We start from the raw sequence: 57671 nt of genomic DNA on the forward strand, positions 1-57671 counted from the left end.
TATGCGGAATCAAAAGAAGCCCTCGATACACAGGTGATGCGCATCATTTCAACTGCCCGCCAAAATTCAATCGAAGTAGATACCTATGAGTATCGTCAAAGAAAAGGTCTCAACTCTATACTTCCACTTGGGCATAACCACGTTGAAATCTCCCGTATGTTCACCACCGCTCAAGTAGCGGTGCTCGTGCCCTTTGCCACCCAAGAGCTAGATGATATCGGTGGAAACTACTACGGGCAAAACAAGCATTCCAAGAATCTTGTCTTGTGCAATAGGAAAAACCTAACAAGCCCGATGGGATTTGTGTGTGGTAAAACAGGCTCAGGTAAAGGTATGTTTGTCAAAACAGAAATGACAGGAACGATCTTCTCCAATCCGACCGATGAAATCTTCATTATTGACCGTGCAGGAGAATACACGGGAATCACCGAACGTTATGGTGGTAGCACCTATCATTTCGGTGTAGGATCGCACACCTATCTCAACCCATTCGATACGGTTTCTGTCGAACATTTAGGACGCAGTGAGCAAATCGCATTCAAGATTGATGCCATGCTTGCGCAGGCAGGAGCTTCTGCGGCAGAAGCAGGACAAAATTTGTCAGAAGCTGACCAGTCCATTATTCAACGCTGTGTCGAGCTAGCATTTGACAGAGCAGCTGAGCGAGACGATTGTCTTCCACCAACACTGCAAGACTTCTATGATATTGCTCGGGAACAGCCAGAACCCCAAGCCGCAAACATTGCGCTCCGTTATGAACGTTTTGTTAAAGGGGCAATGGATTTTTTCAACCATCAATCCAATACAGACTTTAACAGCCGTATTATTGATTTTAACCTTAAAGATTTACCAGATTCTATGCTTGTTTTTGCGTTGATTAACGTATGCGAGGCAGTACGCAATCGTATGTATTTCAACCAAAAGCGGAATGTGCGCACGTGGCTCTATGTAGAAGAAATGCAATCCCTCTTTGCCTACCCGACCGTACTCAACTATTTTTCTCGCTTCTCAAATGAAGGGCGAAAATTCGGGCTTCTTCTCACAGGCATCACGCAGAATGCTGTTGCCATGCTCAACAACAAGCACGCCCAAAACATCGTGCTTAACGCAGACTTCCTTATGCTTCTTAAACAATCCCCTCTCGACCGTATGAGATGGGCAGAACTATTGAATCTCTCAGAGCAAGAAGAAGAATGCATTGATGAAAGCGCTGAGGCTGGTGACGGGTTACTTATTGCAGGAAATGCGCGCGTACCTATACGAGGAAAATTCCCACAAGGAAACGTCCTTTATGACCTATTTAGCACCAACCCGAACGAAACAGAAAAAACGCATGTAACCCCACGGCGAGCAAGAAAACATTGATAGTAATCAACATCAACCTGAAAGGATGGTATCTACATGGTACGACTAGACGACTTTGTGACAACTGCACAAGAAAAACTCAATGCAGGAGAAAGCATTGTCTCTACCGAACAAAAAGATGCCATCAACACAGGAATCGTTGATAAACGACATCCCTCGGCATCTCACGCATACGGCTCTTCTAAGAGAGAGCCGTATGCGGAAGACATTACAGAAGAAATGGATTTTGCGACAAAAAAATCATCCTTTGTGAGAAAAACTGCATTCTCTATTCCCCTCCAAAAAATGACGAACAAGCTGCTAGAAGACAGCGAGTTAGAAGGGGCAGATGATCTTTACTATAAAGGCAAAAGAACCTATCAAAGTGCAAGGAAAGCCAAAAACTACCTCACATCTCTGCGCGGTAAGAAGATAACCACTCCTCCTTCCTCTATAGCCCACACTGGGCAAACAACGCTTGCCAAAACTCCAAGAAAGGAAACCATTACAAAGTCTACATCTGTTACTAAAAAGCAAGCGTCCAAGCAATCCAAACAATACTTCAAGAAAAAGGTCTACAAAACAGCTGCCAAACGAAGCATACAGAAAGTAGTTGTAAAAAAGACGCTTCTTTCCATCGGAAAACCTATTTTGGGGAAAATAGCGCTCATAGCAGCACCTATACTCCTGTTTATTTTTGCATTCTTGCTTGGCATCATCTTACTTACTACTTTGTTTTCGTCTAGTACAAACAAATCAAATTCTTTCGGTTCGCTCAGTGGTGTTCAGTTGGAAGTTGCGCAAGCCTTACGCACCCAAGGTTTTAGAGATATTCAAATCGCTGCTATCATGGGTAATATTTCAGAAGAATCAGGATGGAATCCCACAGCAGAATATCACGGAAACGGTTCTTCCTATGAATATGGCTATGGGCTTTTCCAATTTACCGATACTACTCCGGGTGCAGGAAATTATACAAATTTCAAAAATTGGGCTACCGCTAATGGAAAAGAAATGGATAGCGTTTCTGCTCAAACCGAATACTTTATCAACCAAGTGCGTTCTTCATGGGGGACAGCATTACATTCCACTGGCTATTATGCAGCAGGAATACCACAATTTATTGGCAAAGATACCTCCTATTCTGCTTTTTTAAGCAGTACAGATTTAGCGTTTTCCACCTATGCTTTTCTTGCCTGCTATGAACGTCCAGCTGCGTGGGCGGCACGATCCTCTTATCCTGACAGATATGCGGCCGCCCAAAAATTCTATGACCAATTAACTTCCAGCGGAGGAGGCGAACTCAACGCATCATCTGAAACGCAACAAAAAATCGTTTCTGCTGCACACATGACACCTTTCCAAGGAATTGGCTGGTGTGCCGCATGGGTTTCCTCTGTTTATCAGAATGCTGGTTTTGGATATATTGGCGGAAACGCCAATGATATGTATCGTAAATTCGCAAATAATCACGATCGTTCACAATTAAAAGTTGGCATGGTTGTCGCCGTAGAACGCTCTAGTTCAGGAAACATTGACGGATGGACATATGGTCACGTAGGAATCTACATCGGGGATGGGAAAGTCATGCACAATTCACTTTCCGTAGAAACCATTAGCCTTGATGACTGGATTTCCCTCTTCGGTCAATACTCCCCCGTTGGATGGGGCTACCCACCAAGTGTTTCAGGAAAATAATCAATATAAGAAAGGTACTTGTTATGAAAAAGTTCGGGTCATTTATCAAAAAAACAAGAAAATAGCTCTCATTGCGATTTTTCTTTTTATCATCTTCATCGGATTTTCCATCACAAACGCACTCAAAGTAGCACACAACCGCGCAGATAATGCAACTCGCGCAACACAAGCAGAAACAGAGAGCGCACAGCACAATGGAAATGACACCGATATTGTCTTAACCGACAAGCAGCAAGAACTTATCAAAAATTACGACACACAAACCAAAGAATTTATACACATTCTCTCCGAAAAACCGTGGACAACACAGGACGGTAAAAACGTTTTAACTTTCCATGAGAATTATTATGAAGAAACGATCAATAACTCAACCGAAAAAATACCATATGCTATTTCCGCAATGAATACTGGAACTAACGGGTCAGACACCGACATACGAACCGTTGTTTTTGATGTAAACAACACATCCCACATCGCAACATTTACGCAAACCAAAGCCAAAAATGAGCAGGAAAAAGGAAACGCAACACTTCTTTCCACAACACTATTTAAGCAACTACACACGCCATACACCCGTGTAGAAGAATTAAAAGCCATCACCATTGAAGAATTAGACACGCACGCATCATCATTCCTTGGAGATCAAGAGGAGCTAGCAAAAAAGCTAGGTGAATGGACTGCCACTCACTACCCCACAATGACGACTGCGGTATGGGCAAAAAGCATCAATCTTAATTTTGATACAGAGAATAGGACAACTTCCAGTGCATTCTTTTTAGGCACATCTATCGAAGAGGCAAAAACACCACAAGCCGCACTTATCACAGTCATATACGACAAAGAAGCCAATACATACACATTCAAAATGTAAATTACTTCTCATTAAAGAAAGGAGTGAACTTCTATGAATTTTTTGTTAGATCCTCTGGGAGCTATATTATACATGCTTAAAGAAATGTTACTTTCTTTTGCAGGATGGTTATTTAACGGCTACTTTTTTGTCATTGGTGGTGCAACCAATTCAACATATCTTTCAGGTTCACTTAACAATTTGTTTGGAACCAAGCTGGTTTGGAATTTAGTAGAAACCGCACATTCTACAGTTGTCATTCCACTTGCGGAATCTATTTTAGCTCTTTTTATGTTGGTGCAACTCGTAAAAATTAGCCAACGTATGGACGCCACTGCAACACTTCCAGCTATTAAGGATATTGTTATACTTGCAGTCACTTATGTTATATTTCACTGGCTCATTGTAAACTCGCTAGACATTTTAGTTGCAATTTTTGATGAATTTAATCATTTGTCATCTGCGTTTGGTTCAGCAAATCCTACAGGCGCCGCCTTTACATCAGCAGTAAAATACGATGAAGAAGTGATTAAAAACGCAGATATTGGTTCTTGTTTCATGCTTGTTTTGTGTGCCGCAATATCTTTCTTCGTAGGGATTATAGCTTTTATAGTAACTCTTGTCATCTCTTTCGGGCGAGCCTTCCAGCTTTATGTTATGGCTGCCTTCGCACCCATTCCCCTTTCACTTTTAGGATTTGAAGAAACCCGACAGTCAGGGATCAGTTTTCTTAAAAATTTCGCCGCTTGTTCACTTGCAGGAGTCATAATGATTTTCTTGCTCGTCGCATTCCCATCTATTTTATCATCAGTCGTTCTTGTTGGAATAGGAGATACGACAGCGACTACGGGTTCCATTTCCACTAGCTGGCTTATGAGCAAATTTTTAACTACTGGTCCAAAAGCGTCTACCGCCTTTGGGACTGGTATCTTTGCAATATTAACCACATTGGCAGTCACAATTTTCCTACTATTGGGCTTGGTGAAGTCTGGTGCATGGGCAAAAGAAATCCTTGGAGCCTAAATTATAATAAATAACCGTTCTCTTACTAAAATAGAAGTACTCTATAACAACTATAAAAGAGGAGTGATACTTTATGGGAAACATAGATAATATAGATGATATTGCACAACTTCTAACAGATTTTCGACTTGATATTAACCATGTTAGTCAAGGCGACTTTAGCCCTGAACACACGGCATACTCGTGCACATTAACATACGGACAGTCAAGCATTCCCGTGACCTTCCAGCAACACCAATCACAACCTGCACCGACCACTATGGATATTATCGAATCGATTGTACAAGATGCACAAAGCTACAACGATTACGATTCCATTGATGATTTTGCTTCTGAGTTTGGATACACTACAGCAGATACACCTGTTTCTAAAATCCTTAACATTTTTAACAGCTGCAAAGAATACTATGAGTGGTTATGTCGCAATGATGGATACCCTATTTATCAACATCAACTACCCCAACTTTCACACATGCTTGACGAGTATCACGACGAAATATCAGAGAAAGTAAAAGTTTTAGAAACAGAAAAACAGGCAGTAGAGGCATATAACAACCCTCCCGTACCAGAAGGTTTCGTTTCACTTAAAAAACTCATGACACAATTTGACTGTGGCATGTATGGAGAACAAGTCACCGACTACGATAATACTATAGACTTATCCGATGCCTTTAGCGAGATAGCTGATAACAATGTTGATATTTACTATTCCGATTTACTCAAATGGTTGCCTGAAAATTACGAATGGCTAGAAGAAGCCGATTCGCAGGGACTTCTGGACGGTGCCAAAGGTGACCTGATAAAAATGACACAACTGGCACAATACGTCTGCTACGAACAAGATTTGTATGACCATATGGATGACATCCTTTCCTATGGTGTCGCTCATCAACTATATTCCTATGGGGTCTATATGGTCAGTGACGATATTGCGGATAAAATCACCAATATCGGTTCAGACTTTGACGATATACAATCCTCTCTCGATGATCTTCTCGATACGATTAAAGTATCACTCAGTGAAACCTTTGACAAACAATTCGATGATGCTGAACTTGCTGAAAAAATGGCAGAAGACATCATTGATAATAATTTTACGCAAGCGAACCCTTATATTATGAGCACCGCTACTGCTCGTTCAGTTGCAGAACTCGGATACGATCAAGCCTTCCAAAAAGACTGGGAAGACTACCTGCGAGACCAGCACATCGAAAATCAATGGAACCCATTTCCACATACAAGCACGCCATCAAGAGAAACAAACCTATCTCCATATGCACTCTTGGATCGTTTGAAATCTGATTGTGACTATTATTTAGGCGCTTGCCTAGAAAACAGCGTTGATATGACAGTTGCGCAAAAACATCTATGGGCAGGCACAATCGAAAGACAAATAGATAAGATGCGAGAACTATACAATGGTCTTCCTGAAAAACCTGAATGGCTTTCTTTGTCTGACATTAACCAGTATGAGAAAAAAATGCTCACTGCTCGCGACAATGATTCACCAAAAAACTCCATTTCTACACTTACTGCCAACGCTAAATTATCAAGCCAAGAACTAAACTCTACTCAAAAGAGCGTCATAGATCCGCGCATGAACGAGCAAGAAAAATAAGCTCTCACACCAACACAATGGGGGGGATATTCCCCCCCATTAACATGAACCTAATAAGGAAGGCTTCCGATGAGATTAGATGAAACGCTGTACACTATTTTTGCTTACGAGAACTCTATCAATATGCCTGATAGTGAGCGTTGGACAAGCCAAAGCACAACCAAGCAATTTGGCAACTACATCAAATTGACTACACATCCAAAAATCACTACAGAAACACCGCTCACCCTAGAAGAATATGCGGATAAGTGCAGAGAATATCTACGCTTTGGTAAAGAAGTAGATGAAGTTCTCTACGGGAAATATAATCTTCATGAGTATCTTAAAATTTGCAATACTCCACAGATTTTATTAGATGCTGGATTTGAACAAAAACCAATTTTATATACCCAAAAACATTTGAGACTAGCACTTGAAACTAAAACATTTAGCAATCCTCATAAGCATGGCTTATCCCTTGAAACAATCAAAAGACTTCCATCTTTAATTGCATCCCCTGTTATTCTTGCGGATAATCCCTCAAGAGATGATGCCATGCTTATGGTTTTATGTGAAGTAGACGGAGATAAACTCCCCTTAATTGCCAGCATTAAACCTGACGCTAGTGGTAATTATCAATTAGAAGAAATAGAAACAAATCTTATTTTAACAGTATTTGGTAAAAATAATTTTGACCGCTATTTTAAGTCTGCATTAACCCCAGATAGGATTTTATATTTCAATAAAGAAAGAGGTCAAGCACTTGAGCGCCTATCCGAACGCCAATTGCTCGGGGACTACTCAAGACTTAACCTCTTTGATGCTATTATACGAAAACCGCAGTGCATTGTCAATGAAAAACAAGCACCAAAGCCTGTTATATCGCTTGCCAGCGAGGCTTGTGCAGTGCGTCAAGCAGCCAAAGAACTATCTCATTCTTCGCTTTCCTCATGTGCTAAAGATTCTATCAAAAAACAGGAGAATAACCGATGAAACTAGTCATTGCAGAAAAACCAATGCTTGCCCGTGATATTGCCCGTGCCATCTGTGGTAAAAAGGTCTCCGAAACAGCCCCCTTACCCATCAGTGGGAACGGCTATATGGTGATCGGCTGTGCAGGGCATTTACTAGAACTGGTAGAACCAGAAAATATCAACCCGACATGGGGAAAACCGTGGACAATTGACGTCCTACCGATTTACAGCCACAACTGGACAAAACGCCCCACAAAAGACAAACACGACTTAGTACAAAAAATCGCACAACTGCTACCAGAAGCTGATTGTGTCATCCATGCAGGCGACCCTGACGAAGAAGGACAACTCATTATAGACGAACTACTTGACTATCTGAATTATCAAGGAAAAGTTTGGCGTGTTTACGTCAATGACAATATTGAAAAAAACATTGTTAAAGCCTTTCAACAACTCATCCCTAATGAATCCTGCCGAAAAGACGGAGATGCTGCATACGCTCGCCAAATGGCAGATATGTGCTTTGGCATTAACGAAACAAGGCTTGCCAGCATCCGCTTAGGCACACTATTCAGTGTCGGAAGAGTACAAACCCCAACATTAGGTCTTGTGGTCAATCGTGACGAAGCCATTAAACATCACGTCAAACAAGAATTTTATGAACTGGAGGCTATCGGAAACGTAAACGGTAAAACCTTGACCTTTAGTTTTATTCCAAACAAAGAACTTCTTGCAGGAGAAAAACACATATTTGATAAAGAAGTTCTCACTGAATTAAAAGAAGCCTTAGACACCACCACAGTAGCTTTTTCAACCGCAGTAACGGAGGCAAAACAATATCCACCACTTCCATATAACCTAACCCTTCTTCTTGCCGATATGTCAAAGCGTTTTGGTATGAGTGCTGCCAAAACACAAGATATTACGCAGAGCCTAAGAGATAAGTATAAAGCTATTACGTATAACCGTTCTGATTCGCAATATTTGAAAGAAGAACATTTCACACAGGCAAAGGCTGTATTAAGCCAAGCTATGTGCAATATAGGCGCTAAATGGGAACTAGATTTCTCTCTTCATCCAAAAGCCTTTAACGACAAGAACGTGACCGCACATCACGGGATAATCCCCCAAGAAGTTGCCATCGACGCAAATCTAATGACACCAGACGAAAAGAAAGTTTATAGCGCCATTGTAGAGCGCTACGCTATGCAATTCCTTCCACCAGCCATCTATGATGTCAGCACCAGCAATTTTCCTGTAAAAAATGGTGACATGAGAGCTGTGACAAAGAAGATCAGAGACGCAGGGTATCTTTCAACCTTTGGAAACAGAGACAGTCAAAAAGAAACTGTAACCGTGAATCCTTGGCTAGACGAAGGAAACTATCAACTAAAGAATATTGTGTGTGAAATTCTTGTAAAAGAAACCACACCACCCAAGCCATATACTGAGGGGACACTCATCTCTGATATGGCATCTATCGCAAAATATGTTTCTGATCCGAATATTAAAGCCATTCTGAAACAAAAAGACGACGGCAAAAAAGGAGAACACGGCGGTATCGGCACAACAGCAACCCGTGCAGCAATAATCGAAAAACTTAAACAGCGCGGCTATCTGGAAGAAAAAGCAGGAAAAATACGCTCCACAGAAAAAGCACGAACCTTTTATCACCTGCTGCCTAACGAAATTAAAGGTGCCGACACAACCGCACACTGGTGGCTCATCCAACAAGACATCGCTGGCGGCACAGCAAATATCAACGACTTACAAGACAGTGTTGTAGACGTGTTTCACCAGCATCAAGATTCTGCCTACCAAGGCGTTAGTCTAAAATACGTCACCAGCTCAGCCACTGTTATTGGAAAATGTCCTCTGTGCGGTCAGGATGTTCTTCACAAGAAATCTAAACACAACAACAAAAGTTTTTATATCTGTAGCGGTGCCAAAAATACGAAACAAGACGATGGTACATGGGTGAACAATGGTTGCACCTTCATGATCTCTTCATTCGCTCACAAAAAAATCACCCCCACACAAGCAGCCGCTTTACTTTCAGGAAAAACAATCTCCATGACAGGGTGTATATCAAAGACAGGCAAACCATTTAACTGTAAACTTAATCTTAGGAAAGGCGGAAAACTCACACCACACTTTACTAAATAGGAGAATAGCATGGCATTCACAATAGAAGAGAACTACAAACCATTATACGACGGTCCTTACTTTGAGTATGTGATTACAGAAAATGGCATCCACTATGGGGTTGATAGAGCAGAAAACGGATACGACCTTTATTTACTTGACGAAGACTGCTGGATTGTTGATGATGGCGACGGGCGCGATACGAGAAACTGGGGTACATTCTATCAACTCGGCTGGACAAAAGATGAAATGTTTGAAGGAATCAAGAAAGAATGGGCACCTCACCTATTGCCACCCTATGTTGATATTGAACCTGCTCTCATAGAACGATACGGCGAAGAATACGAAGGAGAAAGAATAGATGAAATGGATGGTGACGCCCTAGACAATCTATACAAAGAAACCTTTATAGAACCAGTAACTGAAAAAGATATAAACAACCTCGAATTAATAACCAAAGAAAAGGAGAAACCAATGACGGAAAATACAGGAAAAATGAAGCTGGAAGAACAACAGTTCAATTCTTTAGAAGAACTCGACCAGTGGGTAGGCGACAACCCACAAGCAGCCAAGCGCACAACTTTTGCACACGTTAAAATCCCATGTGCCTTTGTCACACCATACACATATACTGCTAAAGATGGGCGAGAATATGACAAAGCATACGTATCCATCCCCAAAGGCACAAACATCAACGGGATTGATGTGAGCGGATACTCGTGCTCTGTTTTTATGAACGACCGTATGACACAACAACATCTAGACGGTGAACACGTCACACTCGGTTTCAAGAGCAACGAACCAATCTCTATTTGGACTGGCAAGAAAGATAGCGAACAATATCCCTACAAACAGTTTGAAGTAAATCCGTGGGATTTAGTTAAAGCAATTAAACAACAGCTCCAGAACTATAAAGAAGAAAAAAATCAAGAACGTGACGAAGCAAAAAAACTTCATCCCAGCAGTCTTTCTTCTATGGCAAAAGGTGCACGCAGTGCATCCAGTGCCCTATCACAAAAAAACCAAGATTATCCCATCGTAGATTCACAGACGAAATAAACAGATTTTACGAGGTAGCTAACTTATGAAAATTGAAGTACTGTACAAAAATCATCAGTATGAAGAATTTGATTCCTCCACATTTGTATCACAAGATATTTTCCCCAAAGGAAATATCTTGACAAACTGGATTTTACACCTCGATCAGATAGAAACACAGGGAATTATTCTCACCGCCCATTGGTATGACACAAACGGCTGTAGCGACACAACAGTCATCGGAGAAACAGCTATCCCCATCACAAGGCGAAACATCGGATACGCTATGCTGCTTGTATCCGCTGATGAGCTTGCTCAACTCGTGTGGCTAAAAAAAGATGGCGAAAAAATCCTCTGGCGCGAAGGTGATGACCTCATTAACGGAGAACGCTTCTTTGCTATGGAACAACTCTGCTACTCCGATATCGGAGTTATATCCATCAACAAACGTGCACTATCTATCTTCGATTATCTAAAAAACGCCCATCCCGACAAAGATGACGAAAACATAGCCACCAGCATGGGATACACCTTGCCAGCCCTTGAACGCATCCGCGACCAAGAACTAGCACAAGCAGACGACGCATTATTAACTATTGAAGATGAGTATGATGACGATCCCGATTTTGACGGATTTCTCTAATGTATAACAAAAATAGATTCAATAAAATAATGTAGAATCCATCGTATCTATCAAAACAAAAAGGGCATTAACTTTTTTACGGTTAATGCCCTTTTTCTTAATTACACCTTCTACTTAATAGCTTCTATAATATTTACAGCTATTCGATTTATCACAGGCACACATACTGAATTACCTGCCTGCTTATATAAACGAGCCTCGCCTTGATTTTTAGGTAATTTATAGTCTATTGGAAATCCTTGCGTATTAAAACATTCCCGTGGAGTCATCTTTCTCAATCCATGCTTTGTTTTTATAATGCAAACATTATGCCCCCCTTCACCTTGGTTGGCAGTTAAGGTTGGAACTACGCCACTTTTATTTTGACGGACATAGTTTCTCCTCCACTGATATACTGCTGGACGATCAATATCATCATCTTTTGTCGCTTCTACCAACAACTTGTATATATCGCCTTTATACTTTCCTTCAGTATAGTAATATTTATCGTCTACCTTTGTTTCAAAATCTATAATATCTTTTACAGTAGTTGTTAATGGAACAGGCAGAATCCAACGAAATTTATCAAAATCTTTTTTATCCCTAAAGGCTACAATATAAACACGTTCTCTGTTTTGCGCTATATTTCCATAATTCATTGCATTCAGTACTCGATATGTATAATGATACCCAAGCAATTCTAGTTGTTCTCGTATTATTCCAAAAGTATTTCCATGAGCATGACCAACTAAATTTTTTACATTTTCAAACAATACAACTCTAGGCTTCTTACCTTCCACCATTCGCAGTAATTCAAAAAACAGTTCTCCACGTCCTTTTTTATCTTCAAACCCATGTCTATATCCTGCAATAGAAAATGCCTGACACGGAAAACCACCAATAATAACATCTATGACAGGGACGTCTTCAACAGGAACTAAGCGAATATCTCTCCGATCAACTTTAACCGTTGAATAATTCATTTCAAATGTTTCGCTGGCATATGAATCAAACTCATTTGCATATACAGTCTTAAATTCTCGTGTTTCTTCAAATCCTAAATCTATTCCACCTACACCTGCAAAAAATGAAGCTACACTAAACGTCATCTTTCCGTTTCACCCCAAGACACACTATTTTTCGCCAATTCTTTAGAAGAACTCTTTACATCTTTTGTAATTGAACGCACAGAGAGCTGTTGCTGCGTATTCTGTAAAACGCGATAGAGAGCTTTAATCTCATCCATACGGAAACCACACCACGACGTATGTGGCGCAATAACCACAGGGGCTTCAAGAAACCCTTTCTTCTTAAAAGTATCAATCAGATCGGGATGTTTCAAAAGATTTACTTCCTGATATTCTATTCCATAGCGATCAAAGAGACGCTTTGTTTGCGTACATTTCACACAGTTGTCCTTAGAATATAAAGTAACATTTGCCATATCTAAAACTCTTTTCCATTATTAAAGCCTACAATCTAAAAAGCGCCAAAACATTTACGCTTCCTTTTATTTTATCCACATAACATAACCAAGCACCACATTCATCAATAACAAAAGAATCGTTATTACAGACAACAACGGACGTTTATCTACACTTTTACGCAGTTTTTGGGTGCGCACTTGAGCCTGTTCCACAAGCGTTTGCACATACATTACATATTGATCCTGAATAGCATCCAGATGCTGCAAAGTCAGTTTCTCCGCTTGTTCAGAAGCTCTACTCACACCACTTATTGCCATTTGTTCTGCTAAATATGACACATCCTTCATCTCTTTCCTGATCTTCTCAAGCTCCTGTAAACCATGCCGAAATTCCATCACCAGTTTCTCTTGACTATCCTTCTGCTCACTTAACAGTTGCTCGATACGTTCAAGATTCATCTCACCATGACGCTTATCATAAGCGAGTTTATTCCGTGCCTTGCGTGCTCGGCTTACTTCTTCCGTCAAAGATAACTTTTTTGTGCCAGTTTTCTCCTTATCATCTATCTCTACATCTCTATAATTCACTGCCATCAGCTCTCCTTATACGTATGTCATAAATATTTGAAACGCTATTCCTGCATTAGCAACATGACTTTAGACTATCGATCTTTCCTTGACTTTGTTTGCTTCACTTCCTGAACCTTATTTATCCTCTGTGTTCTGTCCTGCGCTAATCCAGTCGAATACTTAGCCCTATAACCTCTGCCTCTTTTCTGAGAAGAACGCGCCCTACGTAGCTCATCTGCACCACGCCAATAGGCAAGGATTTCTCTTTTCACACTACTATCATTAGCAATATCTTTAGGCGGTTTAGGAAAGACAAGTTTAGGAAAAGCAGCCACTTTATCTGCTGGCAAACCTTGCAACTCTTTTCGATATGCCACATACAAAGATCGAATGTTCATCAGATAATCATTCTTTACTTTAGTCACATAATCCAACTGTTCATGCTCTCTATCTGTATCTCTAGCAAAAGATTCTAGATGTGCATCCAGTTTAAGCACAGAAAAAGAATAGCGAGCATTATCTCTATCCCTTGCATACATACGCCCATTTCTAAACTCCGTATCCACACCCCAACCGTCTAACAACGCACGAAAATCCACAAGACTTGTAGCCTGCTGTCCAGCAATACGCACCAACTCCCGAAGATTCGTTTTGTAAGGAAAAATCCCTTTTTTCTCTAGCTCCTTCTCCACACACGACCGCTGCCGATGATGAATAGCCGAATTGATTTTTCCTTCTTCAACTTGTTTCAACCCCCACGCTTCATCCATAGAACGAACACGATTAGCGCGTTCTTTTTTGGCTTTCACACCCAATCCTTCATCTAATCTTTTCCCTGTTGCAAGGTCGCTACGGTTAATTACCATATGCACGGCATAGCGGTGTGTTGCATCTTCTGTGCAGTATTCATTGTGCAGAGCGAACACAATTTCATGATTCGGGTAATATTTTTGAGCATATTCTTGTGCGTACTTCATGCAATCTTGTGGTGATAATTGTCCACCGTTGATGTTGCACTCGTCTGGATTAAACCCAAGAATCTGATGATACAAAATTGTATTCTTTGCTTCTTTTCCGTCTCTACCTTTACGCGATGCCTTGTTGTGTCCGAACATCTCACGAGTATTTTTCATGAACGATGACCACTGCTTTATATCTGAACACATCTCCATATTTTGCGATGCCCGAAAAATAACTTTCTCGTCATTGTTGATATAGTTACGCAAATTTTTCTGATGGGACGTTCCACCAGTAACGCTCTGTTGCTTAATGATCGTCATTCCTCTTACTCTTTTCTGAGATAAATGTTGTGTCGTTCTAACTCTTTGTGCACACCGATCAACATATTTTTTCCTCGCTCAAAAAGATTTTTCTCATCGTCTAAAACTTTTTGTGCTTGACGCACCGATAATCTTTCCACACCATACGTATTCAAAAATTTCATAAATTGATTCAAATTTGTTCCCTGCTTCGTCAGTTCAAAAAGAAAATCACGCAATGGCTGCACATCAATAATCTGTATCTGAGAATCATCAGAATAAATCGAAGTCGCTCGAATAAATTCAGACACACTCACACCAGCCTTGCGTGCTTTGCTCACTAAAATACTTTTTTCTTTCTCACTCACACGAATCAAAACATTCGACTCTCTCGCCACCATGATCCAAAAACTTCCTTCCTCAAAAAATATTTTTCTCTCCAACAAAAATAAAAATCATGAGCAGTGCCGCCACTGCTCTATCTACAACACGACCCAAAACACGTTTCATGCCAAGCTAAAAGAACACGTACACACGTGTTCTTTTCAGGCTCCTCAAAGCCACCACAAGCGACCCTAGAAGTGACAAATAAAAAGCCTCGCAGAGCAAGATGGAAGAGTATAGAAAAGAGCGGTGTACCGCTATTGTATATACGCTTCCTACATCTTGCTTGTGAGTACACACCCCAGTGTGTAGGAGAGCTTGAGCGGGATATTCCACGGGTGACGCCACCCGTAAAAATAGCCCGCTCAAGCAGTTCTTTGGAAAGAAAAGAAGAGCATTGTCTTCTGAACAAGAATACAATGCTCTTCTTCATCTATTATTCAGCAGCTCTGTCTCAAGAAGACGACAAATCAATTGCGTCATATTCTCACCAGTCTCAGCACGGTGCACCAACATCGAATAATGCAACTCCACAGGAATGTTTACACTGATGAGTCGGCGGTCGCCAGTAAGATAAGACGTATAATTTTTATTAGCGTCATATTGCTCAAACTTTTCCATACAATCACACTTCCTTATTATGGGTTTTATTATGAGAAGAAAGAGAATCTTTCACAATCGAAATACACTTATTGTAGGCAACGACTTGTCCTTCCAAGTATTTGATACTGTGCATATTAAGCTCGTCACCACAAAGACCATCTTTCACAAGCACAAGGAGAGCTTCAACCTTGATACGTAAGTCAGTAAACACTCCCTCTAAAAATTCTAATTCTTGATACTCCGACATTGCACAACCTTTTCTATATATAAAATTATCTATTATTCAATTTCTCTATGTTGCGTTATATAAATATGGATTTATTGACCATCCTTTCATTATATATAGTTATAGTAACACTCATTTCTATACATAGATGTTGTAAAGATTGATTGCTATAATTCTATCAGGATATTTTTCTATTTATCAAATTATCTCTATCATGAAGGTAGCTTTTTCTGTTATAATAGTAGCAACTGCACAAGAAAAATTTTTGCACATATTAGGTACACCATCGACACAGATTGGATATATTGTGGCACATAAAATCACATCTCTTGATTCCATCAACAAAAAAATTGAAGCCGAAAAAGAGCGACTACATCGCTTGATGGAACAAAAAAATTATCTGGAAGAACAAGAACAAACCTATAGTACTATCGGAAAAATCCTGTGCGAAAAAATGAACTGTTCGCATCAAGACTTTTCGTTTGATGCCTTTCATCAATACATTGACGAACACTGTGATAATCTACGTAATTATCTTACGGTAGGCAATGAAGCGTATGAATGAGTATCACCATCTTTATATAAAGGAGAGAAGATACGATGAATAAGAGAACGAAAATTATTGTGGCAACTATTGCAGCTGTTGCTGTCATAGCTGCTTCTTGTATCGGTGTGTTGTATAGCCGATATGCGACTGCTTGGAAAAACTATGAGAACCAAAATTCTGCCACACACAAGCAGTATTCTGTTGTTCAAGAAAATTCCAAAAAGTTAGAAACAATGATTGGTGATGAAGAAACTTTTCTTGCACAAACAATGCAGCTCTCTATCACGAATCAACTGAGCTTATCAACAAAGCACAATCTGTTAGCGTGGGCGAAAAAATTCAACAGCCACAAGGATTTATTACGCAACTGAGATCAACGAATACGATCCATGATGCCACTAAAAAATCTGAGGAACAGGATAAAACTTTTGTTTCCCTCAACAGTGATATAGAAGCTGCGATCAAGAAAATTGAGATTGCATTCTTAGATAAAGCTGTAGCCGACTACAACACAGCACTCGATGAGGAAAAAACTATTATTGAAAGCCTTGCAGCTCTTATCTCCGATACAGACGGAAAAGTTCTTAATGATGCTATTCGTCAAGAAGCATCCGCTGCGCTGGCAGACGCACAAAAAACTATAGAGGAAACCGTCGATACAAAAAATCTTGGAGCCGTGAAAAAAGCAACCACTAACCTCACGCAACAACTCGCTACCCTCAAAGAAAAAATCTCTGCACTAACAGAAAGCAACCACGCCTACGAACAACAACAGCAACAATCAGAAGCCGCCCACGCAGCTAGCTACAAGAATAGCTACCAGCACAGTAATAATTCACAATCAGCTTCTACTGGTTCTGAACGATGGGACTACTCCAGTGGAATAAACCCAGACGGCTCGCCAAGTACATTCAGTAATCCAAGCGGACATGATGTGAAACCGAATTATATTCCATATAGATAGACAAAGATAGACAAACTTAATATTTGAAATGTTACAATAATTTGACTAGTTATATTTTTTACTAGATAGATTAAGGACATTTCATGAAATTTACTATTAAAAGTCAAGTTAGCTTACTTCTTCTTATCGTAGTTTCGCTATTCTGCAATGGGGCTATATCATCTATAGCTTTTGCTAATGGCGGTGGTGGAGCAGGTAGCGGTGGAGGTTTTTCTGCTGGCGGTCGCGGAAATCTATATTACGTTTTTTATGATGGGGTATCTCCAGATGGAAATACCCCATCTCAAGGAACAATGCAAGCATCTATTGATTACTTTATCTCTGGTAAATTAACTAATGGTGAAAGTGCTAACAATGCGGACGGCGCTATACTTCGTAATGCCGTCACAAAGGCATGTACTAGCGCATTAGAACGTGCCGAAAACCGCAACCCTAACCCTGATGGAAAAAGTCGTGTTGTAGCTTTGTTTTGGGGGGCAAATTCTGGTATATGGAAAGGATATGCTCAGATTCTACCTTCAGAAGTAGAAGATTTTTATAATCAATGGAAAACCAACGGCTCTGCAGATGTTCTCACGGAATCTCAAACAGGCGGAGCTGAAGGCTATCAAAAATATCTAGGATATATTGAACAAGGTAAAAATGAAGCAATTGCCTCTATGAATAATTCAAGTGTTGCAGCGTGTGTTGCACTCAACTCTCAAGAGCCGCCGCAAAACTATCAGCTTTCGGTCACAACCGATAAAGCCACAACATTCACAATGGCTAGCTCTACCGAACCCGTCACAGACACAATCCATGCATCCGCAAACGGATCATCCATCAGAGAAAACCTTACCGCAACAATTTCCCTCATCTGGGATTCACCCGAAGGACAAGCCAAGAAAAAAGTAGACAAAACCGTCACAATCACCAACAGTGGCGACACCACATCCCCCACATTCACACCAGCAGACTTCGACTGGACATCGTGGGCAACAGGCACCTTCTGGTTCGATGTGACCATTGACAAGCAAGGCAAAATGCAAACAGCCATCAACACCACCGACCGCGACCCACGCGAAACATGGACAGCTGAACCGAAACAACCCGACAAAGAACTCTATAAGAGCGACACAACAACACCCTTACAGACAGACGTTCTTGCCTCAGCACAATCCTACGACGCGCACATCACCGCGCACTCCAACGGCTATCTTTCATCCATGACCATCACAGACACCATCCACACCATAGACGTATGGATCGGCAGCAAAGATACAGACATAAAAGAAAACGTGTATGTGCTTGACCCTACAGGGAATAAAACCCAAGCCACCATCACAATCGACCGCACCCACAAAGATACGGTCACCGTTTCCGCAACCCTCAACAATATCGACAACCAAGGAAACTACACCCTCGTAGTCCCCACCTATACGAAACCAACAGGTGCAGACTACACCATTAAAGACACAGGCAAAGTCTGCTATACAAAAGAATTAAAAGAATGCATGACCACTGACGAGAAAACAACCCAAAAAGTCACACCCACACCCGACAAAGTATGGGTACTAGACGAAACAGGAGCACTCGCAGCACAAGATAAAAACTGGACAAACAACGTTGCTGCCGACCAAAAACTATTCCTACACGGAGACACCGTTGGTGCCGTTGTGAATGGTCACATTCCAGCCAAGCTCACCGCACCACTAGACGAATATGTCATCACAGATGACTGGACAGGAGCACAAACCTATGTAGACTTCACAGACGGAACAAAAGCCCGTGTATATGCAAATGGGAAAGACGTCACAAAAGATTTCACCATTACTGTGCATGACGGCATCACCACAGCTACCGCCAAAGAATCATTCTTACAAACTACGGGAAGCCTCGTGGCAGATATGCCGATCAAGCTCATTATCACAGGTGTCTTTAAGCCCGTCACGCCAGAAACAGACACGAACGGCGAGACTGTTGTTCTCCACAATAAAGGAAGCGAACGCTACAACAATGAGGAAAAACCAACAAACATTCCACCCGTATTCATCTGGAACCCCGACCCCAGTAAAGATGTCCTTTCCTCTGCGCGGCAAGATGGCGACCAGTCAAGCATTGACGGGCAACAAGTATTCCCCAACCAATGGATAGAATACCTTGTGAACGTGGATGTAGACTTTCCCAAAACAAAAGACGAACTTGCCCACCCTATAGAAAAATTTGAAGTGAAAGATGACTATGACCCGAACTTTCAACTAGATAAAACCAGCATCGAATTCTATGATGCTCGCACAAACAAACCTATCTCAAAAAAGAATTACACCCTCTCTTTTGATGAAAAAAACACAGCATTCACTGCAACGTTCACACAAGAGTGGATTGATTCCCAACTCATGCTCAAAGAGAAAGGAGACCTGCTGCTCCGCTTTGAGGGCACAGTATCCCCCACAGTAACAGCTGGCACAATTCTTTCTAATCAAGCCTTTGAAATTATCAATAATTCCAGCACTCAAACCAATATCCCGAAAGTCACCATTCCTGCACCCAAACCCGACAAAGAGGATTTGAACACCGACCTCATCGATATTGACAAAAAAACTGTTGTCGGTGGAGAAACAATCATGTACCGTCTGACAATGGACGCTACACCTGCGCGAAATAAACTCGCCTATGACGTGCACAAACTAGGCATGATTGACGACTATGATGAAGAATATTTGACACTTGACGAAGACGGCATCAAAATCGTTGAAAAAGACACAGGCACCAACGTGACAGACGCCTTCAACATTCAAGTCAAAGATAGCATTGCCTATGTGTTTGCCAAACTCATTGATACCATCAATCGAAACGGAGAAAAAATCACCGCCACACAACCAGAATCATTGAAAGAATACGCAGACGCTGCAATAGACCCCATCAACGACCCCATCATTGACCAAAACCTACTAGGCAAACAGTACTGGGTATATTTACCCACCACTGTATCAAAAGTCACCGATGGGTATGTGATTGAAAACACAGCCTTGCAGAACATGGAAAACATGGTATTGAAAACTCGTATCGTCTCCAACCCTGAAAAAGAAATCACTCCCCATAAAGATGTGACCATTAACGTAGGGGGCGAATCCATGAACAAGGGCGAAATCAAACTCAACTCTATGTTTAACTATCGTCTTGATTCATCCGTGCTACCTGCTAACCGTGCGGACAAAGCAACCTCATGGTCAATCGTTGATGACTATGACGAGAAGGCTGACCGTTTTACAGGTAACTGGATAGCAATCGCTAACCGTGATCTCTATGATGGTACAAAGCTGATTGCCAAAGCTGGTGACCAGATTGATGGAGCCACAGTCATTGATTATACGGCAACGGAAGAATTTAAGAATCTGACGATTCACGACATCAAGCTGACCGATGAGCTTGCCAAAGCGCTTGGGGCTTACAACAATGGTAAAAATAAGAGTTATCTAAAGATCATTACCCAAGGAACGCGAGGCACAGATGACTTTGGTTTCTTTGCAGAAATCACCACTGGCATCATCGAGGATGAACATGGAGCACGATCCGCACTAAGTATCTCTAGAATCCCTGACGAGAAAGTTATCAACGCTTATGTGGCACTCCAACGCGGTATCAATCCCATGCAGACAACAGACCTTTTTGACGTTACCGAAAAAGACGGAATCATTACGGTTACAGCAACACACAAGTATCTGAACCTTGTTAATACGCGCATGGATATCGAGCAAGCATTCTCTATATATGTGCAGATGGAGCGAATCCTCCCCGTCACCGTCACCAACACGTTCGTAGAGACATACAACAAGGTGGAGCGCAAACCAGAACCAGTAGAAACGAAAACCCCTGAAAATCCTGCTATTGATGTAGAAAAATGGGATACCAACTCTGGTATGAACAACGGTGACCGCGACACAGCCAGTGAGGCTCTTAGAATTAAAAGCGACAACGCAGCCACCCCTATCAGCATCACGTACACGATTACTAATACAGGCGATGTTCCACTGAAAAACATTACCTTAACCGACAAAACAATCAAGGGAGAAGGCGCTGTAGAAGACCTTTCTTGTCCTGCTATGGACGTTTTGCAGCCGAACGAGAAAATGATCTGCACAGCGTCTCTCACGGGGCTAAAAGCTGGAAGCAGCCACACAAATACAGCCACTGTTACAGGACAGTCTGTTTACACAGACAAAGAAGTGACAGACCATGATGACTGGAACGCACACGTGGCAACCCCACCACTGCCAAACACAGGCTCACATTGGGCAACAATCATCATAGCATCACTCCTCCTCAGTAGCGTAGGTGCGTTCATTCTGACGTCCAGAAACAAACTCACATCTAACAACTAGCACAGATAAAAGAATCCCCCACGAAAACATCTTTCGTGGGGGATTTATTTGTGTAACTATGAATCTAAGGGGAACGTCACTTTAATAAGCGACACATGTATTATAGCACAAGTTATCTCTCATGCTCATCGGGATGAGATGATCTATCCTTTGACAGCTTTTTAGATGCTGCACGAGCATTTTTCATCTCTTCTAACAACGAGACATGAGACTTAGAATCGGGAAGCGAAGCACTATCCTTATCTGCTAATTGCTCGTTAAGATGTTCTATCGCATCATAACGTTTCCCAATTTCAGTCAATGTTGCAACCTGAGCACACTTAAGAAACCAAGGAAACTCTTCATTTAATTTCTCTATAACACCATAGGCTTTCAAATACGGCATAATATCAACCGTTTCATAGCCTGAATATTGCGTATGTACAAATCCATGATCTTCCATGAATATCCGAATATCAGCCCACGCTTTTTTATACCCATTCGGACTATCAGATGGATAAAACTCTTTTAATTTAGCTTGATCTAAATCAAAATGAAAGGCTTTTCGACAATTATCTCCATTCATCATAATCACTTACGCATAAATTCGTTCTGGGAAAAGCTCTTTAACAATATTGACATAATCAATAGGCTCTGTACTATTTTCAAAGGCTGTCAATGCAGCAATATTCTTCATAACCCATTCCTGTTTAGACAGTAGCGACAAAGCGAGGCATTGAGATTCTACTCTATCGTTTTCGTTAGCTTTCCATGTACCACGGCTAAGACGGGTTAAACCATAACGCTGCACATTTTTATCAACACAATCATACAGCTCGTTAATATCATATCCGTGATCTCGAGCCTTAGATTCATCAAACTCAATAGTAAAACTCCACGGTGTTGCTTGATATATACTCATATTACTCCCTCCTAAATGATAGAATTCTATTTATCTATTATACTGTATTTCAGCGGTTTTTTCAATCTAAAAACCCTTACAGTAGGTTATAATAGTATCCAAAGAACGTTAAACAGTTATTCATGTGACCAAAAAAGAGTATTGCGAATTTTTCTATATGGATTAGATGTTAGATCAAATTGGGAAGTGCCTAAAATTTGATTAAACATTAAAACAGGAGAATAGAAACAAGTCCAGACCAAATGGAATAAGCGCTACATTTATTCTCACTCAATTTCGGAGAATTAATAAAAATATCTTTCACAATCATTTCCTTTCATTGAAGTATTGGTATGTATAAATATATCAAAAAAGATATATATAAATATGGGACTATGTACCCAATTTTGATGACTTGAATTTCTTATTTTTGTCAGCGTTGCTTCCATTGTGCTGCAAACTGTATATCCGATAGAGCAAGACACGTGGCAATCACGCTATTAATAGCAATGTTCTCCTTATCACGGCAAATAGTTATGAGCGCGCCACCGTCCTTGACTACTGATCTAAAAATCATAGCATCTCCAACAGCAGCACCAACCCTATCAAGCCATGACTTCCACATCTCTAAAAGTAGTCCTGCGGCAATGCAAGCTGTAAACATTTATTGTGACGCACGACACACAAGGTTCATTGGGAGGGAGCTGAGTGAGAGAGCTTGCCTTTCTCTAACTATAGAAAACCGCTTCATCTATCGTGACAACATAAGGATCAATCGTTTGTGATTAACGGCTTCTATAGATAGAGGCAAGCTCATCGAAAATTGACCTATGTTCATCGGTCGGTCGCTTCGTTCGATACAACTTGGACAAAATTATTAGCAATTGTCTGTGGCGGTATATGTATGTAACTCATATAAAACAATACTCATTGTTTTGTGGCTAAGTGGCACACCTTCGCACCGCGTTAAGCCGTAACACGTGGCACGACATACGGGATATTAGCCTGTTTACATACTCGAAAAATCACTGTTCCACGTTTCCGTGACTTGATGGATTTCGTCCCGTCTCCAAAACGACTACTTTGGAATTATTTCATTCGCATTGTTCACCCAGCGCTGGAGCGATTCTCCACTGGAGCATCATCAAAAGTTCTACGCATTTCTCAACTTGAATATTCTAAGAGTGCGTGCTAGACTTACTAGCAAGTGTTGATGCCAAGACACTATTTGGTTTTCAAATATCATCGTGTATACCCAAGAATAGCACCTCTCTCGCGGAGGTGCTATTCTTTTTGTTTTACCCCCCCCCATCAGCATTTTCTAGCATAAACAAGACTTGCCATTTCTTTTTCTATCTATACATTTCCTTAATTTTCTTGGCAAAACCTCTCTTTTTCTCGTGTCTTAATTGAATAAAAAAGGAGAGAAGACCCCATGAACAATTGCCAAAAATATAAAAACTGTGACGAAGATGACATTATCAGAATGTTTTGCGCCTATTGCAGAAGAACGCTACGCAACGCCATTACAGACTACTATCGCGAACAGCAACGATATGCCAAGCATGAAAAACTATTCTCTGACATGAAAGAAGCAGAACTCAACGCACTAAGTGAATCCTATGACTGCCTCATCAAAGAAAGTATTTTCACCATCAAAGGGATGGAGTTCTCCGTCAAAGATAGCTTTTTAGCTGATGGACTTTCCAAACTGGACACACACCTGAGAGCTATCATTCTACTTTACTATTTTGCTGATTGGACAGATAAAGAGATCGCACAATACCTTTCCAAGCCACGATCAACAATTCAATATCAGAGAAATCATGCGCTTCATCTTCTCAAAAATTTATTAGAGAAAGGAGAACCACAATGATTACCTATCACACCATACGCCAAGCGAGCGAAGGAGACATCCTAGCTTCTCAAGAAGTTTTGCAACACTTTGATGCCTATATCAATACACTGTGTACCCATCTTTTCCTCTACGAAAATGGGCGACGAGAATACACGGTCGATACCATCATGAAATCTCATTTACAAGTGAAACTGCTAGAAGCAGTTATCAAATTTAAGCTATAGAAAGAAGTGGTTGATATTAAAACAGCAGATATTCCTCTCTGGGAAAAATACACATTGTCAATCGAAGAAGCATCCCAATATTTTCGCATCGGCGAAAATAAACTAAGAAAACTCGCGGAACACAACCCTCCCCTTGATTGGGTCATCATGAATGGAAACCGTATCCAAATTAAAAGAAAACTCTTTGAACAATTCATTGACACAACAGACACACTCTAAAAAGAAAGCCTTGTTTATGCTATAATAGATGTAGCATATCAAGGCTCTTTCCGTTTTATAGGAAAGGAGCAATAATGAATGTCAGAAAAAAGACGAGATCATAAAAATCGCCTTCTTCGCACAGGAGAGAGCCAACGAAAAGATGGAAGATATGTATACAAATATGTGGATGCACACGGGAAAACAACATTTGTTTATTCATGGACGTTAGTAGCAACCGATAGAACGCCACGAGGAAAGAAAACCGATATATCTCTGCGAGAAAAAGAAAAAATCATTCTCAAAGAACTAGAAGACGGAATCTATCTTCGCACAAAAAACCTGACAGTATGCCAGCTATACCACCAATACACGCGATATAAAGCAAATGTTCGAGAAGCAACAAAACTAGGACGCTTACAACTAGCTAAAGCCCTAAAAAAAGACCCCCTAGGGCACACCCTGATTTCTCGCGTAAAAACAGCGAACGCCAAAGAATGGGTCTTACGCATGAATCAACACGGGTATAGCTACCAAACGATCAGCAACTACAAGCGTTCCCTCAAAGCTACTTTTTACATGGCGCAACAAGAAGAATATGTGAGAAACAATCCTTTTGACTTTCCTATCAGCGACTTACTAGAAGATAACCGTAAACCAAAAACACCACTATCTGCCGTGATGGAAAAAAATCTTTTAACCTTCCTCACAACAGATAAAGTCTATCGAAAATACTACAACGATGTCGTTATTCTCCTCGGTACTGGTCTACGAATCTCAGAACTATGTGGCTTAACCATCAAAGATATTGACCTCGATCAAAGACTTATCCACGTCAATCATCAACTACTGAAAAATGAGAAAAACAAGTATTCTATCACGCCACCAAAAACAGCCGCAGGAATACGAACAATCCCAATGAGCACGCTCGTCCATGAAGCCATCCATAGCCTATTAAACCAACGCAAAAGCAACCTTGGTATCACAACCTTTCTCTTTACCACAAGAAACGGACAACCAAGAACCGCTATGGACTATGCCAGTATTTTCAGAAGGATGGCAAAAAAATACAATAAACAACATCCCCAAGAAATACTTCCCATCCCATTTTCTGCCCACAGCTTGCGACACACATTCTGCACCAAACTTGCCCATACAGGAATGAACCCCAAAGCCTTGCAATATATTATGGGGCACAAAAACATATCCATGACGCTCAACTATTATGCACACACAAATTCTGATATGGCAGTAAATGAAATGAAAAAACATCTCACTTAAAACAGAACGTACTACTCGTTTTACTACTTTTCAGTAGCATAAAACACAAAGTTACAAGAACATATGTGACAATCTTCCATCTACAAAACAACGCAAAGCCTTGAAACATAAGACTTTGCGAAGATTTAAGAACCTATAAGAAAACACTCAAAAAAGAGACTAAAGTTTCTTATAAAAATTGCTTTTCTTTTGATACACTTCAAATCCAGCTATCAAGACACCATGGTAAAAACCATAGACAATGTAACTAACACTAAGACCATGCCAAAAACCCATAACCAACATATTGACCATATAGGCATAGGTTGCATTGTGTAGTCTATTTTTAAACCATTTTTTCCTGATAACCTGCATCAATACTCTTGAGAATACAAAATCTCTCAACCAGGTCGACAAGGTGATATGCCATCTGGTCCAAAAATCCTTGATATCGACACTCAAGAAAGGTTTGTTAAAGTTCATCGGTGTCTGAATACCTAGAATATTACTACTTCCAACGGCCATTAGACTATAGCCTGCAAAATCAAAGAACAGATACAAGGTATAGAGGTACATATACTTGATTGAATAGACGACTGTGCCAGTATTATTTAGAGCAAGTAACATCTGGTAAACATAGGTTGATAAAACAACCTTGTAAAGAAGGCCTAGAACGATACGATACACACCGTCCCCTGCTAACTCTAGATACTCTTTTCGGGGCATGACCTCGTTTATCTCTTTTAAAAATCTCCTACTCCGATCAATCGGACCAGCACTAACTGTTGGGAAAAAGAGCAAAAACTGTAGATAATCTTTTACACTGATTTTTTCTTTAATCAAGCCATCCGATATTTCTAGCATGATCTGAATGGTCTTAAAGGACATGTAAGAAATTCCAATAAAGGCCAACAAATGCAGAGAAGTCAGGGCAAAGACTTTATTGATTACTAAAGGAAGAATGGAAAGGAAAACCAGTGGCTTCAGCCGCTTTGCCTCTATCCTCTGCGCTAGAAAAACCAGAAAATATTGATAAATGACAAAGGCAAGCAAATAGACCATCATCGCTCGACTCTTACCATAGATAGCTCCTGCAAATAAGAGGGAGAGCATCAAAACATAGTAGTCCTTACGTTTTTCAAAAAAGTTTACCACAAAACCAATCAGTAAAACTACAAACAAGAGAAGGAAAAACTCATTCCCCTCGAAATAATTCATACCAGTCAAACTCCTTTACATTATCATCCCTCCTACAGCAAACTTTCCGATTTGCTAATTGAGGGGTCTTTCTTTATTATAGCATATTTCTAAAAAGAAACTTTACTCTTCTTGCATTTCGGTGAGAAAACAAAAAAGAGTCCCGTTGGGCTCCTTCCATTATTTATGACTTAATTTCTTGGTCAAGAAATCTCCCAAGAACTGGATTGTAAAGATAATCAAGATGATAATGATAGTCGCCAAGATGGTCACATCGTGATTGTAACGATTGAACCCATAGGCAATGGCCACGTTACCGATACCACCAGCACCAACTGCTCCCGCCATAGCTGTTTCCCCAACAAGGGAAATCAAGGTCACAGTCGTCACACGAATCAAATCTGGAAGACCTTCTAGTAAGCCTGATTTTCCTAGGTTAAAATTTTTTACCCGAAAAACTTCTTTTTTCTAGTGATAAAATCAACCCTATCACACTCACTACCAAAAACACCCACCAACAAAGCCTGATATCTTGTAAAGCTAAGAAAGAAAATACAGACATTCCCAAGGGTAATGTTAAAGAAAAAATCATACTCAAGAGATTATTACTTCTAGCTAATACATCCGCGCTCAAGTTAGACAGTAACAGAGTATCTAATTTAGGCATTGATTTCGACATCAAATACATGACAAAGGCTAAGCAAACAACACCTACTAGAGGAGAAAAATCTAAAATATTAGCAGTAGCAAGTAAGACAAACAGAATTGCATTGAGCGATAGCAAACTTGAAAACGACAATTTCCCAAAATAATCATGGGGAGTTAGGCTACCAAGAATAGCTCCTCCCAAGCTAACACATTCAATTAAAAATAGGGCTTGGGCATATCTGAGATGATAGATAGTATGGTCTAATAAGTAAAAGTGATAAATACCTCCAACAGCTCCTCCCAAAGTGTTCATTACTAAAATGACAAGAATCATTTTAAACAAAGATTTACTTTCTCTCTGTCTAAAGATATCATCCATGTCCGCATAGATTGCCTTAACTTGTTGAAGTAAACTAATCGACTTATCCTCTACACTTACAGACAAATGCGTCAATTCTCTTCTATTTTTGAACAAAATAAGAGAAGATAGTAAAAAGAAGCCAGCATTCACAATCGCAACAAAAGAAAAATTTTGGTGGCTTGTTGTGAGTAACCACACTCCTAAGGCTTGACCTCCTAGATTTGATAAATAGGAGACAAACTGAGTAAAGGAATAAGCTTCATAGAGCTTATCTTCCGAAATATTATGCTGGATAATCGGCATACGAAGGCCTGCTGTATAATCTGATAAAATATCCGAACAGATATTAACCATACAGATAAAAGCAAACGTTACGAAGTTCTGTTCATGAATCACACTAGCAATCAAAAGAAATAGCAGACTTTGCACACAACCAACCCAGATAATTGTCCCTGCTTTATTCCGAGTATGATCAGCCTTAATCCCAACATAAAAAGTAAATAAGAAAGGTAAAATCGTAATCATATTCGCCATAAATACAGCTATATTTTTAAAGGGTAGACTCGCAGCATAAACGATAAATACCAGATTATAAATATAAGCTCCACTTGAGCTCAAAAACCTTGATAAGGTCAGTATTCTAAATAAATGATGTTTTAAGAATAGTTTCATAGCAGGCCTTTCTCACATTTCAAAGAGTATTCTATTGAAATCAGTCTAACAAAAAAAGCGGGACTCCCCACTTTTTTGTAATATATTTTTTCTGAAAATAGGAACTCTAGCTCCTAGATACTGCTATTTATCACTCCATCTACAAGCCCATTTATTTTTCGTCAATCGATGTAATGAGAATATATTACAAATCTTCATTTGAGAGCTGATTTGCAAAATAGTTTTCATAGTATCTTGCACCATCTACATATTCTAAATCTTGTAAGATTATAATGCCCCTCTGGATTTTTTCAAGACCCTTATTTTCTACTTTAAAAATAGTATCATAATACCCTTTAGCAATCATATAAATGATTTTAAGATAAGCTTGAGATTCTGGCAATTCTCGTTTTTCAATCTGAAAGATAAAATAATCTGCTTTTAATTTATCCTTTTCCTCTATCGCTTTAAAGAGTCCATTAATCAAAATAGTATCAATACCAACTTTGTTACTAGGTAAAGAGCCTAATAAATCCGTCTTTTGTAACATCTCCCTAGAATATTTAAAATAGAGGGGCAGAGGAAACAAAGTAGAAATCGTTGAAAATAGTTCTAATTCATAATTTCCCCAGATATCAATAGTAAAAAAATAGTCATAGAGAAAAGTCAGTTCTTCATCCGTTGCTCTTATTTCTGAATCAAAAAACACAAGAAGGCTTTTGATACGAATCATTTGTAAAAGATAGCTTGTTTCACCACTTGATCTATACTTTTGAGTCGTCTCTTCATACAAGGAATGGAGAGAATCAATTCCTCCTCTGTCATATAAATCCCAAAGATTTTCTTGAAAAGCCAAAACCTTTTTCTGAGAAAAACCACGTACCAAGTACATAAATTCATTCAGATCAGAGTGGATGTTATCTAAGGCAGTAATTAATTTCATAGATGATAAGTCTGCTTCTCCGCGCTCAAATTTGCTCAGCATGGAATAAGTAAACTCTCCTCCCGTCGCCTCCTGTAGAGATACATTCCGACTCTTTCTCAATTCTTTAAAAACTTCTCCCAGATTTTGCATATTGACTCCCCACAATTCTTAACTCTCTAACTCATAAAAGTAACGATTGATAGTAGCTAGTACAGAGAATTTTAAGTCTTGACTATACCTCAAACTCCTATGAATGATGTACAGATTACCTTACTCTTTTTTATTTATGACTCAATTTTTTGGTCAAGAAATCTCCCAAGAATTGGATTGCAAAGATAATCAAAATGATAATGATGGTTGCCAAGATGGTCACATCGTGATTGTAGCGGTTAAATCCATAAGCGATGGCTACGTTACCGATACCACCAGCTCCAACTGCTCCGGCCATGGCTGTTTCCCCAACAAGGGAAATCAAGGTCACAGTCGTCACACGGATCAAATCTGGAAGACCTTCGGATAGATAAACACCTACGATGTCCCAGAAGGTCGCTCCGCTAGCTTGAGCCGCCTCAATGACACCACCATCCAGTTCAGCCAAGACAACCTGCACCTGACGGGCAAAGAAGGCAAAGACTGCAAAAGAAAGTGGGACAAGGGCTGCATTTGGCCCGATACTTGTTTTAACAATCAAGTGAGAAAGTGGTGACAAGATTGCCAAGAGGATGATAAAGGGAACCGCACGAAAAATTGAGGTAATTTTGTCTAAAATCCAGAATACGACTTTATTCTCCAAGACACCACCTGGCGCTGTCAAGACGAGAAAGAGACCTGCCACCAGCCCCAAGAAGCCTCCGATAATGAAGGAAAGAACTGTCATATAAAGAGTTAAGTAGATAGCCGTTCCCCAGCCTGCCTGACCAGCCCAACCCATTTTATAGACATTTGGTAAATAGGTTTGAATCAATGATTCCATCTTACTGTACTCCCTTCAATACTTTTAGTTGTACACCTGCTTGACGAATGGCTTCTTGGGCACCTGCCAACGCTGCTTTTTCACCTGACAAGACCACCACCAATTCTCCAACAGGAGTACCATCAAGAATTTCGATATTCCCATAGAGAATATTAGCCATTACTTGGTAATGCTTGTACAATTCATTCAAAAGTGGCTCGTCTGTTGAAGCCCCTGCATACTTGAGCTGCACCAAAAGGCTGTTTTCAGACAGATGTTCCACGATTTCTTGCTTCTCAATCTTGACCATGGCTTCATCAATGCCTGTGGCCGTTGAGATAAAGTCTTGTGTCAAAGGTTGTTTAGGGTCTGAGAAGATTTCAAGAACACTCCCCTCTTCAATCAAATGCCCATCCTGCATAACTGCCACACGGTTGGCAATGTCTTTGACAATCTGCATTTCATGCGTAATCAAGACAACCGTCAAGCCTAATTTTTGGTTCAAATCTTGCAACAAAGCCAAAATCTGCTTGGTTGTCTTAGGATCAAGGGCAGAAGTTGACTCATCTGAAATCAAGATTTTTGGATCATTAGCCAAGGCACGCGCAATGGCCACACGCTGTTTTTGCCCTCCAGATAGCTGTGAAGGGTAGTTTTCAGCACGGTCTGCCAAGCCAACCAAGTCCAACAACTTAGCGACTTTAGCCTTCTTTTCTTCCTTACTGAGTCCAGAATGTTTAAGGGCAAAGGCTACATTCTCCTCTGCTGTCTTCTGGCTCATCAGATTGAAATGCTGGAAAATCATCCCGATATCCTGACGTTTGCGACGCAACTGCTCTGCTGTCAAGGTGACCTTACCATCAAAAATCACATCGTCGTCAATGGTAATTTTCCCTGCTGATGGTTTTTGCAAGAGGTTAATCACCCGTACAAGGGTTGATTTCCCTGCTCCAGAATATCCAACGATTCCGTAGATATCCCCTTCTTGGATGTGAATGGTCACATCCTTGACCGCTGTGATGGTTCTCTTCTTCTGATGAAAAGTCACATCGATCTGATCTAACTTGATAATATCTCTACTCATAGCTTCTAATCAGCTCCTCTACTAATTCAATATGGGTGTAATAATCGGCGATTCGCACATTTTCATCTCCACCGTGGTCTCGACTATTGGCATTTCCTAAACCGAAGGCCACCATTGGCACCTCTAGGGCATCAAAGACCGTATGCATAGGTCCTGTCCCAGCTGTCGTCGGCAAGACCGAAACGCCCTGTGGATAGAATTTCTTGGCCAACTTGATCACATTAAGAATGGCTGGCGCGCTCATATCGCTTCGATAGCTCATCTCTCCCAAGGTATAGTATAATTCTACCTTATCAAAGCCATTTTTGTCTAGCTGTTTCCGAATTTTTTCCAGAACATCATGCGGTTCTAGGCCAGGAACCAAACGAACCTCTAGTTTAGCACTGGCTTCTGCAGGCAAAATAGTCTTAACACCCTGACCTTGATAACCAGACTGGATTCCTTCGATATTAAGCGCTGGCTCGAAAAAGAAACGTTTTAGAAAGGCCATCCGCTCCTCCTGTAAGAGAGGCAACTCCAATCCATAAATCTGGCTGATTTCCCCTGGATTTTGTTGAGCGTAGGTATCTACCAAGGCTAATTCCCGTTCATTTGGCTCTTGTACTTCTTCGTACAAGCCTTCAACCAAGATACGGCCATCTGCAGCGCGAAGAGACTGTAAGGCTTGGAGGAGATACCAAGGAGCTGATTCCGCAACCCCACCATAACTAGAGTGGATATCCACATCCGCACTTTTTACCTTGGCATCAAAGGTCACAATTCCTTTATTTCCACCAGAAATTTCTAACTGCTCCAAGGCATTCTTGGTTCCTTGTTCCCAAACTAACAAATCTGCACCACGGAGTTTATCAGCGTGCTTTTCCAGATACTTATCTAGGTCTATCGAGGCCGATTCCTCCGCTCCCTCCATGATAAAACTGATATTGACAGGCAGGTCATCATGGTGCTGCATATATTTTCTCAAAGCACTCAAACGAGCTGTGATATGACCCTTATCATCATCAACCCCACGCCCATACATGAAGCCATTGCGGATCGAAAGCGTAAAGGGATCCTCTGTCCAGACCTGATCCCCATCCGCTGGCACCGTGTCATAGTGATTATAGAAAATCAAGGTCTTAGCATCTGGACGCGAACTCTTGAAATGCGCCATAACAAAGGGCGCCGTATAAGTCTCATCAATCTCGACTTCAGCCCCAACATGCTTGAAAATCTCACCCAGATAGTTTGCGACTTCCTTAAGTCCAACCTGCTGGGCAAAGACTGATTTCTTAGAAATCAAGGTACGCAAAACCTCAAAATAATGCTGGGCTACATGATCCTTTTCAAATTTTTCAATCTGTTCTTGTTCGCTAGGAAAAACCATATTCTCTCTACCTTTCTATGAACCTATAGTTTTCTTTACAATCCGTGCTCTATACAAAAGCAAGAGGGGGAGTTCTCTCTCCCACCTCCCTGTTTCTTATTACCAAACTGGTTGATCCAAACCGTCTGATGTTTCTTCGATAACTTTTTTCACGTCATCTGTGTGGTAAGCTGCGATCACTTTCTTGATAGCATCAGCCTTAGGTGATGTTTCCCAATCTTTTTTCGTAACGATGATGTTGTACCATTGTTTTGAGTTTTCATCAGCTTGTTCTTTGAAAAGTGCTTTCTTGTAGTCCAATTTTGCTTCTGTAACGAAGGTATTGTTTACAACGGCAGCGTCAACTGATGACAATGAACGAGCTGTTTGGCTAGCGTCCAATTCAGTGATTTTCAAGTTCTTTGGATTTTCTTTGATGTTGGCAACTGTTGCAAGAGCAGTTCCTGAAACATCCAATTTAATCAAGCCAGCTGATTGAAGCAAGTAAAGCGCACGGCTTTCGTTTGTAGCGTCGTTCGGTACAGCGATTTCTCCGTTTGCTGGGATGTCTTCTACTTTAGTGTACTTGTTGTCACTTCCATTCAAACCTGAGTAAAGGCGGATTGGAGAGATGTAAGTATCTGCAATCGCTACAAGGTCTTTTCCGTTTTCTTTGTTCCAGTTGTTCAAGAAGTTATAGTGTTGGAAAGCGTTCAAGTCTACTTCGCCATCAGCAGTTGCCTTGTTTGGTTGTGAGTAGTCTGTGAACTCTGTAAATTCCAAGGTAATTCCGTCTTTTTTAACCAATTCTTGGACCTTATCCCAACGCGCTTCTTCAGAACCGCTACGGTTGACAGTTGCGATTTTAATAGTTGTTGCATTGTCTGCTTTCTTTTCTGTATTTCCGCAAGCTGCAAGAGCCAATCCTGCGACAGTAGCAAGGGCTGCTACACCAAGCCATTTTTTGATTTTCATGATTCTTTCTCCTTAAAAATAATACCGTACTAGTATCTCATACTTTCTTCAATTGCACAAATTGTTATTAGATAGGCAGATATATAGTTTAAAACTATATCCCTAAAAACTGAGAAATCATCCACCTGATTCAGAATGGATGATTTCAAAAAATTATTTAATATCAGCTTCTGCTGGTAGGTAAGTGTCGCCGAAGAATTGTTTAGACAATTTTTCAAGCGTTCCGTCTTTGTAGAGTTCTTCGATACGTTTGTCTACAAATGTTTTCAACTCATCTTGACCTTTGGCAAGAAGTGGGTAAACGTAAGGTTGTTGGTCGCTTGGAAGTTCGATGACTTTCAAGTTGTCCAAACCTTGGTTCTTGATAACTGTTTCCACACCAATTTTATCAAAAATCTTGTAGTCAAACTGACCATCGCTCAAACGTACCATGATTTGTTGGAAGTCTGCCTTAGTGTAGTTAAGGACAGTTGGATTATCTGAGTGTTGTTTGTTGTAGTCTTCTAACTGCTTAGCTGATGTAGTGGCTTGAACGACTTCCGTCGATTTTCCACCTATATCATCGAGAGACTTGATGCTAGAGTCATCTTTCTTCACTACAAGGACATTAGGGTTTTGTGCAATTGGTGCGGCATAGAGGTATTTCTCCGCACGTTCTTTAGTGTAACTAAGATTGTTCACAGCCATATTGTAGCGGTCAGCATCAAGACCTGCAAAGACACCTGACCATTCTGTCTTTTCAAACTTGACCTCATACTTGTCAGAGTCTTTAAAGATAGCGCGAACCACTTCAATCTCGTAACCAGTCAATTCGCCATTTTCTTCATAGATAAATGGCTTTGGTGATCCATTGGTTGCAACGATAATTTCTTTCTTGCTAGCTGCTTCTCCTTCTTTCTTAGCACCACCTGAGCAAGCTGCTAGAACACCTACAGCAACAAGCCCTAGGACAGCAAGAGATGAGTATTTAACGATTTTTTTCATTTCATTTCCTCCAAAATAGAATACCTTATAATCTTAACAGAAAAAGACCATTTGCGCCATTATATGATATCTATATCTGTGATAAGTTTTCTTTATGGCCAATTTAAAAGACCAAACGCAAGACTGCAATCAAGACCGCTCCAAAGAGAACTGTTCCGACTAGATTGCGGTAGCGAAAGGCTACCCAAGCTGTTGGAAAGACTGCTAAGAAGTCCAGCCATTTGATTTGAGGAAGGTTCCCAACCTTACCTGTCACTACGCTTGAAAGAATCAAGGCAAAGATAATGGAAACAGGCAAGAATTTCAAAAAATGCTCAACAATCGCAGGCAAGCCCTTATACTTGACCAAGATGAAGGGAGTCATACGGGGAATCCAAGTCACCAAGCCACCAAGCCAGAGAAAATGACTACTAATAAAAGATACTTACTGACCATCTAAGACCACCCCCATAGTACAACCTAGCAAGGTCGCAAACAGAACAGCTAGTGACTGAGACACCACTGTCAAGAGTAAAAAGAAGGACACCGCAACAACTGCTAGGATAATGAGCAGATTGCGGACAGGAATCCGTCTTTGCATAATCTGGAATTGCGAAGCAAAAATTCCGATGAACATCCCAACCAGGGCAAAATCCAATCCAAAGATTTCTGGATTTGGCAGCAGACCACCCAGAGCCGTTCCGACTACTGTCCCCACAAACCAAGCCACATAGCTGTTGAGATTGTTTCCGTGCATCCACATAGGATTGACCTTGTCTGTATGGGCTAATTCGCCCATCAAAACGCCGTAAGTCTCATCCGTCAAGAGACTAGACATACCGATATTTTGCCAGAGACTGGTATGACAGAAATAGGTCAACGCATGCAAACTCAACAAAAAGAGACGTAAATTAATCAAAAAAACCGTCATGGCAATAGCTGCTATGCTACAGGTGCCTGCACTGCAATCAAGGCCAACATGGCAAACTGGGCGCTCCCAGCATAAACAAAGAGGCTCATCAAACCCATCTCAACAGGCGTCACATAGGGCGCACCAATAATCCCGCAGGCCAGCCCGATACTGACATAACCAAGGGCCGTTGGCATGGCTGCATGTGCACCTTCCCAGAATCCTTTTTCTTTCATCTTTCTCCTCGTATTGTCTTAATAGGTGGGCTGAAAAGGCTCCAGTCACAGCATGGACTATTATAACACATTCAGGAAAGAGAAAAAAGTCTGCTGATTTTGGCAGTCATAAAAAGACTGGCAATCCAGTCTCAAACACCTATTATACAAATTCTCCACTAAATACTTTCACGAATATTCAAGAGCATGACAAATGCGGTTAGGAGTAATAGTAGTAGAATAAAGCTGACTGCTAGAGTCCCAAAACTTGTAGCAATCGTTACGAAAACGATTGTGAATAGACTTGGTAAAACAACCGTAATAGCACCAATAGAGGATTGAACCGCTCCCATTGACTCCTCAGGTATTTGTTTAAAGACAAGTTCTTGCAATCTAGGAGAGAGTAACCCTGCGATGAAGGCATCCAAGGAGCTGAAAAGCAGAATCAAACCAAAATGAACTGTAGCAAATCCCACTATAAGGAGTAACTGGATGACGACTGAGGCATATAGAGCCGTTTTTATAGAAATCGTATTTTTCAGATAGCCACTTACAAGGCTTCCGACAATAAGTGCTAACAATTCTAGTGTTGATAACAAAGCAAGAGATTGACCAGTTTGTAAATTCAAAAAGGGTTGATTCCTCAAAAACAGAGTAGAAACAGGAACTGTAACATTTATCACTGCTTGACTAATAGAGATAATAAACAAAACCAAGAGTACCTGATTCATATTCCAGATCAATTTAGATGATTGAACTAAGTGCTGGCAAAAGCATTTTATAGAGAGTCCTTCTTGATAGCTAATCGTTTTTTCTACTTTCAAGAGATCATTTTTTATGAAGAGGATACCTAAAAATGCGATTAAAAAGGTAAAAGTGTTCAGTAAGGAAATAAACTGGATGGATAGAATACCTAATAAGACTCCTCCTAAAATATTACTGATTGTTTTTACTAAGCTAACAGTTGACTGTTTAAAGCCAATAGCTTCTGCCAGATGGTCTTGCCCAATAATTCTAATGAAAATCGGAGTGAGCATGGCGCCTGAAAAATAACTCAATGTGTCAGACAAGAGGTTAATCAGACAAATAAAGGCTACTAATAGCACGGAGAAGGACTGCCCTGAAAGGGACAAAGCCACTATAGAGTAAAGTAAAAATTTCGCAAAACTAATAACTGTGTATTTCAAGACACGATGATGTTGAAAATCCGCTAAAACTCCCAGAAAGATTTGTAGAACTTGAGGAAGGGTTTCTGAAATCGTGATGAGTAAAATCGCCAAAGGGGCAAAAGAGGCATCTGCCACATAATTCAAAAAGGCCAGATAAAAAATCGTATCCCCAACCGTTGAAATCCACTGGTTGATGGTTAATTGCCTAAAATCTCTATTTTGAAGAAATACTTTCATCACAACTCCTTTTTAAGTTCAAATGGGAATTTTTATTTCAAAATATCCTAATAAATCCTGGTGCGCCCAGTCTATACCATATCATATAGATAGCCTACACAGCCTTTTTCACTGCACACCTCATCATGTCTTTAGCTACTAACCAGCTCCTAGCGCAATAACATCAAAATCTGACCAATACTATTGTAGGCTATATGCAGTCCAATGACCCAATAAATTGACTTTGTTGCTCTAAATAAGACTACAAATATGAGACCGCCACCCATATAAACGAAAAAGTCTGTCAAGACCCAACCGTGATTACTAACGTGCAAGACCCCAAATAAAGCAGCCGAACCAAGTACATCTAGTCCCCATTTCTTGCCTTTTTCCAGAGCTGTCATCACCAATCCCCGATAGATTATCTCTTCAAAAATGGGACCTGCAATCACAGGATAGAAAAAATACATCAAAAATGCTGTAGCCCCTGTAAAAGTTGGAGCGTAACGTTGATAAGAAACTGCATTTCTAGTAGGTGGAAAAAGAGAAAAGGTAACCCTATTCCAAAGGAACAACAAAAGAAAAGCCAAGGCACAATAAAACAAATAAGACCAGCGAAACTTCTTACTGTTGATTTTCTGCCATTTTCCTGACTTAACCATAGTAAAAAAAGCAAGCAAAACGACAAGAAAATGCAACGTCATATCCGACAGATAATAGGCAAAGTCAGATAGCCCAGTAACAAGGCCGCTGCGTAAAACTAGACCACTAAGGTACTGATAAGCAAGGACGAGTAGAATTGCTATAAAAAAGTAGTGTTTTGAAGTTATCTTTCCCATTTTATTTTCTCCTGCATATGAAATAAAGATAGCCCCTACCCAAGAAAAAGGCTAGGGCTTTAAACATCAATAACGACGTCTAGTCTCAGGAGCTGGAGGAGCAAAGTTAAAGTAGTTTTGCCATAGACCGCCCATTCCACCAGATTCCAATGGAGGATATACCCTTCCTCCATAAATTGCTTCCAACTCAGCTTCTGTCAATTCCATTGTTTCTACAAACTGTAAATTTAACATCTTTTACACTCCTTCAATTATCTTCATTTGTAAACCACTTCTACGACCTAGGATTTGCTTCAAGTGCTTTACAAGTACAGTATAACACGAAAATTGGCTTATTTTAAAAAATCGCATATTTGACATTTTTTCTTATAGAAATTTCACATTTGCGATTTTGGTGGATTTGATTATTTCCCTGATATAATAAAGTTATTACTAATTAGGAGTGGAGCAACTATGAAGAAACAAATTTTAACATTATTGACAATCGTTGCTGAGATTATTATTATTTTGCCATTTCTAACTAATCGATGAGTGCTTTGTATTGCTGCAAACACAATTCAAAAAGGGCTGTTAATTGTGGATTATCTAATATTTGTAGAGATTGGATAAAGTGTTCAATCTCTTTTTGATTGCTTCCTTTGGTTTGAAGAAAAATCTTCATTTTCTTTAAAAACTGCCACAATGCTTTTTCAAAAACATCGTATGGACGGAGCATGCGCTCCAGCTCAGCTTCAAATAAAAGTTTCCTCATAGTAATTCAAAACTTTTTACCAAAATCAAATACTCTGAAATTTTCATCTTTTTAAATCCTAGTGTAATAACATCAAAATCTGACCAATGCCATTGTAGACTATATGCAGTCCAATAGGCCAATAAATTGACTTTGTCATTCTAAACAAGACTGCAAATATGAGACCACCACCCATATAGAAGACAAAGTCTGTCAAGACCCAACCGTGATTACTAATGTGCGCGACCCCAAATAAAACAGCGGAACCAAGTACATCTAGTCCCCATTTCTTTCCTTTCTCCAGAGCTGTCATCACCAATCCACGATAAATCATATCTTCAAAAATGGGACCTGCAATCACAGGATAGAAAAAATACATCAAAAATGCTGTAGCCCCTGTAAAAGTAGGAGCAGCATGTTGATAAGAAATTTCATTTCGAGTAGGCGGGAAAAGAAAAAAGGTAACGAAATTCCAAGCAACAAAAGCAAGCAGAGCTAGGAAGGAATAGAAAAGATAGGATCCTTTAAACTTTCTACTGTTGATTTTCTGCCATTTCCCCGACCAAATCATAGCAATAAGAGCAAATAAAACCACAAGAAAATTCAACATCATATCCGACAAATAATAGCCAAAGTCAGATAGCCCAGCAACAAGGTCGCTACGTAAAACTAGAACACTGAACTTCTGGTCAGCAATAACTAGTAGAAAAACTATAATAAAGTAGTGGTGTGAGATTATCTTTTTCATTCTATTTTCTCCTATACTATGAAATAAAGACAGCCCCCTACCCAAGAAAAGGCAAGGGTTTTAAACATCGATAACGACGTCTAGTTGCAGGAGCTGGAGGAGCAAAGTTAAAGTAGTTTTGCCATAGAGCACCTCCTCCAATATAGGCCAATGGAGGGTGTTTCTCTCCTCCATAAACTGTCTGCAATTCAGCTTCTGTCAATTCCATTGTTTCTGCAAATTGTAAATTTAACATATTTACACTCCTTCAATTATATCAGCTTCTACAACACTATAGTATAAATTGTAAAATATATTTGGTACGATAAACGTGCCCAAACTTTCTTAGTTATTCTATCAAAATACAACGGCAAGATTTGAGTTATGAATCAATCTAGTTGTTAGAAACAACACCCCTGAAATCATAAAACACTTATGCTACTATACAATCAGTTCCTATACTTTAATAATAACACTTGTTTTTTATTATAGTTCCATATGTATTTCACAGAAAAACTACAGAAGTTCTTACAATTTTTTCTAAGTTCTTTTCAAATAATCATACCAGTATCCATATAAAATAATTTTTAATAATTAGTATCCTTCTTTTTGAAAAAATTACAAATAACTAATAAATAAATTCCTATAAATAGTGTAAACCCATTTATTAAAATACCCAAAATTTTTATATCTGTATAAAATTGGGGAATAATCAAAAATAGAATGGCAAATAAAGCATATAAACTTGAATTAGTCGAATATATTAACCCCATAGTGTCATATCTATACTCTGAGTAAATCATTTTTTCAAACATATTTCCTGATATACCTATTATTATAAATGCTAAAAAAAATAACAACAACTTAATTAACGGAAATGGAGTAATAAATACTAATATGAGTGCTAATCCAGATACAGTATAATCAATAAAGAAAAACATTTTATACGGAATTCTCATTCTAGGAGCCAAAATTGCTCCTATCAAATCTGCAAACCTTTGAACTCCTAGTACCAAACCTAGATATTGAATAGGTATGCCTTCTGATAAAAGATAAAGTGGCATTAAAGTTAAAAGTAGATCTGTACCCCCACTTAAAATTGATTCTGTAACTACTATAAAAGAGGCAAATTTTGATTCTCGAAAAGCAGAAATAGTTTCCAAAAATTGGAAAGAAGAATTGCTTTCCAAATCCACCTTTCCAGGTTGAACACTTTTAGTATTGTTTTTAGAACCAAGCAATCTGATTTTTATCATAAAATAGATAGCAGCCACAAAAAACGGAATACTTAAATTAAAAACAACAAAATAAGATAGAAGCCCTAATAATAGAGACGCAGTTAAATTACTAATAATATCTAACACATTTGATGCCAAGTATTGAACGTCTATAGATTTCTTTATTAGCACGTCATCATTATTTAAAGTTTCTGGAACAATTTTCATCTGCAGTGTATTTAATAAATTAGTTGATAATGCGAACAAAAAATTTAATACATATATATACATAACATGAAAATGATACCTCAAACACAGAATTGTAATCAAAATTATAATCAGTTGGATAATCTGGAAAATCACTAGCCAAATTTTATCTCTCTGAATTTTATTTATAAAACTTCCATAGAAAACAGCAAGTAAATTTGGTATAAAACCAATTAGAGTAAATAGAGATAACTGTCCTGCCTCAATATGATATACACTTACTAACCCTATCGATAAAGCAATAAAGTAAAAACTATCTGCAATGTTCCTAGACGATCTACCTAATATTAAATTTATAAAATTTTGGCTAAATTTTCTTGATATCACGCTTATAAACCTCAAAATTCATACAGTCAATTTGAATATAATTCGTTAAATTCAATAATCCTGTTAAAGCATCTAATACTTTATAAGATATGATTGCTGCAGCCATATATGATATTGGAGAAATAACACTATACGGTATCCTACTATCCAAAATATGATCATCCGTTATCATAAAATCCCTATAAAATTCCCTCAATGAAATAGTTTCACCTGGGATAATATGCAGATAGTTTATTACTGTAGATGCATAGGAGCCAACAATAATAGGTCTCGTATATTTATGAGCTAAATCATCAAACCAGTAGTCTATATCTATTCTAGGAGTATCCGCACAACATAAAGCAATATCAAAATTATAGTCTTTAAAAATAGTTTCTAAGTCATTCTGACACTCTAACTTCCTATAAATAGTTGTAACATTTGAATCAGAAATCTCTTGAATATGCTGTTTTATTATATCTATTTTTAGCTTACCAATATCAGATTTCTTAAAGGATGCTTGTCTAGTAAGATTTGACTCTTCCACAATGTCAAAATCTACTAGTATGAAATTACCTACACCCAGTCGAGCTAAAATTTCGACTGTTGTTGATCCAATACCCCCTACACCAACAATTAAAACTGTTGAATTTAATAATCTATCCTGATACTTACTAGGGTCTAAATTTTCTGACAAATCAACCCACTCAAAGAAATTAATATTTCGGGAGTATTTAGAATTATCATATCGATTACTAGTCACTAATCCCATAGATATCATCGACTCAACAACTTGTTTTTCCCCACTAGACAATAATTTTATGTCAATATTATTATCTAATTTTTTTATTAAATTGATGTTCTCTTCATTAAAATCAATCTCCCTTTCAAGAGAGACATTACCAAAACCAAATTTTATTTTATCTTTAAATACATACGGTTGAAGAGTTCTCTTTATTCTCATTTATATCCTCCTAATAAAAAATTACTGAAATATAAACAACAAACAGGAGTTTGGAAAACATTTTCCTAAACTCCAAAATTATAAATATGAATACTTTTCACTCATATTTTTTGGTCCATACAATGAATGAAAATATGAAACAAATAAAGTTTATACATTTCTAAAACCAGCTCAAATTGTAACAACTTACAGGCTTTATCTTTTGAAATGTATGGATGAGAGATGAATACTCGTTTTTACAGGTATTATTCAAATCATATCATAGAATATCTTCTATACTCTCAAGAAGATATACATCATTTTAAAATTTTACCGTACATATTTATTTTGATTTCAATCCACTATATCTAATCCAAAGTTTATCTTTTATCTCCTGTAAATTGGTAGCATTTAACTAACGACCACCTAAACGATGCCCTTGAAATGAACATGGTACTGCAGACATTTTTTTCCTCCAATTATTTTTACTTGTAAACCACTTCTGCGACCTAGGATTTGCTTCAAGTGCTTTACAAGGACAGTATAACACGAAAATTGGCTTATTTTAAAAAATCGCATATTTGACATTTTTTCTTATAGAAATTTCAGATTTGCGATTTTGGTGGATTTGATTCTTTCACTGGTATAATAAAGATGCTATTAACAAGGAGGGAAACGATATGAAGAAAAGAAAAATTCAACTAATGCTTCTACTCATTTCAGAGTGGGTTATTATCATTCCATTTCTAACTAATCGATAAGTTCTTTATATTGCTGCAAGCGCAATTCAAAAAGGGCTGTTAATTGTGGATTTTCTAATATTTGTAGAGATTGGATAAAGTGTTCAATCTCTTTTTGATTGCTTCCTTTGGTTTGAAGAAAGACACTCATCTTCTTTAAAAACTGCCACGATACTTTTTCAAAAACATCATATGGTCGGAGCATACTCTCCAACTCGGCTTCAAAGATTGGAATATAAGAAAATAGCTTGCGCTCCATAAGTTCTGAGATGATATTAAGATAGCCACTTTTCATATACAGTCTATTATGCACCAACTCTTTAAATTCCTTGGATTTTTCAAGTAAAGAGGTGGATAAAAAGATCAGATCTTGATTGCTCAAGAAAGGCATGGTATTGCAAAAGAGATAGAGTTCAAACCAGGTCCAAGACTCGATAGCATAGAGGTAGGTAGTCAAAAACTCGCTATCTTCCTCTTCTAGTGGGTAGCTTTTATTTAGTGAATGGATAGCATCTTTAATCACGATGGCATTCAAGCGACGATAAGTCTGCGCCATCTGTTCTTGCTCGACTTCTTTCAACAATTGCTCTAAACCAGCTATATCTTGATGGGCAAAGCGATCCACAATCCTTCTACCAAATCGCATATGTGGAGATTCTTGGTAGTTATTGAGCTTGTGACCAAACTCATCGAAGGTTACATTTATCCCTTGGATAGCTAGGATCAGCTTATCCGCAGACAGCATGGACTGCCCTAGTTCAAACTTGGATAGCTGGGATGCAGTCAGTCCAGCACAAGCCACATCTGACTGCTTGAGCTTTCTAGCCAAGCGCAATTCCTTGTAAAATTCTCCCAATTCCATTCTCTCAATCATCTTGCCATCTCCTAATCTTTACATATTATATCATTATTTTTGTGATTTTGTCAAAATATTCTGACGGTTTAGTGAGTGAAAAAGCCAGCCTCAAGCTGACTCTTTATTCCATGGTATCAAAAGCGAGACTTGGTTTGGCATTGAGGTCCAAACCTGCGAAGTTTTCTTTGTTCCACTCGCTAACACTGGCATAGGCAATCATACCTGCATTATCTCCGCAAAGTCGCAAAGCTGGGATGATGAGCTTGACATCTGTGATTTCTGCTGCTAGGTGTTCTCTGAGGCCTTTATTAGCTGCCACGCCACCTGCCACAACTAGAGTTTTAACAGGATATTTCTCCAAGGCTTTCTTGGTTTTAGTTATGAGAATGTCCATAACTGCCGCTTGGAAGGAAGCACACAAATCCTCTGTGGACAAGCTTTCTCCCTTTTGCTCGGCATTGTGGTGAAGATTGATAAAGGCAGACTTCAAACCAGAAAATGAAAACTCTAGATTGTCTTCCTTGATCATGGCACGAGGAAAATCATAAATATCCTGTCCCTGATGAGCTAGCTCGTCAATCTCACGACCTGCAGGATAGGTCAAGCCCATGACGCGACCGACCTTATCATAGGCCTCACCAACCGCATCATCCCGCGTTTCCCCAACAATCTTATAGTCACCAGCCTCAGAAACATAGACCAACTCTGTGTGCCCACCACTTACTAAAAGTGCTAACAAGGGGGACTCCAAAGGCTCCTCGCTCTGAGCTGCCATGAGGTGGCCCGCCATGTGGTTAACAGGGATCAGCGGAAGTCCATGAGCCCAAGCAAAGGCCTTGGCAGCTGACAAACCAACTAACAGCGCTCCGACCAAGCCCGGTCCATAGGTGACCGCCACGGCTGTTACATCGTCTTCGGTAATCCCTGCTTCTGTCAAGGCTTCCTCAATACAGGCTGTAATGACCTCGACATGGTGGCGACTGGCTACTTCCGGCACTACGCCCCCAAAACGCTTGTGACTCTCAATTTGACTAGCAATGACATTGGACAAGAGCTCATCGTCGTTTTTCAGTACAGCAACACTGGTCTCATCACAGGATGTCTCAAATGCTAAAATATATCTATCCTTCATCTATTTCTCTCTTCATGATGATGGCGTCCTCGACTGGGTCATGGTAGTAGGCCTTTCGCTCAGCGATGACCGCCATCTTTTCTTTCTTGTAAAATGCTTGCGCTCGTTGGTTTGACTTTCTGACTTCGAGGAAAATCTCCTTGTCTGTCGGCAATGTTGCAAACAAAGCTGACGCAATTCCCTGACCTTGATAGGCTTTTTTGACAGCGATTTTCAGAACTTCTGCCTCAAAGAGATTCTCCTGCACAGCTAGAAAGCCAATCACTTCTGCCTCATCATAAGCTAGAGCATACCAAGTCTGGTCTTGGGACAGGTCTGCTTGGATTTGTTCCAGCGTCCAAGGACTGACTGGGTAAACAGCTACCATAACAGCGTAGATGGCTTGAGCCAGGTCAGGTTGCTGTTGGATTCGTTTTATTTCTATCATAGGCGTTTAATGTAAGACTCGCCAGACTCGGTGTGGTTCTTGAGCCAGTTTTCCTCAGCCTCGACTCGTTTGAGGTAATTCGGCACAAAGTCATGCAAGAAGTCTGCTTCCTTATCCCATGCCCAAAGAGCAAGATTAGCTGCATTTGGCAAGGTTTCTTGGTAGCTAGCTTGTGGTAGCTGTTCTTGGATCTGCTCCACAAAGGGACAAACTTCTCCAACAAAGGTCATCTGTTCAGCATCCTTGACCTTCTCTAGCACTTCCGCAAAGGACAGGTGTGCTTCTGGAAAGACAGGCTGAGCATTTTCATAAAACCCTGCATAAACATTGTTGCGACGTGCATCCATTAAAGGGACAAACAAGCCTTCTTGTTGGTAGGGCACCAAAGCCAAGAGGCTAGACATACCAACTAACTCGATGTTCAGAGTGTGAGCTAAGGTCTTGGCAGTTGCTACCGCAATTCGTAAGCCTGTGTAGCTACCCGGCCCTTCCGCCACCACGATTCGATCCAAATCCTTGGGCATCCAATCCAAACTTGCCATCAAAAAATCAATAGCAGGCATGAGGGTAATACTGTGATTCTTCTTAATATTAATCGTCGTCTCGGCAAGAACCTGCTTATCCTCTAAAATAGCGAGAGAAAGAGCCTTGCTGGACGTATCAAAAGCTAATACTTTCATAACACACCCCTATCTTTTTTGATTACTATTATACTACAAAAGCTGGCACATGGGGAATTTTCTTTATTCCCAAACAATAGTGTCTACACTTAGCAAAAAAATAATTTAAAAAATTTTACATTTTTCCTATCTTTTCCGAATATATAAGTGAACAAGAAAAAAGGAGGAAAGTTCAATGACAAATTTTGACGTTCTTGACAATCAATTTTTATCCTTATCTGAAAACGAATTATCAGATATTGATGGTGGTCTCGCTCCCTTGGTTGTCTTTGGAGTAGCAGTATCTTGGAAAGCTATTGCAGGTGGAACAGCACTTGTAGGTTCTGGTTTGGCAGCTGGTTATTTTTTAGGAGGAGATTAATATGATGAAAGATTTGAACAACTATCGTGAAATTTCTAATAAGGAATTGCAAGAAATCAAGGGTGGTTTTGGTGTAGGTGTTGGTATTGCTTTATTTATGGCAGGTTATACCATTGGGAAAGATCTCCGTAAAAAGTTTGGGTAAGTCATGCTAGATAAAAATTACATTTTTAGAAGGATAAATTTTATCTTCTTCATCTCTTACAGTTTGCTCAGTATTCTCAATGACTTAAACATTACTACTATCCCTTTACCATTCGATTTATCTGTTTGTATTGTTTTATTTTTATGCTTCAACTCTATTTTTGAACAGAAAAATCATTAACATAAAACTAATAAGCTCTGAAAATTCTATTGTCATGTCATTTTAGAAAAATGCAAAGACCACCTCATCTTGATAGATGGGGTGGAATTTTCGTATCATGAATTTACTATCTTTTGCCCCTAAACAAAAATGCCCCAACATGGGCAGGGCATCTAAGCATTTAATCCGAAGTAAAATACGAACCAAACGACATAGGTTACGAGGAGGAGAAAAAGCGAGTAGAGAGTCACAAAGGTAATCTTCCACAAGAACTTGCTTTGTCGTTGTTCCAGTTTGGCAAACAGAAGATTCCCTCCATAAACGCAAGCAACAAAAACAATAAAAGCTACCAAGCGAGCTCCGATAGCAAAAGCAAATAAGTTATACATAGGGCAACCTCCTTGACTTAAAACTATATGGAATTATGACAAGCGATAAATTTCACTTACATTATCAATGTAACACATTTTCTTTGTTTTTGCAAGCGCTTACCTTTTGGTGCTTATATGACTTTCTCGTTCCCGTCTTTTACTAATTTTTCATTTTGTGGTATAATTGAAATAATTGTAACGAATCAAGGTCAATCTAGACACAAAATGGAATGAAATCAAGTAAATCTCTGCTAAAAGTTTGGAATAAGCTGACCTGTAAATAGAAAGGAACTATATGATTTACAAAGTTTTTTATCAAGAAACAAAAGAACGTAGCCCACGCCGTGAAACAACACGCGCACTTTACCTAGACATCGATGCTAGCTCAGAACTTGAGGGCCGTATCGCTGCTCGCCAACTTGTCGAAGAAAATCGCCCAGAGTACAATATCGAGTATATCGAACTCTTGTCTGACAAATTGCTAGATTACGAAAAAGAAACTGGCGCCTTCGAAATTACGGAGTTCTAATATGACCTACACTCTTAAACCTGAAGAAGTCGGCGTTTTTGCCATCGGTGGTCTGGGAGAAATCGGGAAAAACACTTACGGGATTGAATACCAAGACGAGATTATCATCGTCGATGCTGGGATTAAATTCCCAGAAGATGACTTGCTGGGTATCGACTACGTCATTCCTGATTACTCTTACATCGTAGACAATATCGACCGCGTCAAGGCTGTCTTAATCACACACGGACACGAGGACCACATCGGTGGGATTCCATTCCTGCTCAAGCAAGCAAATGTCCCTATCTATGCTGGACCACTTGCCCTGGCTTTGATCCGTGGAAAACTCGAAGAACACGGCCTCTTGCGCAACGCCAAACTTTACGAAATCAACCACAACACCGAGTTGACCTTTAAAAATCTTAAGGCAACTTTCTTTAGAACGACTCACTCTATTCCAGAGCCTTTGGGGATTGTCATTCATACACCTCAAGGGAAAATCGTCTGTACGGGTGACTTCAAGTTTGACTTTACACCAGTTGGTGAACCAGCGGACTTACACCGTATGGCAGCCCTTGGGGAAGAAGGCGTTCTCTGTCTTCTCTCGGACTCGACGAATGCAGAAGTCCCAACCTTTACCAACTCTGAAAAAGTCGTTGGTCAGTCCATCATGAAGATTATCCAAGGCATCGAAGGACGTATCATCTTTGCATCCTTTGCCTCAAATATCTTCCGTCTCCAGCAAGCAACAGATGCTGCTGTTAAGACTGGACGTAAGATTGCTGTCTTTGGTCGTTCTATGGAAAAGGCCATTGTCAACGGTATCGAGCTTGGCTACATCAAAGCTCCTAAGGGAACCTTTATCGAGCCAAATGAAATCAAAGACTACCCTGCAGGCGAGGTTCTTATCCTCTGTACAGGTAGTCAAGGTGAGCCGATGGCAGCCCTCTCTCGTATCGCTAACGGAACCCACCGTCAGGTACAACTCCAACCCGGTGATACGGTTATCTTCTCTTCTAGCCCAATCCCTGGAAACACTACTAGCGTCAATAAATTGATCAACATCATTTCTGAAGCTGGTGTCGAAGTTATCCACGGTAAGGTTAACAATATCCATACATCTGGACACGGTGGTCAGCAAGAGCAAAAACTCATGCTCCGCTTGATTAAGCCAAAATACTTCATGCCTGTCCACGGTGAATACCGCATGCAAAAAGTCCACGCTGGACTAGCGGTGGATACTGGTGTTGAAAAGGACAACATCTTTATCATGAGCAATGGTGATGTGCTCGCCCTTACTGCTGACTCAGCTCGTATCGCAGGTCATTTCAACGCCCAAGATATCTATGTCGATGGAAATCGTATTGGTGAAATCGGCGCAGCTGTCCTCAAAGATCGTCGTGATCTATCTGAAGACGGTGTCGTTCTGGCAGTCGCAACTGTTGACTTCAAATCGCAGATGATTCTGTCTGGTCCAGACATCCTCAGCCGAGGCTTTGTCTACATGAGAGAGTCTGGCGACCTGATTCGCCAAAGCCAGCGTATCCTCTTCAATGCCATTCGTATCGCACTGAAAAACAAGGATGCTAGCGTGCAATCAGTCAATGGTGCCATTGTCAACGCTATTCGCCCCTTCCTCTATGAAAATACAGAGCGTGAACCGATTATCATCCCGATGATCCTCACACCAGACGAAGAAGAATAAATCAACAAAACAGCCCCGTCTTCGGAGCTGTTTTTCTCTATGCTTTCTTTTCTTGATTTTTAGAAATACTACGATTTTTACCTTCAAGATACACCATCAAAATAGAAATATCTGCTGGGTTTACTCCCGAAATACGGCTGGCTTGGCCGATGGTTTCTGGATTGATGAGTTTGAACTTCTGACGGGCTTCTGTCGCGATAGAATCAATATCATCCCAATCAATATTTGCTGGAATGCGTTTTTCTTCCATGCGTTTCATCTTAGCAACCTGGTCCATGGCTTTGGAAATATAGCCTTCGTACTTGATTTCTGTTTCGATCAATTCGATAATCTTATCATCCAAGTCCTCTGCAGCTGGTCCGATGAAGGCCACCACATCTTGGTAAGAAACTTCTGGACGGCGAAGGAACTCCTTTGCTGTCACCGCGTCTGTCAACGGCTTGAAGCCCATCTCCTCAATCTTAGCATTGGTTTCCTTGACTGGCTTGAGTTTGATACTTTCTAGGCGCTTCATCTCATTGTCAAATTGATTTTTCTTGATTTCAAAGCGAGCCCAACGTTCATCGTCAACAAGTCCAATCTCGCGTCCCATCTCTGTCAAACGCATATCGGCATTGTCATGACGGAGGATGAGACGGTATTCAGCACGGCTGGTCAAGAGACGGTAAGGTTCAATGGTTCCCTTGGTCACCAAATCATCAACCATGACCCCAATATAACCGTCACTACGCTTCAAAATCAATTCAGGCTTATCTTGGATTTTCAGAGCCGCATTGATACCAGCGATAATCCCTTGACCTGCCGCCTCTTCGTAACCTGACGTTCCATTTGTTTGACCAGCTGTGAAAAGTCCTGAGATTTTCTTGGTTTCAAGTGTTGCACGCAACTGGTGCGGCAAGACCATGTCGTATTCAATGGCATAACCTGTTCGCATCATTTCAGCATTTTCCAAACCTTTGATGGAATGAACCAGCTCACGCTGGACATCCTCAGGCAGACTGGTTGATAGGCCTTGAACATAGACCTCCTCTGTATTACGCCCTTCTGGCTCAAGGAAAAGTTGGTGGCGTTCCTTATCCGCAAAGCGCACAATCTTGTCCTCAATCGACGGACAGTAACGAGGTCCTACTCCCTTGACCACACCTGTAAACATAGGCGCACGGTGGAGGTTGTTTTGGATAATCTCATGACTGGTACCATTAGTATAGGTCAACCAGCATGGCACTTGGTCCTTGATATAGCCCTCATCACATGAAGTGTATGAGAAGTGATTTGGCGCTTCGTCCCCCGGCTGAATCTCTGTTACGTCGTAATTGATAGAGGAAGCCTTGACACGTGGAGGCGTTCCTGTCTTGAAACGACCAATTTCGAGTCCCAATTCCTTGAGGTTGTCAGCTAGGTTAATCGAAGCTAGACTGTGGTTTGGCCCTGATGAGTACTTGAGGTCTCCAATGATGATTTCCCCACGTAGGGCAGTCCCTGTCGTCACGATAACGGCCTTTGCAGCATACTCTTGATGGGTCGCTGTACGAACACCGACAACTTTACCGTCTTCCACCAAAATCTCATCAATCATAGTTTGACGAAGGGTCAGATTTTCTTGATTTTCAACTGTCTTGCGCATCTCCTTAGAGTATAGTTCCTTGTCAGCCTGCGCACGAAGAGCACGGACAGCTGGACCCTTTCCTGTATTGAGCATCTTCATCTGGATGTAAGTCTTGTCAATGGTTTTGGCCATTTCACCACCAAGGGCATCTACTTCACGCACAACAATCCCCTTGGCAGAACCTCCGATAGAGGGATTACAAGGCATGAAAGCCAGCATTTCAATATTGATGGTCGCAAGCAAGACCTTACAACCCATACGGCTGGCAGCCAAGGAAGCCTCGACCCCAGCGTGCCCCGCACCAATTACAATAATATCGTATTCTTCTGTAAAATTATAAGTCATTTCTTAACCTTTCAAAAATTTCTCGCAAATAAGGAACTAACTTCTCCTCCTCTAGAGCTTGATCCATAGTAACCCATTTAAAGTGTGTATGCTCTTCAGGATCTAATCTGATAATTGGCTTCTCCTCAACCCACTCTGCTTTATAAACTAAGCGAGTAAAGACCGTATCCTTAGAGGTATCCAGTTGACTATCTTCGTGAAGAAGTTTGAGCGAACTGCTATCTAGCCTAACTCCCGCTTCTTCAATGCATTCTCTAAGAGCTCCATCTCGCGGAAGTTCACCCTTTTCAACCCCGCCACCAGGAATATCCCAGTAAGTTGGATAAACGTTGGGCTCTCCTCTTTTAATTTCCGAACGCTGAATGAGCAAATAATCACCACCACTATGAACAAGTACATGAGCAGTAAGCTTAACCATCATGTTTCTCTCCTATTCCTCAAGATGAATGTGTCTTAGTTGGCCGTCCCAATCTGGTAAGGCTGTTTTTAAAAAGGCTGGAACTAGTTGGAAATCCTGGAGCTGTTCCAAGTCAATCCACTCACAGGGCTGCGATTTTTCATCTTCCTGCATGGTCAATGGGGCTTCCTCAAGTAAGTCCACCAAATAATGAAACTCGATATTGTGATAGGAAACACCGTCCTGTTCAAAACGATTTTCAACCACGAAAGCTAGTTGCCCAGCTTGAGCTTTGACACCCAGTTCTTCCCTCACTTCACGGACTACTGCGTCTTCCGTTCTTTCATTGACTTGAATCGCACCGCCGATAGTGTAATATTTACCCTTGTCTTTGGTAACTAGGAGCTTGCCATTTTGAAGAATCAAGGCTGTCGCCCGAACGCCAAAAACAGTATTTCCCACTTTTGTCCGAAAGTCTTGTTGAGTCATTTTTGTCCTTTCCTCTAAACGACACAAAAACAGTCAAAACTCCAAAGAAGTGCAGGACAAAAGAGCCTGCAACATCCATGAGCTTTGACCATCATTTCTATTGCTTTTATTATTGTAGCAAATTGAGAAAATTTGTCAATCTAAATGTACTGACAAACTTGTCCATCGCGGTAGGCATTGTCAATCAAACCGCCACCTAGACACTCTTCGCCATCGTAAAAGACAACTGCCTGTCCTGGTGTAATCGCGCGTTGCGGTTCTGCAAAGATGACCTCTGCCTTGTCTCCTTTGACATATACAGTCACCTTAGAATCAGGCTGACGGTAGCGGAATTTAGCCGTACATTCGAGCGTAAACTCTTCTGGCATGTCACGAGTAAAGTGGACTTGGCTAGCCTCTAGGCTGGTTGACATGAGCGAATCATGGTAGAAACCTTGGCCTACATAGAGAATATTCTTGCTTAGGTCTTTTCCGACAACGAACCAAGGTGCATTGTCACCACCGTGTTGCCCACCGATACCAAGTCCACCACGCTGACCAATCGTATAGTACATAAGGCCTGCATGCTCGCCCATATCGCGACCATCCACAGTCATCATGCGACCAGGTCGAGCTGGTAGGTAGTTGCTGAGGAAGTTTTTAAAGTTCTTTTCTCCGATAAAGCAAATCCCTGTCGAATCTTTCTTCTTAGCAGTCGCAAGGCCTGCTTCTTCTGCGAGTCTGCGAACTTCAGGCTTTTCCAAATGTCCCAATGGGAACATGGTTTTTTGGAGTTGTTCTTGCGAGAGTTGGTTGAGGAAATAGGTCTGATCCTTGCCATTGTCCACGCCACGAAGCATGTGAACGATGCCATCCTCATCACGCGCCACTCGAGCATAGTGCCCAGTCGCTACATAGTCTGCCCCCAAGGTCATGGCATAGTCCAAAAAGACCTTGAACTTGATCTCCTTGTTACACATAACGTCTGGATTTGGCGTGCGTCCTGCACGGTATTCCGCTAGGAAATACTCAAAAACGCGGTCCCAGTACTCTTTTTCAAAATTGACAGAGTAGTAGGGAATGCCAATCTGGTCTGCCACCGCAGCCACATCCTTGTAATCTTCGGTCGCCGTACAGACGCCGTTTTCATCTGTGTCATCCCAGTTCTTCATGAAGATACCGATCACATCGTAGCCCTGCTCCTTGAGCAAGAGAGCCGTCACCGACGAATCAACACCACCACTCATCCCCACGACAACACGTGTTTTAGAGTTATCACTCATAGTAAGTCTCCCATCTATTCGTTTATTCACGATTGAAGGTCGTGTGTGCTTCACGATTGAAGGTCGCTTGAGCCGTATTCATTATAACACGCTTGGTTGGAGAAGACAAGGAAGAGGCTGATAAAAAGCATAAGGAAAGTTGAACTCAGAAAACTTGGCATTTAAAATCTATATACACTGTTTAATACATAGACACAGGTTTAATATCGAACATTACAATTGATTGAACCTAGACTAAGACACACTGCAATTTCCAAAATAATTGTTAGAGAACATTTATTTTTCACTAGCAACTACAAGAAGAACAAAATAGTTCTCATTTCATTAATTTGATTTATCTAAAATACAAAAAAGTTAGACAGAGAAAGTCTAACTTTTTGAGGATCAGCGCCTGAATCATCAGCGCAAATCCTAGTATTTTATGGTATCTTTAATTTTATTTTAGTAGAGAGGAACTTTCTATAAACTTACATAAATGTGTTACGGCACTTGAAAAATTCTCCGCTTCGAATTTCGCATACTTCTTTACCTCTGCCGGCGCACTAGACATACAATATGAAATGTCTGAATTTTCAAAAAGCGAAACATCATTACCTGAATCTCCAAACGAAACTAGTAAATCGTAGTCTGCAGAAACTCTTCGGATTGCCGAACCTTTGGATACGCCTTCTGAAGTTACTTCGATTCTTGTTTCTCCTGATTGAAAAAATGCCAAACTCGGAAACTCTTCGCGCAAAATATTTAGATAATCAGTTGTTTGCTCTTTAGTGGGACGAATGTTAAATTTATAAATATCTTTATATCTCAAACTATCGTACGGATTATCTGGACAAACTATTCTCATATCCCATAACCGCTCAATATGTTCATGTGCAAAATTCCCAATACGTTGAATACCATCTAAAGCATCAAAAACAAGATTTTCTTTTTTTAAAAACTCCAATAGTTGCTCAACATCTTTTTTTTGAATTGGATTTGAAAAAATTACATTTTGATGCGTATTTGCTATCAGTGCACCATTAAAGGCAATATAATATTGAATATCGATTTTCTTTTTTTTAGTGATATATTCAATTTCCTTTATTGAGCGCCCAGTCGCAATCGCAAAATCACAAAACCTTTTTAAAGAGTGGTATGCTGTCAAGTCATTCTTAGAAACTCTTATTGAATCTTTAACAAATGTTCCATCTAAGTCAGTAATACATAAAATCTTAAGAGCCATACTTATTCACCTATGCCAAGAATGTCCTGAATTTCCATTTTCAGCACATTCGCATATGCACCATAAATAGATTGCATCTGCATTCCATTCTCTGCAAATCCCATCGCTTCATATTTACTCACAATAATATCTTTATCAACTACTGATTTATCTTTTACATCAATACGTAATCTAGTTATACAAGCATTAACATCTACAATATTTTCTGCTCCCCCATGAGCTTCAATAAGGCCAAATGCTTGTTGGCGTAATTTATCTTCTTTTGATAGACTATCAAGTGAAACGCTAGGTTCATCTTCTTTGCCGACATTTTGGATTTTCAAACCATATTTACCACGCGCTTCCTCTTTGCTAGCCAATTTCACTTCCTCTGAGTCTTCACGACCTGGAGTCTTAAAGTCAAATTTCAAAATCATAAATTTAAAAACAAAATAGTAAATAAAGAAGCATGGAACACCTACAAGAAATACAAGCCACCAGTGAGTCTTAGGACCTTGTAAAACACCATAAATAACAAGGTTTATAAATCCGTGGCCAGTTGGTGTCGCTACTCCAGCACCCAAAAGATGCATAACAAATAAAGATGTACCAGCTAACACAGCATGTACTGCATACAAGGCAGGAGCTACAAATAAGAATGTGAATTCAATTGGTTCAGTAATACCTGTTAAGAAAGATGTTGCAGCAGCAGAAAATAAAAGTGAACCAACCAATTTTCTCTTTTTAGGATCGGCTGTTTTGTACATGGCATATGCTGCCCCAGAAAGACCAAACATAAAGTAAACAAACTTACCACCATTAAAACGGGTAATTGAAGGATCTATAGAAGTAATTGAAGGATCTGCAAGTGAAGCCAAATAGGCATTAACCGTACCTGTCACTTGTTCCCCTCCAATGAGCCATGAACCTCCTAGTTCTGTTGTTCGAACAGGCCAATTGAGACCGTGATGGAGACCAAATGGTAACAGCGCTCTCTCAACTAAACCGTATAGAAAAGTACCTATAGGTCCTGATTTTAAAATTCCTACAGAAAGTACGCTGATTCCACTTTGAACTATCGGCCAAACAAAGAATAAAACGATAGAAACAACAGACATTGCGACCATAGTTGCAATTGGTACAAACCGAGGACCGCTAAAGAACCCAATAATAGTTGGTAGTTCTTGTTTTACTGCCCATTTATGAACAAAATAGACAACAATACCAACTATAATACCTCCAAATACACTTAAATCTATTGTTTGAATTCCAAGTACTTTCGTTTGCATAGCACCTGCTAACAATAATTTAGCTTGCACTGAATCTAGTCCTGCAGTATTCACAAGTGTACCGCTTGTCTTTAATAAAAAATTTAAAATATAATGTAAAACTAGAAATCCTAATAATCCTGACAAGGCTGCTGAACTTTTTTCTCGTTTAGCTAAACCTACAGCTACTCCCACAGCAAAGATGATAGGTAAGTTATCAAATGCTGTATTTCCTAAAGCGATAAAAAACTTCATCACGAATTGAAGAATTGAATTATTTAGGAAAGGAAACATCTCCAAAGTATTAGAATTAGTAAAAGCAGTTCCTATTCCTTTAATAATACCAGCACCAGGTAATACTGAAACAGGTAGTAAAAAAGATCGTCCAAACTGCTCGAACGCTGAGATGAATTTATTTTTTTTCATCTTAAAACCTCCTTGTATTAAACAAACACATTATAACATTTTGGATCTCCTTATTTTATTTTTTCAACTTTTTTCCTGTATTGACTTTTTTTTACTAAATCAGTAAAATTGTATCATAAAACTTACACAAGGAATTCATGTATGTTCTTAGAAAATCTTAAAAACAACTACGACCAGTTATCTGCAAATGAACAGTTAATTATTGATTATTTATTAACACAAAATAACCTAAATAAGATTACATTAAAACAAATTTGTAATGATACTTTTTTATCTTCATCCACAATCATAAGGGCATGCAAAAAATTAGGTTATGACACTTTCAATAGTTTGCGTTATGAACTACAGTTGTCCAAAGATATGCAAAAATCTTCTCCTAATATCGAAAATCTGTCTTCATTCGAGGAATTAAAACAACTATTATCTATTGAGTTTGCTCAAACAATGTCCATTTGTACAGAAATTGATTTTACTTACTTTGCCGATCAAATTATCATGGCGCGTCGTATTTTTTGTATCGGTGTCGGTTCTAGCTATATGGCTATGTCTGATTTTAATAGGAAATTAAAGTTGGTAAATTTATGGTCGAATGATTACTTCGAACATTATTCAATAAAGCGAATTGCTGATATTATTACTCCTCAAGATGTCATGATTGTTTTCTCACTCAGTGGAAAAAATAAAGAAATCAATCAAAGTATATTTGCAGCCAAGCAAAGGGGAGCTAAAATACTGTCAATAACTAGTTTAGGGAATGAGTTTCTTTCACAAGTCAGTGACGCCATCATTTATGTTTATAACACTCCGAAAAAAAGAGAAAAACTACGTTCTCGCTTAATGTTTAACTTAATTGGAACCTTATTGTTTGAGATTATTTTAGAAAAACAACAAATTGGGAGAAG

General features: G+C 39.9%; 56 protein-coding genes and 7 pseudogenes (2 of these 63 only partly in view). 23 read left to right on the top strand and 40 right to left on the bottom strand.

Annotation, left to right across the window (positions count from 1 at the left end):
* The 10 genes and pseudogenes from OVN21_RS04075 to OVN21_RS04120 form a co-directional block, all read left to right on the top strand.
* A protein-coding gene (locus OVN21_RS04075) for a VirB4-like conjugal transfer ATPase, CD1110 family (protein WP_267247389.1) crosses the window boundary here: on the top strand, positions 1-1365 show its 3' portion. 1383 nt of this gene lie to the left of the window's left edge; only the last 1365 of its 2748 coding nucleotides appear in the window; the start codon falls outside the window, past its left edge; it ends in the stop codon at positions 1363-1365.
* Positions 1366-1650: 285 nt separating this feature from the next.
* Positions 1651-2613 (top strand): annotated as a pseudogene (locus OVN21_RS04080) (phage tail tip lysozyme); the annotation flags it as partial.
* Between the two features lie 21 nt (positions 2614-2634).
* A pseudogene (locus OVN21_RS04085) lies at positions 2635-3042 on the top strand (NlpC/P60 family protein); the annotation flags it as partial.
* Positions 3005-3913, top strand: coding sequence for a hypothetical protein (locus OVN21_RS04090; protein WP_267247390.1), 909 nt, complete (start codon positions 3005-3007; stop codon positions 3911-3913). The pseudogene OVN21_RS04085 and the gene OVN21_RS04090, both read left to right, overlap by 38 nt.
* A gap of 33 nt (positions 3914-3946) precedes the next feature.
* Positions 3947-4915, top strand: a complete 969-nt coding sequence (locus OVN21_RS04095) for a VirB6/TrbL-like conjugal transfer protein, CD1112 family (protein WP_267247391.1) — start codon at positions 3947-3949, stop codon at positions 4913-4915.
* Positions 4916-5132: 217 nt separating this feature from the next.
* On the top strand, positions 5133-6533 hold the full coding sequence (locus tag OVN21_RS04100) for an LPD11 domain-containing protein (RefSeq protein ID WP_267247392.1): 1401 nt from the start codon (positions 5133-5135) through the stop codon (positions 6531-6533).
* A 69-nt stretch (positions 6534-6602) separates the two neighbouring features.
* Entirely contained in the window at positions 6603-7505 is a 903-nt protein-coding gene (locus tag OVN21_RS04105; RefSeq protein ID WP_267247393.1) for a hypothetical protein, read from the top strand.
* Positions 7502-9652 carry a type IA DNA topoisomerase gene (locus OVN21_RS04110; RefSeq protein ID WP_267247394.1) on the top strand — a complete coding sequence of 717 codons (2151 nt, stop codon included), beginning with the start codon at positions 7502-7504 and terminating at the stop codon, positions 9650-9652. Before OVN21_RS04105 ends, OVN21_RS04110 begins: the two co-directional genes overlap by 4 nt.
* A 9-nt stretch (positions 9653-9661) precedes the next feature.
* Positions 9662-10690 carry a hypothetical protein gene (locus OVN21_RS04115; protein ID WP_267247395.1) on the top strand — a complete coding sequence of 343 codons (1029 nt, stop codon included), beginning with the start codon at positions 9662-9664 and terminating at the stop codon, positions 10688-10690.
* A gap of 25 nt (positions 10691-10715) precedes the next feature.
* Complete coding sequence (locus OVN21_RS04120; RefSeq protein ID WP_267247397.1) at positions 10716-11312, top strand: hypothetical protein; 597 nt, start codon at positions 10716-10718, stop codon at positions 11310-11312.
* Positions 11313-11422: 110 nt separating this feature from the next.
* Here the strand turns inward: OVN21_RS04120 and dcm are convergent, their stop codons facing one another.
* From dcm to OVN21_RS04155, 7 genes are all read right to left on the bottom strand, one after another.
* Positions 11423-12400, bottom strand: a complete 978-nt coding sequence (gene dcm, locus OVN21_RS04125; protein WP_267247398.1) for a DNA (cytosine-5-)-methyltransferase — start codon at positions 12398-12400, stop codon at positions 11423-11425.
* Entirely contained in the window at positions 12397-12735 is a 339-nt protein-coding gene (locus tag OVN21_RS04130) for a glutaredoxin domain-containing protein (protein WP_267247399.1), read from the bottom strand. Before OVN21_RS04130 ends, dcm begins: the two co-directional genes overlap by 4 nt.
* 66 nt (positions 12736-12801) lie before the next feature.
* On the bottom strand, positions 12802-13311 hold the full coding sequence (locus OVN21_RS04135; protein WP_267247400.1) for a hypothetical protein: 510 nt from the start codon (positions 13309-13311) through the stop codon (positions 12802-12804).
* Positions 13312-13379: 68 nt separating this feature from the next.
* A complete protein-coding gene (locus tag OVN21_RS04140) occupies positions 13380-14567 on the bottom strand; it encodes a relaxase/mobilization nuclease domain-containing protein (RefSeq protein WP_267247401.1) in 1188 nt (395 codons plus the stop codon).
* A 5-nt stretch (positions 14568-14572) separates the two neighbouring features.
* Positions 14573-14947, bottom strand: coding sequence for a plasmid mobilization protein (locus OVN21_RS04145; protein ID WP_267247402.1), 375 nt, complete (start codon positions 14945-14947; stop codon positions 14573-14575).
* A gap of 412 nt (positions 14948-15359) precedes the next feature.
* The gene (locus OVN21_RS04150; protein ID WP_267247403.1) at positions 15360-15551 is read right to left on the bottom strand and encodes a hypothetical protein; all 192 of its coding nucleotides are present in this window, start codon (positions 15549-15551) and stop codon (positions 15360-15362) included.
* Positions 15552-15555: 4 nt separating this feature from the next.
* Complete coding sequence (locus OVN21_RS04155) at positions 15556-15780, bottom strand: hypothetical protein (RefSeq protein WP_267247404.1); 225 nt, start codon at positions 15778-15780, stop codon at positions 15556-15558.
* A 139-nt stretch (positions 15781-15919) separates the two neighbouring features.
* Between OVN21_RS04155 and OVN21_RS04160 the strand changes: the two genes are divergently transcribed.
* The 4 genes from OVN21_RS04160 to OVN21_RS04175 all read left to right on the top strand — a co-directional run bounded on the left by OVN21_RS04160 (position 15920) and on the right by OVN21_RS04175 (position 21631).
* Entirely contained in the window at positions 15920-16324 is a 405-nt protein-coding gene (locus tag OVN21_RS04160) for a hypothetical protein (RefSeq protein ID WP_267247405.1), read from the top strand.
* Positions 16325-16359: 35 nt separating this feature from the next.
* A complete protein-coding gene (locus tag OVN21_RS04165; RefSeq protein WP_267247406.1) occupies positions 16360-16677 on the top strand; it encodes a hypothetical protein in 318 nt (105 codons plus the stop codon).
* Positions 16632-17270 (top strand): hypothetical protein, encoded by a 639-nt coding sequence (locus OVN21_RS04170; protein WP_267247407.1) that lies wholly within the window; start codon positions 16632-16634, stop codon positions 17268-17270. Before OVN21_RS04165 ends, OVN21_RS04170 begins: the two co-directional genes overlap by 46 nt.
* Before the next feature lie 83 nt (positions 17271-17353).
* Positions 17354-21631 (top strand): LPXTG cell wall anchor domain-containing protein, encoded by a 4278-nt coding sequence (locus OVN21_RS04175; RefSeq protein ID WP_267247408.1) that lies wholly within the window; start codon positions 17354-17356, stop codon positions 21629-21631.
* A gap of 112 nt (positions 21632-21743) precedes the next feature.
* Here OVN21_RS04175 and OVN21_RS04180 read toward each other — a convergent pair whose 3' ends face one another.
* The 3 genes from OVN21_RS04180 to OVN21_RS04190 form a co-directional block, all read right to left on the bottom strand.
* Positions 21744-22196 (bottom strand): hypothetical protein, encoded by a 453-nt coding sequence (locus tag OVN21_RS04180; RefSeq protein WP_267247409.1) that lies wholly within the window; start codon positions 22194-22196, stop codon positions 21744-21746.
* Positions 22197-22205: 9 nt separating this feature from the next.
* Positions 22206-22532, bottom strand: a complete 327-nt coding sequence (locus OVN21_RS04185; RefSeq protein ID WP_267247410.1) for a hypothetical protein — start codon at positions 22530-22532, stop codon at positions 22206-22208.
* A gap of 412 nt (positions 22533-22944) precedes the next feature.
* The gene (locus tag OVN21_RS04190; protein ID WP_267247411.1) at positions 22945-23175 is read right to left on the bottom strand and encodes a hypothetical protein; all 231 of its coding nucleotides are present in this window, start codon (positions 23173-23175) and stop codon (positions 22945-22947) included.
* A gap of 771 nt (positions 23176-23946) precedes the next feature.
* On the opposite strand from OVN21_RS04190, the gene OVN21_RS04195 reads away from it, so the two are divergent.
* The 4 genes from OVN21_RS04195 (at position 23947) to OVN21_RS04210 (ending at position 26072) form a co-directional block, all read left to right on the top strand.
* Positions 23947-24387: a sigma-70 family RNA polymerase sigma factor gene (locus tag OVN21_RS04195; protein WP_267247412.1), complete on the top strand. Its 441-nt coding sequence runs from the start codon at positions 23947-23949 to the stop codon at positions 24385-24387.
* Entirely contained in the window at positions 24384-24593 is a 210-nt protein-coding gene (locus tag OVN21_RS04200) for a helix-turn-helix domain-containing protein (protein WP_267247413.1), read from the top strand. The genes OVN21_RS04195 and OVN21_RS04200 overlap by 4 nt, the downstream gene beginning before the upstream one ends.
* A gap of 15 nt (positions 24594-24608) precedes the next feature.
* A complete protein-coding gene (locus OVN21_RS04205; protein WP_267247561.1) occupies positions 24609-24812 on the top strand; it encodes an excisionase in 204 nt (67 codons plus the stop codon).
* A gap of 78 nt (positions 24813-24890) precedes the next feature.
* Positions 24891-26072, top strand: coding sequence for a site-specific integrase (locus OVN21_RS04210; protein WP_267247414.1), 1182 nt, complete (start codon positions 24891-24893; stop codon positions 26070-26072).
* 165 nt (positions 26073-26237) lie between these two features.
* On the opposite strand, the pseudogene dltB reads toward OVN21_RS04210, so the two are convergent.
* The 23 genes and pseudogenes from dltB to tsaB form a co-directional block, all read right to left on the bottom strand.
* A pseudogene (dltB, locus tag OVN21_RS04215) lies at positions 26238-27269 on the bottom strand (D-alanyl-lipoteichoic acid biosynthesis protein DltB); the annotation flags it as partial.
* Positions 27270-27428: 159 nt separating this feature from the next.
* Positions 27429-27668: pseudogene (locus OVN21_RS04220) on the bottom strand (ABC transporter permease); the annotation flags it as partial.
* 16 nt (positions 27669-27684) lie between these two features.
* Positions 27685-28929 carry a transporter gene (locus OVN21_RS04225; RefSeq protein WP_267247415.1) on the bottom strand — a complete coding sequence of 415 codons (1245 nt, stop codon included), beginning with the start codon at positions 28927-28929 and terminating at the stop codon, positions 27685-27687.
* Between the two features lie 184 nt (positions 28930-29113).
* A complete protein-coding gene (locus OVN21_RS04230) occupies positions 29114-29983 on the bottom strand; it encodes a helix-turn-helix domain-containing protein (protein WP_267247416.1) in 870 nt (289 codons plus the stop codon).
* Between the two features lie 130 nt (positions 29984-30113).
* Positions 30114-30806 carry a methionine ABC transporter permease gene (locus OVN21_RS04235; protein ID WP_000444642.1) on the bottom strand — a complete coding sequence of 231 codons (693 nt, stop codon included), beginning with the start codon at positions 30804-30806 and terminating at the stop codon, positions 30114-30116.
* Between the two features lies 1 nt (position 30807).
* The gene (locus OVN21_RS04240) at positions 30808-31869 is read right to left on the bottom strand and encodes a methionine ABC transporter ATP-binding protein (protein WP_000085664.1); all 1062 of its coding nucleotides are present in this window, start codon (positions 31867-31869) and stop codon (positions 30808-30810) included.
* Complete coding sequence (locus OVN21_RS04245) at positions 31862-33235, bottom strand: M20 family metallopeptidase (RefSeq protein WP_267247417.1); 1374 nt, start codon at positions 33233-33235, stop codon at positions 31862-31864. Before OVN21_RS04245 ends, OVN21_RS04240 begins: the two co-directional genes overlap by 8 nt.
* Before the next feature lie 99 nt (positions 33236-33334).
* Positions 33335-34189, bottom strand: coding sequence for a MetQ/NlpA family ABC transporter substrate-binding protein (locus OVN21_RS04250; protein ID WP_267247418.1), 855 nt, complete (start codon positions 34187-34189; stop codon positions 33335-33337).
* A gap of 153 nt (positions 34190-34342) precedes the next feature.
* Entirely contained in the window at positions 34343-35173 is an 831-nt protein-coding gene (locus tag OVN21_RS04255) for an amino acid ABC transporter substrate-binding protein (RefSeq protein WP_267247419.1), read from the bottom strand.
* 103 nt (positions 35174-35276) lie between these two features.
* Positions 35277-35608 (bottom strand): annotated as a pseudogene (locus OVN21_RS04260) (AzlD domain-containing protein).
* Positions 35598-36259: pseudogene (locus OVN21_RS04265) on the bottom strand (AzlC family ABC transporter permease). The pseudogenes OVN21_RS04260 and OVN21_RS04265 overlap by 11 nt, the downstream one beginning before the upstream one ends.
* Positions 36260-36456: 197 nt before the next feature.
* Entirely contained in the window at positions 36457-37683 is a 1227-nt protein-coding gene (locus tag OVN21_RS04270) for an MFS transporter (protein ID WP_267247420.1), read from the bottom strand.
* Between the two features lie 149 nt (positions 37684-37832).
* Complete coding sequence (locus tag OVN21_RS04275; protein WP_267247421.1) at positions 37833-38501, bottom strand: CPBP family intramembrane glutamic endopeptidase; 669 nt, start codon at positions 38499-38501, stop codon at positions 37833-37835.
* Between the two features lie 66 nt (positions 38502-38567).
* Positions 38568-38735: a hypothetical protein gene (locus OVN21_RS11075; RefSeq protein ID WP_323743936.1), complete on the bottom strand. Its 168-nt coding sequence runs from the start codon at positions 38733-38735 to the stop codon at positions 38568-38570.
* Between the two features lie 286 nt (positions 38736-39021).
* Positions 39022-39240 (bottom strand): annotated as a pseudogene (locus tag OVN21_RS04285) (Rgg/GadR/MutR family transcriptional regulator); the annotation flags it as partial.
* A gap of 70 nt (positions 39241-39310) precedes the next feature.
* Complete coding sequence (locus OVN21_RS04290) at positions 39311-39979, bottom strand: CPBP family intramembrane glutamic endopeptidase (protein WP_267247422.1); 669 nt, start codon at positions 39977-39979, stop codon at positions 39311-39313.
* A gap of 37 nt (positions 39980-40016) precedes the next feature.
* Complete coding sequence (locus OVN21_RS11140; RefSeq protein ID WP_416370412.1) at positions 40017-40214, bottom strand: hypothetical protein; 198 nt, start codon at positions 40212-40214, stop codon at positions 40017-40019.
* 331 nt (positions 40215-40545) lie between these two features.
* Complete coding sequence (locus tag OVN21_RS04300) at positions 40546-41769, bottom strand: MFS transporter (protein WP_267247423.1); 1224 nt, start codon at positions 41767-41769, stop codon at positions 40546-40548.
* Positions 41750-42712, bottom strand: a complete 963-nt coding sequence (locus tag OVN21_RS04305) for a HesA/MoeB/ThiF family protein (RefSeq protein ID WP_267247424.1) — start codon at positions 42710-42712, stop codon at positions 41750-41752. The genes OVN21_RS04300 and OVN21_RS04305 overlap by 20 nt, the downstream gene beginning before the upstream one ends.
* Positions 42713-43441: 729 nt before the next feature.
* Positions 43442-44305, bottom strand: a complete 864-nt coding sequence (locus tag OVN21_RS04310) for an XRE/MutR family transcriptional regulator (protein ID WP_267247425.1) — start codon at positions 44303-44305, stop codon at positions 43442-43444.
* A 103-nt stretch (positions 44306-44408) separates the two neighbouring features.
* Positions 44409-45419: a tRNA (adenosine(37)-N6)-threonylcarbamoyltransferase complex transferase subunit TsaD gene (tsaD, locus tag OVN21_RS04315; protein ID WP_267247426.1), complete on the bottom strand. Its 1011-nt coding sequence runs from the start codon at positions 45417-45419 to the stop codon at positions 44409-44411.
* Positions 45409-45846: a ribosomal protein S18-alanine N-acetyltransferase gene (gene rimI, locus OVN21_RS04320; RefSeq protein ID WP_267247427.1), complete on the bottom strand. Its 438-nt coding sequence runs from the start codon at positions 45844-45846 to the stop codon at positions 45409-45411. The genes tsaD and rimI overlap by 11 nt, the downstream gene beginning before the upstream one ends.
* A complete protein-coding gene (tsaB, locus tag OVN21_RS04325) occupies positions 45843-46526 on the bottom strand; it encodes a tRNA (adenosine(37)-N6)-threonylcarbamoyltransferase complex dimerization subunit type 1 TsaB (RefSeq protein ID WP_267247428.1) in 684 nt (227 codons plus the stop codon). Before tsaB ends, rimI begins: the two co-directional genes overlap by 4 nt.
* Positions 46527-46701: 175 nt before the next feature.
* On the opposite strand from tsaB, the gene cibA reads away from it, so the two are divergent.
* Together cibA and cibB are read left to right on the top strand one after the other, a co-directional pair.
* On the top strand, positions 46702-46887 hold the full coding sequence (gene cibA, locus OVN21_RS04330; RefSeq protein ID WP_267247429.1) for a fratricide two-peptide bacteriocin subunit CibA: 186 nt from the start codon (positions 46702-46704) through the stop codon (positions 46885-46887).
* Position 46888: 1 nt separating this feature from the next.
* Entirely contained in the window at positions 46889-47032 is a 144-nt protein-coding gene (gene cibB, locus OVN21_RS04335) for a fratricide two-peptide bacteriocin subunit CibB (protein WP_050199603.1), read from the top strand.
* Positions 47033-47364: 332 nt separating this feature from the next.
* Here cibB and OVN21_RS04340 read toward each other — a convergent pair whose 3' ends face one another.
* A complete protein-coding gene (locus tag OVN21_RS04340; RefSeq protein WP_267247430.1) occupies positions 47365-47580 on the bottom strand; it encodes a hypothetical protein in 216 nt (71 codons plus the stop codon).
* Positions 47581-47857: 277 nt separating this feature from the next.
* Here OVN21_RS04340 and OVN21_RS04345 point away from each other — a divergent pair, with 277 nt between their 5' ends.
* Complete coding sequence (locus OVN21_RS04345) at positions 47858-48091, top strand: DNA-dependent RNA polymerase subunit epsilon (RefSeq protein WP_000639572.1); 234 nt, start codon at positions 47858-47860, stop codon at positions 48089-48091.
* A 1-nt stretch (position 48092) separates the two neighbouring features.
* Entirely contained in the window at positions 48093-49775 is a 1683-nt protein-coding gene (gene rnjA / locus OVN21_RS04350; protein ID WP_267247431.1) for a ribonuclease J1, read from the top strand.
* A 37-nt stretch (positions 49776-49812) separates the two neighbouring features.
* Here the strand turns inward: rnjA and mnmG are convergent, their stop codons facing one another.
* From mnmG to OVN21_RS04380, 6 genes are all read right to left on the bottom strand, one after another.
* Positions 49813-51726 carry a tRNA uridine-5-carboxymethylaminomethyl(34) synthesis enzyme MnmG gene (gene mnmG / locus OVN21_RS04355; RefSeq protein WP_267247432.1) on the bottom strand — a complete coding sequence of 638 codons (1914 nt, stop codon included), beginning with the start codon at positions 51724-51726 and terminating at the stop codon, positions 49813-49815.
* Positions 51716-52147 carry an NUDIX hydrolase gene (locus OVN21_RS04360; protein WP_267247433.1) on the bottom strand — a complete coding sequence of 144 codons (432 nt, stop codon included), beginning with the start codon at positions 52145-52147 and terminating at the stop codon, positions 51716-51718. The genes mnmG and OVN21_RS04360 overlap by 11 nt, the downstream gene beginning before the upstream one ends.
* A gap of 9 nt (positions 52148-52156) precedes the next feature.
* Positions 52157-52612 carry an NUDIX hydrolase gene (locus OVN21_RS04365; RefSeq protein ID WP_267247434.1) on the bottom strand — a complete coding sequence of 152 codons (456 nt, stop codon included), beginning with the start codon at positions 52610-52612 and terminating at the stop codon, positions 52157-52159.
* 140 nt (positions 52613-52752) lie between these two features.
* On the bottom strand, positions 52753-53874 hold the full coding sequence (mnmA, locus tag OVN21_RS04370; protein ID WP_267247435.1) for a tRNA 2-thiouridine(34) synthase MnmA: 1122 nt from the start codon (positions 53872-53874) through the stop codon (positions 52753-52755).
* A gap of 436 nt (positions 53875-54310) precedes the next feature.
* On the bottom strand, positions 54311-55096 hold the full coding sequence (locus tag OVN21_RS04375) for an HAD-IIB family hydrolase (RefSeq protein WP_267247436.1): 786 nt from the start codon (positions 55094-55096) through the stop codon (positions 54311-54313).
* A gap of 2 nt (positions 55097-55098) precedes the next feature.
* Positions 55099-56769, bottom strand: a complete 1671-nt coding sequence (locus OVN21_RS04380; RefSeq protein ID WP_267247437.1) for a PTS transporter subunit EIIC — start codon at positions 56767-56769, stop codon at positions 55099-55101.
* Between the two features lie 141 nt (positions 56770-56910).
* Between OVN21_RS04380 and OVN21_RS04385 the strand changes: the two genes are divergently transcribed.
* Positions 56911-57671 carry the 5' portion of a MurR/RpiR family transcriptional regulator gene (locus OVN21_RS04385; RefSeq protein ID WP_267247438.1) on the top strand. 4 nt of this gene lie beyond the right edge of the window, so the window shows 761 of its 765 coding nt (coding positions 1-761); its start codon is at positions 56911-56913; the stop codon falls past the right edge of the window.

The organism is Streptococcus sp. Marseille-Q5986 (assembly GCF_946902915.1).
Classification (GTDB): domain Bacteria; phylum Bacillota; class Bacilli; order Lactobacillales; family Streptococcaceae; genus Streptococcus.

Bases quoted from the DNA above. Each gene is read 5' to 3' on its own strand.
- OVN21_RS04290 (WP_267247422.1), bottom strand. From the start codon at position 39,979: ATGAAAAAGATAATCTCACACCACTACTTTATTATAGTTTTTCTACTA.
- OVN21_RS04175 (WP_267247408.1), top strand. From the start codon at position 17,354: ATGAAATTTACTATTAAAAGTCAAGTTAGCTTACTTCTTCTTATCGTA.
- OVN21_RS04380 (WP_267247437.1), bottom strand. From the start codon at position 56,769: ATGAAAAAAAATAAATTCATCTCAGCGTTCGAGCAGTTTGGACGATCT.
- OVN21_RS04105 (WP_267247393.1), top strand. From the start codon at position 6,603: ATGAGATTAGATGAAACGCTGTACACTATTTTTGCTTACGAGAACTCT.
- dcm (WP_267247398.1), bottom strand. From the start codon at position 12,400: ATGACGTTTAGTGTAGCTTCATTTTTTGCAGGTGTAGGTGGAATAGAT.
- OVN21_RS04250 (WP_267247418.1), bottom strand. From the start codon at position 34,189: ATGAAAATCAAAAAATGGCTTGGTGTAGCAGCCCTTGCTACTGTCGCA.
- OVN21_RS04360 (WP_267247433.1), bottom strand. From the start codon at position 52,147: ATGATGGTTAAGCTTACTGCTCATGTACTTGTTCATAGTGGTGGTGAT.
- tsaD (WP_267247426.1), bottom strand. From the start codon at position 45,419: ATGAAGGATAGATATATTTTAGCATTTGAGACATCCTGTGATGAGACC.
- mnmG (WP_267247432.1), bottom strand. From the start codon at position 51,726: ATGACTTATAATTTTACAGAAGAATACGATATTATTGTAATTGGTGCG.
- cibB (WP_050199603.1), top strand. From the start codon at position 46,889: ATGATGAAAGATTTGAACAACTATCGTGAAATTTCTAATAAGGAATTG.
- OVN21_RS04305 (WP_267247424.1), bottom strand. From the start codon at position 42,712: ATGAGAATAAAGAGAACTCTTCAACCGTATGTATTTAAAGATAAAATA.
- OVN21_RS04365 (WP_267247434.1), bottom strand. From the start codon at position 52,612: ATGACTCAACAAGACTTTCGGACAAAAGTGGGAAATACTGTTTTTGGC.
- OVN21_RS04110 (WP_267247394.1), top strand. From the start codon at position 7,502: ATGAAACTAGTCATTGCAGAAAAACCAATGCTTGCCCGTGATATTGCC.
- OVN21_RS04240 (WP_000085664.1), bottom strand. From the start codon at position 31,869: ATGAGTAGAGATATTATCAAGTTAGATCAGATCGATGTGACTTTTCAT.
- OVN21_RS04185 (WP_267247410.1), bottom strand. From the start codon at position 22,532: ATGAGTATATATCAAGCAACACCGTGGAGTTTTACTATTGAGTTTGAT.
- OVN21_RS04165 (WP_267247406.1), top strand. From the start codon at position 16,360: ATGAATAAGAGAACGAAAATTATTGTGGCAACTATTGCAGCTGTTGCT.
- OVN21_RS04210 (WP_267247414.1), top strand. From the start codon at position 24,891: ATGTCAGAAAAAAGACGAGATCATAAAAATCGCCTTCTTCGCACAGGA.
- OVN21_RS04120 (WP_267247397.1), top strand. From the start codon at position 10,716: ATGAAAATTGAAGTACTGTACAAAAATCATCAGTATGAAGAATTTGAT.
- tsaB (WP_267247428.1), bottom strand. From the start codon at position 46,526: ATGAAAGTATTAGCTTTTGATACGTCCAGCAAGGCTCTTTCTCTCGCT.
- OVN21_RS04180 (WP_267247409.1), bottom strand. From the start codon at position 22,196: ATGAATGGAGATAATTGTCGAAAAGCCTTTCATTTTGATTTAGATCAA.
- rimI (WP_267247427.1), bottom strand. From the start codon at position 45,846: ATGATAGAAATAAAACGAATCCAACAGCAACCTGACCTGGCTCAAGCC.
- OVN21_RS04275 (WP_267247421.1), bottom strand. From the start codon at position 38,501: ATGGGAAAGATAACTTCAAAACACTACTTTTTTATAGCAATTCTACTC.
- OVN21_RS04190 (WP_267247411.1), bottom strand. From the start codon at position 23,175: ATGTTTACAGCTTGCATTGCCGCAGGACTACTTTTAGAGATGTGGAAG.
- OVN21_RS04095 (WP_267247391.1), top strand. From the start codon at position 3,947: ATGAATTTTTTGTTAGATCCTCTGGGAGCTATATTATACATGCTTAAA.
- OVN21_RS04145 (WP_267247402.1), bottom strand. From the start codon at position 14,947: ATGGTGGCGAGAGAGTCGAATGTTTTGATTCGTGTGAGTGAGAAAGAA.
- rnjA (WP_267247431.1), top strand. From the start codon at position 48,093: ATGACCTACACTCTTAAACCTGAAGAAGTCGGCGTTTTTGCCATCGGT.
- OVN21_RS04200 (WP_267247413.1), top strand. From the start codon at position 24,384: ATGATTACCTATCACACCATACGCCAAGCGAGCGAAGGAGACATCCTA.
- OVN21_RS04195 (WP_267247412.1), top strand. From the start codon at position 23,947: ATGAACAATTGCCAAAAATATAAAAACTGTGACGAAGATGACATTATC.
- OVN21_RS04155 (WP_267247404.1), bottom strand. From the start codon at position 15,780: ATGTCGGAGTATCAAGAATTAGAATTTTTAGAGGGAGTGTTTACTGAC.
- OVN21_RS04150 (WP_267247403.1), bottom strand. From the start codon at position 15,551: ATGGAAAAGTTTGAGCAATATGACGCTAATAAAAATTATACGTCTTAT.
- OVN21_RS04255 (WP_267247419.1), bottom strand. From the start codon at position 35,173: ATGAAAAAAATCGTTAAATACTCATCTCTTGCTGTCCTAGGGCTTGTT.
- OVN21_RS04245 (WP_267247417.1), bottom strand. From the start codon at position 33,235: ATGGTTTTTCCTAGCGAACAAGAACAGATTGAAAAATTTGAAAAGGAT.
- OVN21_RS04375 (WP_267247436.1), bottom strand. From the start codon at position 55,096: ATGGCTCTTAAGATTTTATGTATTACTGACTTAGATGGAACATTTGTT.
- OVN21_RS04225 (WP_267247415.1), bottom strand. From the start codon at position 28,929: ATGAAACTATTCTTAAAACATCATTTATTTAGAATACTGACCTTATCA.
- OVN21_RS11140 (WP_416370412.1), bottom strand. From the start codon at position 40,214: ATGTTAAATTTACAATTTGCAGAAACAATGGAATTGACAGAAGCTGAA.
- OVN21_RS04270 (WP_267247420.1), bottom strand. From the start codon at position 37,683: ATGAAAGTATTTCTTCAAAATAGAGATTTTAGGCAATTAACCATCAAC.
- OVN21_RS04230 (WP_267247416.1), bottom strand. From the start codon at position 29,983: ATGCAAAATCTGGGAGAAGTTTTTAAAGAATTGAGAAAGAGTCGGAAT.
- OVN21_RS04340 (WP_267247430.1), bottom strand. From the start codon at position 47,580: ATGTATAACTTATTTGCTTTTGCTATCGGAGCTCGCTTGGTAGCTTTT.
- cibA (WP_267247429.1), top strand. From the start codon at position 46,702: ATGACAAATTTTGACGTTCTTGACAATCAATTTTTATCCTTATCTGAA.
- OVN21_RS04135 (WP_267247400.1), bottom strand. From the start codon at position 13,311: ATGGCAGTGAATTATAGAGATGTAGAGATAGATGATAAGGAGAAAACT.
- OVN21_RS11075 (WP_323743936.1), bottom strand. From the start codon at position 38,735: ATGTTAAATTTACAGTTTGTAGAAACAATGGAATTGACAGAAGCTGAG.
- OVN21_RS04345 (WP_000639572.1), top strand. From the start codon at position 47,858: ATGATTTACAAAGTTTTTTATCAAGAAACAAAAGAACGTAGCCCACGC.
- OVN21_RS04130 (WP_267247399.1), bottom strand. From the start codon at position 12,735: ATGGCAAATGTTACTTTATATTCTAAGGACAACTGTGTGAAATGTACG.
- mnmA (WP_267247435.1), bottom strand. From the start codon at position 53,874: ATGAGTGATAACTCTAAAACACGTGTTGTCGTGGGGATGAGTGGTGGT.
- OVN21_RS04140 (WP_267247401.1), bottom strand. From the start codon at position 14,567: ATGACGATCATTAAGCAACAGAGCGTTACTGGTGGAACGTCCCATCAG.
- OVN21_RS04115 (WP_267247395.1), top strand. From the start codon at position 9,662: ATGGCATTCACAATAGAAGAGAACTACAAACCATTATACGACGGTCCT.
- OVN21_RS04235 (WP_000444642.1), bottom strand. From the start codon at position 30,806: ATGGAATCATTGATTCAAACCTATTTACCAAATGTCTATAAAATGGGT.
- OVN21_RS04310 (WP_267247425.1), bottom strand. From the start codon at position 44,305: ATGATTGAGAGAATGGAATTGGGAGAATTTTACAAGGAATTGCGCTTG.